We start from the raw sequence: 57,671 nt of genomic DNA, 5'->3' as shown, positions 1-57,671 counted from the left end.
TTTCGATTATCCGGAAGCAAGTTATGCTGAAAGAGAAGCTTTTGCCCAAAGGCAGTTGGAATACCAGCAGGGCTTGATGTGGTCCCTGGCCTATCATCCAAGGATTCCAAAGAAAGTCAGGGACGTGGTCTCCAAATGGGGAATGACTAAGGATGAGTTCAAGGATAGAAATGGATGGACCCCACAACTATATGTGAGAGAAGCGAGGAGGATGGTAAGTGATTATGTAATTACTCAAGCGGATTGTGAGGGTTTGGTTCCTCAGGTAGAAGATGGTGTAGGAATGGGTTCTTATGGTATGGATTCTCACATGGTTCAACGCTATGTAGACCACAATGGCTATGTACAGAATGAAGGTAATTTTGAAGCCAGAGGATTAACCGCTTATCCCATTCCTTACCGATCTATTGTGCCAAAGAAAGGTGAGAAGGAGAACCTTTTTGTACCGGTCTGCATAAGCGCCACTCATGTTGCTTTTGGATCTGCTAGAATGGAACCGGTCTTTATGGTCTTGGGCCAATCAGCAGCCACAGCAGCTTCCTTGGCCATTGACCAAGGTGTAGCAGTACAGGATTTGGAATACTCTTTATTGAGGGAGGTTCTTCTTAGAGACAAACAAATCTTGAATTATAAAAAATAAATGCAGGGTCTCTTGTCAGTTATTGAGGCGAAATAAGTTAACAAGAGATCAATTAAGGCGAGAACTCAAATAAAATCTAAAATCCATCTTATGTCCGATCGACCCAGAAACAATCGTAGAAAATTCTTAAAAAAAGCAAGCGGTTCTGCAGCCTTGGTGCTTGGATCTCCTTCAGTGTTTGCCGGAGCCATAAAGGGCGGCAAAACACCCACTTATCTCAATTTAATAAAAAGAAAACCTATAGCGGCCAATGACAATATTCGGATAGCGGTAATCGGTACCTGAGGGATGGGTATAGGAGATGTAAATACAGCCTTGATGGTAGATGGAGTGGAAGTAGTGGCCGCCTGCGATCTGTATGATGGAAGGCTTACCCGGGCCAAGGAATTGTGGGGAGCTGATATTTTTACCACCAAGGATTACCGAGAGATACTGGAACGAGCAGATGTGGATGCTGTCATTAATGCAACCACTGATCATTGGCATCAAAAAATTAGTTTAGATGCTATGGATAAAGGCAAGCATGTCTATTGTGAAAAACCCATGGTGCAGCGATCAGTGGATGGGCATGATATCATTGCCAAGCAAAAAAGTACTGGATTGGTTTTTCAGGTAGGAAGTCAATATGTTAGTTCAATCATACACGCCAAGGCTAAAGAACTCTTGGCGGCAGGTGAAATAGGTGAAATCAATTTTGCGGAAGCCCAAATTGACAGGCATAGTGCGAGAGGAGCTTGGCAATATACTGTTCCGCTGGATGCATCTACGGATACAGTGGATTGGGATACTTATATTTCCAATGCGCCAAAAAGAGAATGGGACCCTTTACGTTTTTTTAGGTGGAGAAATTACCAAGATTATGGCACGGGAGTAGCAGGTGATTTGTATGTGCATATGCTTTCTATGTTACATTTTGTAACCAACTCCAAGGGCCCCGAAAGAGTGCAAGCAACCGGAGGCTTGAGGTATTGGAAAGATGGAAGAGATGTGCCCGATATTCATTTGGGATTATTTGATTATCCCAAAACCGATGCTCACCCTGCTTTTAATTTATCCTTAAGAACCAATCTGGTAAGTGGTGGAGGAAATAACTTTCTTTTTAGAATTGTTGGATCTGAAGGGGACATAACGATAGACTTTAATGGATTAAAACTACGCAAAACACCATTTCCAAAAGATCCGGGAATGTCCTTGCATAGCTTTCCGGAAGCAATGCAGGAGGCTTTAAAAGCTGAACATAGGAAAAAATATCCGCAAAAAGCTGAAATGGTTGGCCCCAATGAATTTGAATTTAAGGTTCCTTCCAATTATAAAGGGGATAGGTATGAGCACTTTGTTAATTTCTTTGAGTCTATTCGGAATGGGAAACCTGTGGTAGAGGGTGCCGTCTTTGGACTCCGAGCTTCAGGACCTACGGAAGCAGGAAATATCAGTTATTTTGAAAAGAAAATTGTCGGTTGGGACCCCATTGGAATGAAGCTTAAAAATCTTTAATAGTAATGGTAGCATTGCCATTCAACTCTTTTTACTTCCAATCATTTCTCAAGCTCTTGAAAATAGGATTGAATGAATTTAATATATCAAACAATAAACCAATAAAAATTATGAAAAAAACAGGTACTATCAAGTCTGTCTTTTTAAGCCTCTCACTGCTATGGGTGTTTATGGCTTGCGGTCCGGCTGCTGAACAAGAAGATGTTACAGATGTAGTCGTTTATGGCGGTACATCCGGTGCAGTAACAGCAGCCATCCAAGCAAAAAAAATGGGAAAATCTGTAATTATGGTTTCTCCGGACAAGCATTTAGGAGGTCTGACTTCCGGCGGATTGGGTTGGACAGATACAGGAAAAAAGGAAGTGATCGGTGGTTTGTCTCGTGAATTTTACCAACGCGTATACGATAAATATACTGAGGATGATGCTTGGAAATGGGAAGCCCAAAGTGATTTTGGAAACAAAGGACAAGGAACCCCGGCCATAGATGGTAAATTCAGAACCATGTGGATATTTGAACCACATGTGGCAGAAGAAGTCTATGATGAATGGGTTGAAGAATTAGGTATTGAGGTTCTTCGGGATGAATGGCTGGACAGGGAGTCAGGAGTGACTGTTGAAAATGGAAGAATTACTGCAATTCGAACTTTAAGTGGGAAAGAGTTTAAAGGTAAAATGTTCATCGATGCCACCTACGAGGGAGATTTAATGGCAGCTGCAGGTGTAAGTTATCATGTGGGTAGAGAAGGCACCGACGTTTATGGTGAAGAGTGGAATGGAGTACAAACCGGAGTTTATCACCACAGACATCACTTTCAAGTGCTGGATCAACCCATTGATCCCTATGTGATACCGGGAGATCCTTCCTCCGGCTTACTGCCAAGAATTAGTGGTGAAGAGCCCGGCGTGAAAGGTGAAGGAGATAATAAGGTTCAGGCTTACTGCTTTAGGACTTGTATGTCTGTACATCCGGACAACCAAGTTCCTTTTCCAAAGCCGGACAACTATGATCCTTCCCAATATGAGGTACTTGGAAGAATCTTCGATGCAGGATGGGACCAGTGGTTTGGTAAGTTTGACATGATCCCAAATAAGAAAACAGATACCAATAATCACGGACCTTTTAGTTCTGATAATATTGGAATGAATTATGATTACCCTGAAGCCAGCTACGAACGCAGGAGAGAGATCATTAAAGAACATGAAGATTACCAAAAAGGATTGCTATATTATGTAGCCAATGACCCAAGAGTACCAAAAGCAACTCAAGATGAATTTAAAAAATGGGGATTGGCCAAGGATGAATTTACCGACAATGGCAACTGGCCTCATCAGATTTATGTAAGAGAAGCCAGAAGAATGATAGGGAAATATGTGATGACTGAAAATGAATTGATGCAAAAAAGACCAACTCCTGAATCAGTAGGTATGGGTTCATATAGCATTGATTCGCACAATATCCAACGCTATGTAGATGAAAATGGACATGTACAAAATGAAGGGGATATAGGTGTACATCTTAAGCAGCCTTACGAAATCGCTTATGGATCTTTGGTCCCTAAGGCGGATGAAATTCAAAACCTCGTAGTACCAGTAGCTGTTTCTGCAAGTCATATCGCTTTTGGGTCCATCCGAATGGAACCCGTTTTTATGATACTGGGACAATCCGCTGCTACTGCTGCAGTGATGTCCATAGACAAAGATATAAGTGTGCAGGAGCTTCCTTATTCTGAATTGAAAGCCAAATTGCTGGAAGATGGACAGGTCCTGACAGTTGCGGATAAAATTCAATAAATATTGGGGCATGACATTAATAATTAAGTGAATATAAATGGACCATTTATACCTATTTAGAAACTATTCTTAATATAAGTTTTGGTTCATTGTTTTCATTCTGATAAAAATTTATTGTTGATAAATATGGGGTTATTCGTAAAATCTGCCGGAAAAATCTTTGTGTTTTTGGGTTGTATGTATGTTTTTTATGCATGCCAACCTGAAGAAAAAGAAATAGACAAGCCAAACGTATTGATCATTCTTACGGATGATCAAGGGTGGGGAGATTTAAGTTTTACGGGTAACCCTAATTTAAAAACACCACATATAGACAGACTAGGTGTAGAAGGAATTAGTTTCGATCGTTTTTATGTTTCGCCTGTTTGCTCTCCAACTCGAGCAGAAATGCTGACCGGTAGGTATCATTTGCGTGGAGGGGTAACTGGGACTTCTGCAGGTCAGGAAAGGCTGGATCTTGACGAGATTACTTTTGCGGAGGTGCTCCAAAATGAAGGGTATGTTACGGGAGCCTTTGGGAAATGGCACAATGGAATGCAACATCCCTATCATCCCAATGCGAGGGGCTTTGAAGAATTTTACGGTTTTTGCAGCGGTCATTGGGGCAACTATTTTAGCCCTCCATTAGAACACAATGGAAAACCAGTACAAGGGCAGGGTTTTCTTCCGGATGACCTTACTTCAAAGGCCATGGCATTTATTGAGGAGAATAAAGACAAACCGTTTTTGGTTTACTTGCCACTTAATACTCCTCATTCCCCCATGCAGGTACCAGACCGTTGGTACGATTCCTTTGCCGACAAAAAGCTTGATAGCCTGGTCAATGGTGAAGAGCCGGCTTTTACAAAAGCGGCTTTGGCCATGTGTGAAAATATCGATTGGAATGTGGGGCGAGTGATGGATCAATTAAAGAAGCTAAAACTAGAAGAAAACACCATTGTGATTTATTTTAGTGACAATGGTCCCAATAGTTTTAGGTGGAACGGAGGAATGAAAGGAAGAAAAGGTTCCACAGATGAAGGAGGGGTTAGAAGTCCTTTTTTTATGCAATGGAAAGGAACAATTCCCGAGGGGAAAATTATTAAGGAAATTGCCGGAGCAATAGATTTATTTCCAACCTTGATGGATTTGTTGGGAATTTCTTACAATGCAGATCAATCGATTGATGGGAAAAGCTTGAAACCTTTAATACTCAATGAAAACGCTCCTTGGGAGGATAGAATCATATACCGCCACTGGAACAGTCGAACGAGTTTAAGGACCCAGGAATTCCTTCTTGATCACGAAGAGAACTTGTTTGATATGGTAAAAGATCCTTATCAACAACACCCAATACAAGGTAGTAAGCCGGAATTAACAGCTAAACTTAGTTCAGCAAAAGAGGCTTGGGAAAAAGAGATGGCTGATGAATTAGAAAAAGACCTTACAACACGCTCATTTACCTTAGGCGCTCCCGGGGCAAAATACACACAAATGCCAGCCCGAGATGGAGAAGCACATGGGCAAGTCCAAAGATCCAATCGCTTTCCCAATGATTCATTTTTTGAAAACTGGCGAAGTTTGGAAGATAGCATTACTTGGGATGTAGAAGTGCTGGAGGCCGGTAAGTATGAGGTTGAATTATATTATACCTGCCCACAGGAAGATGTAGGCTCCACTTTTAGGCTTCAATTAGGAGAAAATTATATTGATGGAAAAGTGGAGGTAGGGCATGACCCACCATTAAAGGGAATGGAAAATGACCGAGTTAAAAGAATGGAGTCTTATGTAAAAGATTTCAGAGCCATGCCATTAGGGGAAATCGACTTAGAAAAAGGTGAGGCAACTTTATCTCTGGCAGCGCTCAATATCCCGGGGAGCCAAGTAATGGATTTAAGATTAATTGTATTTACAAAAACCAATTGATGAAAAATAATGAAAAAATATATTAACTACTTAGGTTTACTGTGCTTGATTTTTTCAAGTATCATGAGTTCTTGTTCATCTGCTGAGAAATCGGAGGAAAAAGTCTACGATGTGGTCGTGTATGGAGCGACCTCTTCCGGGGTCATTGCAGCTTACACCGCCAAAACAATGGGGAAATCCGTATTGTTAATTGAACCCAGTCAACACTTGGGGGGGCTGACCAGCGGTGGCTTAGGGTATACAGACATTGGGAATAAGTTTGCCGTAACAGGACTTTCCAGAGACTTTTATAGAAAACTTGGGGACCATTATGGGAAATTTGAACAATGGATATTTGAACCCAGCGTAGCCAAAGCCACATTTCAGGAATACCTTGACCGTGCAGGAATTACCGTTCAATATGGATTTAGGGTTCAAGAAGTTGAGAATAAGGAAGGTACAATTACCAAAATTACTCTTGAAAATGCAGCCAACCTTACAGAGCCTTTAAGAGAAGTAGCAGGTAAAATGTTTATTGATGCCACCTATGAAGGAGATCTCATGGCCAAATCAGGGGTGACCTATGCCATTGGCAGGGAAGCCAATGAAGTCTATGGTGAGACATACAATGGTGTGCAGTTAATGAACGGACACCAGTTTCCGGATGGGGTAGACCCCTATAAAGTCCCGGGAGATCCATCAAGTGGACTCCTATGGGGTATAAGTGAAGGGACACTTGCTGAGGATGGTACAGGGGATGATAAGATTCAAGCTTATAACTATAGGATTTGCCTGACCAATGATCCCGATAACAGAATAGAAATCACCAAACCTGAGGGTTACGATCCTTCCATGTTTGACCTATTGGTGAGGCTTTTTGAGGCTCAGCCTGAAAAAAGAACGATTAACCAGTATTTTATCTGGAGTAGAATGCCAAATAACAAGACAGATATTAACAATAGGGGAGGTTTTTCCACTGATATGATAGGGATGAATCATGAATATCCGGAAGGGAGTTATGAAAAACGCCAGGAAATTATCGATGCGCACACTTTTTATACCAAATCCCTGCTTTATTTTTACAAAACAGATCCGAGAGTTCCCAAAGAACTTCAAGAATTCATGAATGAATGGGGTTACCCAAAAGACGAATATGTGGACACTGATCACTGGACTCCACAGCTTTATGTGCGTGAAGTGAGAAGAATGGTAGGAGAATATGTGATGACCCAAGCCAATTGTGTAGGTGAGGAAGTTGTTGAAGATGGCGTTGGAATGGCTGCATATACTATGGATTCTCATAATATCCAACGAGTGGTGGTTGAGAAGGATGGGAAAAAGATGGTGAAAAATGAAGGCAATGTAGAGATTGGAGGGTTTGGCCCTTATCCAATTGCCTATCGATCTATCATTCCAAAGTCCAATGAAGCAAAAAACCTTTTGGTACCGGTGGCTTTATCTGCCAGTCATATAGCATACGGATCTATTCGGATGGAACCTGTATTTATGGTGCTTGGTCAATCGGCGGCTGTGGCGGCTAGCTTGGCTTTGGATGAAGGGCTATCTGTTCAAGATTTGTCCATCGAAAAATTACAAACAGAACTTAGGTCTAATCCTTTGGCAGACGGAAGTACTGCAGAGATTTTAGTGGACAACGATGATGAGGGGGTAGAGGTAACCGGTGCATGGGAACAACAAAATAGGCATGGCTATGGCCCAACACTATTGAAAAGTTCCGAAAATAAAAATTCTATTAACACCGTCAAGTTTAGCCCGGAAGTGGTTGAAAATGGAGATTATGATGTTTATGTTTATTTTTCCAGAACTGAGAATGCGAGTAGTCAAACGAAGATTACCATTTCTGATGGGGAAACAGAAAATGAAGTTATTGTTAAAGAATCTGACATTAGGGTGGAAGGCCAAACCCGAGGGGAATGGGTGAAAGTTGGAACCAATAGCTTAGAAGTTGGGACAAACCCTTTTGTAACGGTAAGTACGGAGGGTTCCGATGGAACGGTAGTTGCAGATGCGGTACTTTGGGTTCCTGCAAAATAATGCTAGAATAACGAAATCAACCATTAAATAAATCCCCAAATCCAGAAAAAAGGTGCTTCTTGGATTTGGGGATTTTTTACTACTTATCACTTACTCGATTTTAACATTGCATCATTTCTTTTTAAGCAATACCTCAATGGTAGGCTTTTGAAGACATAAAGTTGCGATGAATTCTTTTTTTTCCTTTGGGGAGACAAGAACACTATCATATTTGTTAAAAAATATTTCCAAACGATCTAAGGATGCTGCAGCTGAGCTTAAGGGATTATGGGTTTCAACTACTTTCGTTATGTCCTGTATTGGAATATTTTTATGACTGCCAAAACCACCGTAAATATGTAGGTTGTCCGGATCAATGCGATATTTTATAGAGCGAAGCAAATAGCCTAAGAAGACACTGGTTAGAAGCATGATCAATAGACCTATCCAGATTTGATTGAGATACATATTATAGGAAATCCAGAGAAACAATAGCCCAACGGGAATAACCAGTTCCAATCCTATTTTTGATCGATAAATCTTCATAGATATGCTTTAATAATAGGTTATAAATCTCGTTTTTTTACAATCGTTCTGAAAGTTAAATTAACCCGAGGACCAAATACCCTTTTGGTAGGAGGTAATCGATGAAGCCAATAATTTTGAGTGCTTCCTTTCATTACTAACAAGCTTCCATTTTCTAAAATAAGCTCTTTTTTAATTTTAGTTTCCTTATGCTTAAAAGCAAACTTTCTTTCTGCACCCAAACTTAAGGAAGCGATTGCTCCCTGTTTTTTTAAGTCCTTTTCTGCATCACTGTGCCAAGCCATGCCTTCGCTACCGTCATGATAAAGGTTGAGTAAACAAGAGTTATAGGTTTCACCAGTTTGTTTTTCTATTAAAAGCTTTAATTCAAGTAGGCCTTGAGTCCAAGGAAGTGCGGATTTTGTTGTTTTGGAATAGGTATATTCAAAAGCTTCCTCTCCATACCAAGCCACTTTTCTTTTGGTGGTAATTTTTTTACCGAAAATGATGGCCTCATCATTTTTCCATTCGATCGATTTCATTAAGATGGAGAAATAATGGTCTGCCTCCCTTTGATCTAACAATTTCCCATAATAATTTACCGTACCATCAAATGGGAGAAGGTTTTTGGAGGGGTCTGTTTCACGAGCAAATAATTCCATTTCTCAACTTTGGGGGTAATTAATTTTTAACCTGTTTGTAATCAGTTTCAACTATTTTTTTTATACCCAAGTCATAGGAGGTTGGTGTAAAATTAAAAGTCTTTTCAAATTTACTGCTGTCAAAAACATAATCCCTATCATACTGATATAGCATTTCCACAGATTCTTTCATAATGGAGTTGAATAATCCCATCACTTTAACAAGAAACTTAGGTGCTAGTTGAGTTTTGGGCTCGGTTTTTAGTTCTTTTGCAATTTTTTCGATCCATTGTTTACCGGTATAAGGTGCAGAAGCAGTTGGTAAATGCCAAACTTCTCCATAAGCCTTTTCAGTATTACCTAGTAGAGCGGTGGCAATTGCAGCATCAATAGAATAGGTGAAAGAATGCAAAAAACGGTCACTGATTAGCCAATTTGCCTTTTTACCGCGGCTAAGTGGTTTGAAAACAGTTTCAGTAAGAAGGCTATTATTTGATATTGAAGGACCATAGAAATCTGCTGATCTGGCTATAAGCGCTTGGATTTTATTTTTTTTGATCGCATCCAAAATCATCTTTGCAATTTTCGCCCTAATAAGGCCTTTCTTGCTTGATGGGTTAACTGGTGTTTCCTCAGTCATTCCGTTGAGAAAATTGGGGTCATACATGTAGATATTGTCAAAAAAGACCAGCTTACAGTTCTCTTCAGAACAAATAGTTATAAGGTCTTTAATGAAAGGTATCCATTTCTCAGCCCACTGCCTATGGCTGTAGGTAAATCCAACAGTGACATATACAATTGAAGAACCGTGTATGGCTTTTTTTAAAGCTTTGGCATCTAACACGTCTGCAGGAAATATTTCATCCGTATCATTTACCTTTTTTGGGTTTCTGCTGACTAGTCTTATTTGCTGCGTATAAGCTGCTAAAGCTTTAGCTAATTCTGTACCTATTGCACCACTTGAACCTAGGATTGTTTGCATGATAAGGGTTAAATTTATTCACTCTTTACATATTATTTCTGATTCATTAAAAAAAAGCAATTGTGAAAAATCCATTTTATTTCTCAATCACTTTCTCTTTTACCCCATTGCTTTTAGCCTTTAAATAAGCGCCTTCAGGTACCTCCGGGTAAATTTCATTGTATTTTAAAACCTGATTCATCCCAATTCTCCTGTTGATATGTTCTCTGTTGAGCTTTTCAGTTTTCCTTATTCCTGATGCAGCGATTAATTCAATAAAACTTTTCACAGTCTCTTCGTGAAAATTGGCCACTCTTTGTGCCTTGTCTTTTACCACCAAACCCTTCATTAAACTCTTGTCTTGGGTAGCCACTCCGGTGGGGCAGGTGTTGATATTACATTCTAAGGCTTGGATACAGCCGGTAGCAATCATCATGGCTCGGGCACTATTAACCATATCTGCTCCTATGGCAACTGACCTGGCAATATCAAATCCACTTAATACTTTTCCGGAAGCTATCACTCGGATGTCTTTCTTCAAACCATAGCCCATGAGAGTATCTATGGCAAAAGATAGTCCATCCTTTAATGGCATACCCAAGGAATTTGAAAATTCAATGGGTGCAGCCCCTGTACCACCTTCGCCGCCATCTATGGTGATAAAGTCCGGTTTGATGCCCAGCTTAACCATGGCTTCACACAAGCCTATAAATTCACTTTTTTTGCCAATACAAATTTTAAAACCAATGGGTTTTCCTCCGGATAAATCCCTTAATTTTTGAATGAATAACATCAATCCCTCTGCATCTTCAAAAGCTGTATGTTTGGGTGGAGAATGAACATCGGTATGGGGTTTTACATGCCTGATGACAGCAATTTCTTCGGTGTTTTTTGCAGCCGGAAGAATGCCTCCATGTCCGGGTTTGGCTCCCTGAGAAATTTTTATCTCAATCATTTTGACATTGTCAAGGCTAGCGTTTTGTTGAAATTTTTCTTCACTAAAATTGCCTGCCTCAGTTCTGCAGCCAAAATAACCGGTACCAATTTGCCAAATTAAATCCCCCCCGGGTTCCAAGTGATAAGGACTTATTCCTCCTTCCCCAGTATTGTGTGCGAAGCCACCAATTTTTGCTCCGGTATTCATCGCCATCACAGCATTTTTACTTAAGGAACCAAAACTCATCGCTGAAATATTTAAAATACTTGCTGAATAGGGTTTTAAACAAGCTTTTCCTCCTACTAAAACTCTGGATTCATGATGTACATCCGCGTGGTTGTTAGCATAAATGGAATGGTCCATCCATTCATAGCCAGTGGCATATACATCCATTTGGGTGCCAAATGGGGTGGTGTCATTGACCTTTTTTGCTCTTTGGTAAATCAGTGACCTGTAAATTCTGTTGATGGGCCTTCCTTCTGTATCCGTTTCCACAAAATATTGCATGATTTCAGGTCTGATATCTTCTAGAAGATACCTGAAATTCCCTATAACCGGAAAATTTCTTCTGATGGTATGCTTGGTTTGTAATATATCAACCAACCCAATCACCATTATAGGAATAACTATCCATAGAATCCAAAGGATAGAGGGCATAAAGAGATAGATTGCAGGTATACAGATAAGTGCTATGATTGAGGAGGCGATGAAAATTTGCTTTGGCTTCATTATTATTTGGCTTCAAAATTAATAGTTACTGATGATGGGTGTTTTCACAAGTCACTTAGCTGACAACGAAACTATTTCTCTTCAAGTTCGGATAAGAGATAATGTCAGCTGGATAATAAGTGCATGGGTTATTTCGCATTCTAACTCCAAATTAGTGATTTTTTTCAAGATCTATTGCCCTTTAGTTCCACTTAATACTTGAGACTCACTTTTGACAGGGTGTAAGGGCATAATTATTTTATCAAATTTTGTTTTTAGAACCCAAAATTGATTTTATTGTTTCAGTAGTATTAAACCCGAAATATGCAATAGACAATCTATTACGTGCTGAAATCGCTTCAAAATCGGCCACTTCGTTGCTGTGTTGAGATTTTAGCATAGCACCGCTATGGTGAAAACTCAACACAGCTTGATTTTCTTGCGATTGGAACACTCATCAAGAATCCAATTACATAATCCTGGTTAAAGTGAATACTGCAAAAAAAAGCAGCCCTTTTATGGGCTGCTTTGAAAATTGGACTTGAAAAATGGAGTTAAGGGCAATCTCACTTTCTATAGGTAGCCGATATTATCATTGAGAAAAGCATTACTCTTTTTTAGCTCCTTTAGTGGTAATGATCACCACACCATTGGGTGCCTCGTATTTTTTTAAGGCATCTTCCCCTTTGAAAACATCTATAGATTCGATGTCTTCAGGTGCAAGCTTTTCCATGTCTCCTTTTTCGGCCTTAATTCCATCGATGATAATTAAGGGTTGTGCTTCATTATTGTTTCCATCCTTGTACCTAATTTTAACTTGATCCTCTTTTTTTGCTTTGGTTTCAATTAAAATCACACCATTTGGTGCATTGTACCTTTCCAAAGCCTTTTCATCCTTAAGTACGCTAATGCTTGCTATTTTTTCTTTGTCCAACAACTCAACAATTGCATGGTCGTATTTTTTACCATCAATGTAGACATCTGGATTGTCTTTTTCACTAATAGTGATTTCAAGCTTTTTTTGGATGTTTTCATTGCTTTCTTGAGCCAGGATACTAGAAAATGGCACAAGTGCTATACACATAATTAATAGTAGTTGTTTCATTGTGAATTGTTTTAAAGGTTAAATTTTTCTTAATTATTTTGAAGCATATATGATGATGATATCATCCTCATAAATCACTTTTTTATTCTTTTTATTAATGTTTTCATTTTCAAACATAGCCATAGCCTCCTTTAGTAAGGCCTGCTTTTCTGCAAGACTATAGGATTTAGGATTTGGTTCCGGTTTGAAGAAAAGCAACAATAAAAGAAGAGAAGCTGCGATGGACATACTACCTATTACTAGTTTCCGTAATTTGGCCCTTTTTTCTCTTTTCTGAATTTTGTCCCAAATTTTCGCATTAAGATCAGTTGGTGTTTCTTTCTTTTCCTTTTTAAGGTACCTGAACCATAGTGAAGCATTATCAGCGCTTTTCTCTACATTTTTCACATGGTAAGCTTCCTCAGCGAGCGTACTGTGGCCTGAAGTATACTTCTCCATCCAGTTTTTAATATTCCCCTTTTCCATAACTATATGATTTTTGGAGTTCTTTGGCTACTTGTTTTCTTGCTCTTGACAAAAGAACCCGTATATGATCTATTCTTAATGTTGTCAATACTGCGATTTCATCGAATGTTAATCCGTCCAAATCTCTCATCATTATAATTTCACGTTGCTGAGCTGGCAGTCTATTGATTATTTCTTCGATCAATTGCTTGAGTTCTTTCCATTCAAGCGAATTTTGTTCTTGATCAGCGGGAAATTCATAATGTTTGGCCTCATATATGTCTTCTGTAGGCGTTTTCTTCTTGATTTTATCCAAACAATAATTTTTTGCAGTAAGGAAAATAAAACCCGGTAAGTTGGGGTGATTTTTAATTTGCTTGCGTCGTTCCCAAAGCTTAATCATGATTTCTTGAATAGCATCCTCCGCATTTGCATGGCTACCTAACATCCTTGCCACCATTGGGTACAAGCGTTCTGACATTGAAATCACCCTATTTTTAAATTCTTCCGTTTTCATCTTGTACCTAAATGACGAAATAAAGCCTGTTCCATAACAACAAAATGAAGATTTCGGTGAAAATTTTTTTTTAAATCCTGCGGCGGATGTGTTAAACTTTAGAATAGAGGTGATTTTCCTCAATTATTTAGGCCTATTTATTTTATCATTCTAAATAGGAATAGGCTAAAAGTTACTCATAGTTAAACCCATTCCAATATATGAAGTGATTTTAGATTAGAAGTGATATTGGAATAGTCTTGTTGCATAGAAAAAGCTTTAGGTCAAGTGGTGTAAAATTCCATGAAAATTATTTAATCATAAATTAACATAAGAATAATTGTGACATGAGTAGGTTTGTATTGGTTAAAAATAATGAAATAGCGAATAATATTTTTTTTACTTTGTAAGTAGTACAAGGGTATTTAATTGTCTTATTAAATGACAGGCAATATAAAACCATAAACAATAATGCCAGAACCCAAAATTTCAATAAATAGTAAAAGGCTCAGTTCACCTATCAGTGTAGAAGAAGCTTCGGTTTCCAATTCAACTGATAAAATGAATGATGAACAGCTAATTAGTCATGCGCTCAAAGAAGATCCCAAAAAAGGAATGGGAATGATTTTCCGGCGCTACTACCAACCGCTTTGTTCTCACGCTGTACGCTTTGTAGGGTCAAAAGAAGTTGCTCAAGATTTGGTTTCTGATCTTTTGGTTCATTTTTACGATCAAAAGCTTTATTTAAAGGTGAAATCCTCTATTCGCTCTTACTTGTTCCAGTCGGTAAGAAACAGAGGTTTTAATTATATAAAACATGATTTGGCACGAAAGGGAGAGTTGAGCACGACTTCGGAGCCAAGGATTCCTGAGACTTATCAGCCGGATAGCATTACAGAATACGAAGAACTTTACCAAGATTTTGAGAAAGCCATTGGAACACTTCCCGGCCAACGAAGGAAAATATACCTCTTGTTCCAATTTGAAGGGAAAACCATGAAGGAGATCTCCACAGAAATTGGGCTTTCTGTCAGAACCGTAGAAACGCAACTTTACCGTTCAAAAATTGCCATTCGCCAATTGCTAAAGGATAAATGGTTGCTTTGGCTAATGCTGTTTACACAGCTATTTAAGTGAATTTTAAGCATTCACCCACCTTTACCTAACCAATAACTCGAATTATAATGCATGATAAAGAAACCATAAGGAAATTACTTAATAAATGCTTTAATGGATCAGCCTCCGTAATCCAAAAAAAATGGATTGATGATTGGGTCAATGAATCCACAAGAAATGAGGAATTCTTTTATTCCTGTTTGGAAGAATGGGAAAGACAAAACCTACAATACATCGCAGATGTCGAGCAGGCCTTCCTAGACTTTAATAGAAAAATTGATCATAAAGCGCCTTTTAAAGGAGAAGGCATTACTAATTCGATAAAACCCAAATTGCCGGCTTATCAACTCTTTATGGTTGCCTCTGTGATACTCATTGCCTTAATTTTTTCCGGGGCTTTGGATTTTGTATTGGTAAAAACCTACAGTTCAGGCTATGGAGAGTTGTCTACTGTGGCATTAAATGACGGCACGCTGGTTTATTTAAATGCCAATAGCCAATTAAAAACTGCTCGGTTTACCTTTTTTTCTGACAAAAGGCAAGTTGAATTGTCCGGGGAAGCCTCTTTTGATGTTGCCCATGACCCTTTCAATCAATTCATCGTCGAAACAAAAAATGGTTTGGATGTGGTGGTCCATGGAACAGAATTTACTGTTTATAACCGTCATCAAAATACAGAAGTACATTTAAAATCAGGAAAAGTTGAATTGATCAAGCACAATGCCACCGGTAGGGAAACGGTGATGATGAAGCCGGGAGAAAAAGTCCGAATGAAACCTGATGGCGATTTGCAAAAGAAGAAAGTAAAGACCCCTGAAGAATTCGCTTCTTGGAAGGAATACCGCTATGTTTTTAACCAGACGAGCTTGGCCGAAATCTCGGATCTTATTAAGGATAATTATGGTGTGGAAGTGGAAATATCCGAAGACTCAATCGGAAATTTAACCGTTTCGGGCTCCTTTCGCTCCGAAGATGCTGAGGAGTTTGCCGCTGCGGTGGCTCAGGTTTTAGGTATTTCTATGGAAGCAAACGAGAATAAATTTAGATTCTATGGTTCCGAATAAACATTTGTTTTCACCCATATTTCCTGCAATTAAGAATGAAATGGTTAGCCATGATTTTAAAAAATAATTTAAGTAAAGCAGCACTAAATATTAATAATTAAAACCCTGAATCTGACATGAAAAAGATTTTACACTTTTCACTTTTGATTGGGGCATTGTGCATTTTTATGCATCATGTTCCAATTGCAGATGCCAAAGCCAACCACCTAAAGTCTCGGCAATTGGCAGAAATACCGGTGGCAGAGGCGCAATACAGCGTAGCCTTGGCAGAAGCACTTGATAAGCTCAAGGCTTATTATAAAGCAGATATTTTATTTGCTGACAGAATGATCCAAAACATAACTGTGGACATGAGGAGCATAGACTGGAAGGGAGGATTGGAGAACAACCTCGATAAACTCCTTAGCCCTAATAAATTGTCATTTATAAAACAGAGAGGAGGATCTTATGTAATCATAGCCAAAAACAGACAGTCGGGTACAGGTACACCAGTTTTGTCACAGCTTGTCGCTCAAAATAATGGACTTATAGAAATGGCTCCATATGGCAGCAATGAAATTGCAGAAAGTTTACCAAATGTCGATGTTGCACAAAGGGTCAATGGAACAGTGGTTTCTGAAATTGATGGCCTAGGTCTTCCCGGCGTAACTGTTCTATTAAAGGGAACGGCAATAGGCACAGTTACTGATCAAAATGGGGATTATGCCCTTGAATTTGAAGATGAGAAGGCTATTTTGGTGTTTTCTTTTATAGGCTTTGAAACCCAAGAGATTGAAGTTGGAAATCGAGAAATTGTAGACATCACGATGCGGGAGGATATGAAATCACTTCAAGAAGCTGTTGTAACCGCTTTGGGTGTGAAAAGGGAAAAGCAGTCCTTGGGATATTCTGTAGGTAATGTGGAAGGAAGAGACCTTACAGAGACACCACAAAACAATGTACTCAATGCAATGGCAGGAAAAGTTGCCGGCGTGCAAATTTCCCAAATGGATGGAACTGCTGGCTCCTCTGTAAATATAATTATTCGAGGGGCCAATTCCTTAAACAATGACAATCAGCCTTTATTTGTTATTGACGGCGTACCTGTTGCTAATAAATTGAACAATGGTTTTGGTGGTGCTGACATGGGTAATCCCATTTCAGACATTAACCCAAATGATATAGAAAATGTATCGATCTTAAAGGGACCAAGTGCCGCTGCCTTGTACGGGTCCAGGGCCGGTAATGGTGTGGTTTTGATTACTACAAAATCCGGTTCAGGAAGAAAAGGATTTGGTGTTGCAGTGAATTCTTCAATAGTGATGGATTTTCCATTTAAGTACATTCCTATCCAAAATGAGTTTGCTTCCGGGAAGAGTGGAGCGCATGTTTTTGAGGAGAGTCAGAATGAGAGTTGGGGACCTGAGCTGGACGTTGGCGAAGAATGGGTTCAATGGAACAGCAATGGAGAGCCTGCGCCTTTGGTATCTTATCCCGATCGTTTCAAAGATTTTTTCCAGACCGGCTATACCAATACCAATAATGTGGCGATCAATGGGGATTATGACAAAGGTAGTTTTCGGTTGTCTGTAGGGAATATGTCCAACACCGGAATTATCCCTAATACGGATTTCTCTAGACTTACCATAGGACTTAATACCAGTTATAATATCACCGACAGGCTAAGGGCAACCGCAACCATTAACATTACTGAATCAGGTTCAGACAATCGGCCTATTATTGATGGAGGTAGAACTTCTCCGGTAAGAAGCCTATATGAGACAGGAGCGCAAGTAAATATTCTTGATCTCCAACAGTATTGGGTACCGGGGTCTGAAGGTATTCTTCAAAGAAAATATAAACAAAAGCAAAACAACCCCTATTTCGTCGTCAATGAAAACCCTACAGGTTTTGATAGAAACAGGACCGTAAGTAAGCTACAGCTAGATTATGATGTCACAAATGATCTAAGCATGATGCTTCGCTATGCCAGAGATTCCTATGATGAACAGCAGGAGGCAATTATTGCTTACAATAATTATGATCAAATCAATGGAGGGTATCATTTAAGAAACAATATCAACAAGGAGAACAACTTGGACTTTATGCTGAATTATCAAAAGATTTTCAATGAAGATTGGAACATTACAGCATTGGCCGGAGTGAATAGGATGGAGCAAAAGTATGGCTTTATGGATAATAATGCAGGTCAATTGGTCATTCCTATGCTGTATACCATTGCTAATGGTGCACCCGGTACAGTTTCTTATGATAGCCAGCAATTCTGGAAAGTTATTTATGGCGTTTATGGGTCTGTATCTACAGGGTTCCAAGATAAATTGTATTTGGATATTACTGCCAGAAATGATTGGTCAAGTACATTACCAATAGAAAACCGATCTTATTTTTATCCCTCAGCATCCTTGAGTGCCATTGTTTCCGAAATGGTAGATATGCCTTCTTTTGTAGATTTATTTAAATTTCGGGCAGGGATAGCTCAGGTAGGTAATGATGTTGCTCCCTATAGTTTGATCCCTACTTTCAATACGGCCTTAGACTGGGGTACTGCAAAAAGTATGTACATGGGAGGTTTACTGAGAAATACTTCCTTAAAACCTGAAATATCTACTTCTTCAGAGGCAGGATTTGATATTTCTCTATTTAACAATAGGGTAGGCATAGATGCAACTTATTATGTCCGTGGAAATAAGAACCAAGTATTGCCAATAGATCTTCCTATAGAATCGGGGGCTAGCAGTAAGCTCATTAATGCCGGTTTGGTGGAAAGCCGTGGCTTTGAATTGGGGCTTAGCACTTCACCTATTATTTCCGGGGATTTTAGATGGGACTTGAATGTTAATTTTACCAGAAACAGGACAAGTATCAAGGAACTTGCAGATGGGATTACTTATTACAATTTCACCTCTTACAGTGGAGCGGAGTTGAGAACTTACGTGGGGGGAGACATAGGCGACATATACATGCGTCCGGTACTTACCGTGAAAGATACAGAATCACCTTATTTCGGGTACCCTGTACTCACCGGTAGTGGCTTGTACCAAGCAGATCAGGATGTAAATAATTTAGTAAAGATTGGGAATTTCAACCATGACCTGATGGTATCCTTTCAGCCAACCTTTAGCTATAAAAACTTTAGTGTGTATGCGAATATAGATTGGAGACAAGGGGGCGAGTTTTACTCCAATACAATGATGTTTTTGGGTAATAATGGAATGTTGGAAGAAACCCTTTCAGGCATGTCTTATGACCCGAATAGACCCATTGAAGATCAGATCAAAGAGAACCCTGAAGCATATTTCGGCAATTGGATTGGTGGAAGAAATGCCGCTTACGGAGGCTTGCCTTGGACGGGGGAAGAGGCTGACTATAGAGAGCAAGATGCCAGTTTCAATGTTGGTGTGCGAGAAAGTAGGGATGCTGAAGGCAATATCGTTTATATAGAAAACCTTGGTGGATCGACTACTCAATGGTTAAACCCTTTTCAAGCCTACCGATATGCCAACCGACCTTTTCCTGACAGAAACCTCTACAGTGCTACTTATGTCAAGCTTAGGGAAATTGCTTTTACCTATCGCTTACCCACCAATTTACTAAATAAAATAAGCTTGAGAAATGCCTCAATTTCTGTGGTTGGAAACAATCTATTTGTATGGACAGAAGCCGGAAACGGTATAGATCCGGAAAGGGCTTTTAGGCAAACCGGAAACCGATGGATTCAAGGAGTAGAATATTACAATGTAATGCCATGGACAGGTTCTTTAGGCTTGAAAGTAAATGCAGAATTTTAACTGAATGATAGTCATGAAAAATCTATTAAAAAACATATTTACTATTGGATTGATCGCTTCACTTTGGGCTTGCGAAGACCTGACAGAGGTCAACATAAACCCCAACAGCCCTGAGCAGGTTTCCTCCAATTATATTCTTACTTATGTATTGTCAAACACAGCAAAGACCTACCATAATTTGGGGTATGAAAATTCTAAAATAGCAGGAGCCATGCAGTATGTGCAACGTGGAACCAATGAAGGGGCTGTGGTTGTCAATTTTTATGGTTGGGGTCATGAGTCTTGGAATAGCTATTTTGACATCCTTAGAAATAATCAGGTTATATATGAAAACGCCATAGAAGAGGATAATCAATTCTTTAAAGGAATAGCATTGATTATGCGATCCTTTCATTTTGGTTTGATGAGTGATCTATATGGAGATATTCCTTATTCGAGTGCACTGCAAGCGAAAAATGACGTGTTCTTTCCGGAATATGATCGTCAGGTAGATGTTTATAAAGGAATTATGATGGATTTGAAAGAGGCTGAAACATTGCTTCAAAACCTAGATCCGGCAAAAGATTTGGTAAATGCTTCTTCAGATATACTGTATGGTGGAGATGCCCAGAAGTGGAGAAAGTTTGCCAATGCTTTGAGAATGCGTTACAGTATGCGTTTGATTGAGAAAAAGTCAGAAATGACTGCTTTAGGAGTGGATTTGGAAAAAGAATTCAATGAAGCCTCACAGTTTACCTTTACCGACAATACGGATGATGCGCAAGTAGATTTTCTTGGAACTGATGAAAACAATGCAGCACCGGGTGGTCCGTTGAATAGTCCAAACCCTAATTTGTTGCTAAAACCGGCACAAACTATTGTAGATAAACTAATAGATTTAAATGATCCCAGATTACATCGCTGGATGATGCCGGTTCAATACAAGTGGGACAATGGGGTGTTGGAAGAAAAAGACTCTGTCATTACCAATGTGCTTGGCGAATCTTATACAGTTCGATTTAAGCCGGCACCAGAAGGGCTGAATGTGAATACCAATTTATATGTGGGATTGCCTGTAGGTTTGCCTATTGTGGAGGCCATGGCATTCAATAAAGGTAACGATGAGGAAGGGTATCACCCTGAAAGAAGCCCCTATATTTCCTACTTACATGAGCGTTATCGCAAAGATCAAGATGAATATGTAGGGATGAATTTAATTACTTACAGTGAAGTAAAATTTTTAATGGCTGAGGCGGCCCAGATGGGAGGGTTTGGTGTAAGTGATCCCGAAATGCATTACAAAGAAGGAATTAAAGCGTCGATGGAAAAATATGGCATTTTATCAAATGTCGGAAGCTATAGCTTTGATACCTATTATGAACAAGCTTCAGTATCATTTGCTTCCAGCAGTAATAAAGAGCAAAGGATTATGGAACAAAAATGGTTAGCCAACTGGCAAAATCCTCAGGCTTGGTTTGACTGGAGGCGTACCGGCTACCCTGTACTTGAAGCCGGCCCTGTCACTCAATTTGGAGCTGCCATTCCGGTTCGGTACATGTACCCTTCACCGAATTTAGACCCAAACTACCTAGAAAATTATGAAGAAGCCTTATCTTCTCTGGAGGACACTGAATATATACCGGCCGGACAAAGTAAAGATCATCCTTATGCTAAAATGTGGCTACTACAAAATTCCGGAAAACCTTGGTAAATGCTGAAAGGCTTATAACCTGAAAATTTATTGATCTGGAAAATTAATCCAGAATGCTACAAACCAATAAAGGAAACAATGCCACTGACTATGAAACCTATAACAAAGAAAAGCCACTTGAACATCCAAGTGGCTTTTACTTATTAAGCATTAATCAATAATTGAGGAATAAAAATTTTACGTAAACTGCATTATTGCTAGTTCCAGCCGCCGCCCAATGCTTTGTATACATTGACTTTGCCGTTCATCTGGCTTAGTTTTATTTCTATTAGTTCCATTCTGGATTCCAACGCCTCTCTTTGGGTTAGCAATACTTCCATATAATCTGCTCTCGCAGAACGGAACAAGCTATTGGAAATGTTGATTGATTGATTGAGTAAATCCACTTCTTTGGCTTTGGTTTCATAGCTTGCACTAGAATTAACGATCTGAGATAACTGATTCGCTACTTCTATATAGGCTTGCAAAATGGTTTGTTCATAGCTATAAACAGCTTGTAATTGTTTGGCATTGGCACTGTTATAGGTTGCCTTTATCGCATTTCTATTGACCAAAGGAGCCATTAAATCCCCGCCCAGATTGTATAGAATTGAATGTGGGTTGAGGAGGTATTTAGGGTTAAATGATCCAAAACCCACCCCCGCTTCAATGCTGAATGAAGGATAGAAATTGGCCCTTGCAATACTAACGTCCAATTTGGCAGCCTCTAAAGCTAATTCTGCTTGTTTAATATCCGGCCTGTTGGTCAGCAATTGAGAAGGTATTCCTGAATGAATATCGTCTATGGCAATGTCATTGAATTCAGATGAACTTCTGATGATAGGTTGAGGGAATCGACCTACCAAGAAATTCAACCAATTTTCTGTTTCAACAATCTGCTGTTTAATATCATATTGCAGATTTTCAGTATTGAGCAACTGGGCAGCAAATCTATTAACTGCAAGCTGCGTTTCCTGAGCAGCCTGTTTCTGTTGTTCAATGATTCGAAGAGCATTTTTTTGAATGGATATATTCTTTTGAATTATTTCCAGCTGATTGTCTAAAGCCATTAATTCATAATAGGCATTAGAAATTTCAGCAATTAGATTGGTGACCATAAAGTTTCTACCCTCAACACTGGACAAATACCTGGCAACCGCCGCTTTTTTTCCATTGCGAAGCTTCTTCCAAACATCCACTTCCCAAGAAGCAAAAGCCCCCACCATAAAATCAGGCAATGGTTCAGGAATGGCCTGACTTTCCCTAATATTCAGACTTTCATCCACTGCCCCATGACGGGTATATTTGCCATCCTTTTCCAGTCCTGCACCTAGCCCAAGGTTTACAAAAGGAAGGTATTCCCCTTTTCTTGCCAGTATTTCATTGTTTTCTACCGCTATCTCTTGTAGCAGGATGTTCAGCTCCTGATTATTGGCTAGGGCAGTATCTATCAAAGAGATCAAATTTGGGTCAGTAAAGAACGCTCTCCAATTGGTTAAGGCACTGTTAGTAGTGTCTGTTGAAGTATTGAAACTGTCCGGAACCGACTTGTTTTCATTGATCGTGCTGACCTGTGGTGTCTTACATCCCCATAATAGGAGCATGCAAAACAACAGGCTGGTCGTATTGTTTATGAATTTATTGGCCATCTTTCAGTTCTTTTTTCGACAATAATTTCTTAAGTTTTTTTATCAGGCTTGCATTGGATTGGTTATTCACATAATCCTCACTAAGAGGTGTTTCGTCTTCATCTCTTATTAGTGTTCTGCCATCAGCCAAGCTGCCGAAAATATAATAGAGCCCGGGGACGATGACTACACCAAATAAGGTTCCGAATAACATGCCTCCCATGGCGGAAGAACCAATGGTTCTATTGCCTATGGCTCCGGCTCCTGTAGCAATGACCAAGGGAATCAATCCGGCAATAAAAGCAAAAGATGTCATCAAGATGGGGCGGAATCTCACCTTTGCACCGATGATTGCAGCTTCTAAAATAGTGGAGCCTTGCTGGTGTTTTTGAATAGCAAATTCAACTATTAACACTGCATTTTTACCTAAAAGCCCCACCAGCATGATCAGACCAATCTGTGCATAAATGTCATTGGCCAGTCCCATGAATTTCAACATGAGGAAAGAGCCAAAAACTCCGATCGGCAAGGAGAGAATAACAGCCAAAGGAATGATGAAACTTTCATATTGCGCTGCCAAAACCAAATAAACGAAGATCAATACAACAATGAATATATAAATGGCTTCGTTACCTCTTCTTGATTCATCATAGGAAAGTCCTTCCCAAGCAATGTCATAGCCATTGGGGAGCGTTGCTGCGGCTACCTCCCGAATGGCCTCAATGGCATCCCCACTTGTATAACCGGGTGCGGGAACTCCTTTTATTGAGGAGGAAGTGTAAAGATTAAATCTTGTAATTTCATTAGGACCTTGCTTTTTCTCCATTTTCATAAAAGCTGAGTAAGGAACCATTTCTCCCTCTTCATTCTTGATGAATAAATTCATAATATCCGAAGGGAGCTTTCTGTATTCCGGAGCCGACTGGGTATATACCTTAAAGAAATTCCCGAACCTAATAAAACCTTGCTCATAAGTACTACCAATAAGTATGTCAAGATTTTCCATGGCTTTACCAATAGAAACCCCTTTTTGCATCGCCAATTTATTGTCAATGGTAAGCTCAAATTGTGGATAGTTGGCAGCAAAAAAGGTAAACAGCCCACTAAGTTCTGGCCTTTTATTTAGGGCCTCCATAAAATCACGGTTTACTTGATCAAATTCTTGGTAATCGACGGTACTGTTTTTATCGATCATCCTTAATGAGAACCCATCAGATGCTCCATATCCCGGTACTGCCGGTGGTTCAAAATATTCAATCACCGCACCTAAATCCTTGGTCTCTTCTTCCAGCTCTTCAATAATTTCCTTGACGGAATGATGTCTTTCAGACCAGTTTTTTAAGTTGATAAGACAAGTGCCGGCATTGGATCCCCTTCCTTCTGTAAGAATTTCATAACCCGCCAAAGAGGAAACGGACTGGATACCATCGATCTCTTCTGCAATTTCTTGCAACTTTCTAGAGACCTCATTGGTCAATTCTAAAGTTGAGCCCGGAGGTGTTTGAATAATCGCATAGATCATTCCTTGATCTTCATTGGGAATAAAACCTGAAGGAAGTTCTTCGTTGACCACAAAAATACCCAATCCAAATGCCAGTAGAATACTGTAGGTGATTACTTTTCGGTTGACAATAAGCTTAAGTAAATCTTCGTATTTATCAGTGACTTTATCAAATTTTCTATTGAACCAGTCCAAGAAAAGATCTATGGGAGATTTTCTTTTCGGTTTGCCATGATTGTTTTTGAGGATCATGGCACACAATACCGGAGTTAATGTCAAGGCCACCAAACCTGAAAGAACAATGGAACTGGCCATTGTGATTGAAAATTGGCGGTAAAATACACCAACCGGGCCGGTCATAAAGGCAACGGGTATGAAAACTGCTGTCATTACTAGGGTAATGGCTATAATGGCTCCGCTAATTTCACCCAACACTTTCTTAACAGCCTTGAATGGGCTTAGGTTTTCTTCTTCCATTTTGGCATGGACGGCTTCCACGACCACAATGGCATCATCCACCACAATCCCAATGGCCAACACCAGTGCAAATAAGGTGATCATGTTAATCGTTAAGCCAAATATTTGCATGAATACAAAAGCTCCGATCAATGAAACAGGAACAGCGATGGCCGGTATTATTGTAGATCTCAAATCCCCTAAGAATAGAAAAACCACCAAAGCAACCAATATAAAGGCTTCTACTAATGTATGTAATACCTTGTCAATGGAGGCATCAACAAAGGTGGATACATCATAATTGATCTCGTAGGTCATGCCCGGAGGGAAATCCTTTTCGAGTTCTTTTAATTTAACTTTTACATCATCAATTACCTTACTGGCATTACTACCAAAATTTTGCTTCAATACCATAGAAGCAGCAGGATACCCATCTTTATTCGAGTATATATCAAAAAATTCACTGCCTAGTTCTACTTCTGCAATGTCTTTGAGCATCAATATCTCTCCTTCAGGATTGGCTCGGATGATGATGTCTTCGTATTCCTCAGGTAAATTAAACCTCCCTTTATAGGTCAACACATATTCAATGGACTGGGCGGTTTTTCCCGAACTCTGTCCGAGTCTACCCGGTCTACCAATAACACTTTGTTCATCAATCGCTTCTAAAACTTCTTCCGTAGAAATATTATAGGCCCGCATTCGATCGGGTTTTAACCATACCCGCATGGCGTATTGCCGGCTACCTAGGATGGTGGCCCTTCCCATTCCACTTATCCTTTGGAGTTCGGGAAGTATGTTTACGTTGGCATAGTTGTAAAGAAATTTTTCATCTGCCTTTTTATCTGTACTGAAGAGGTTCACATACATCAACATACTGGGTTGGATAGGGGTGATGATCACCCCCTCCCTTTGAACCAGAGGCGGGAGATTGTTCATCACCTGGTCCACTCGGGTTTTTACGTTCACCACTGCAGCATTCGGATCTGTGCCCGGCTCAAAAATAATTTGTATGGTGGCCTCCCCGGCACTGGTAGCATCAGAAATAATGTACTGCATTCCCTTAACTCCATTAATCGCTCTTTCCAGAGGTATTAAAGTGGATTTCACCAAAACTTCTGCACTTGATCCCGGATAGGCGATAAATATATTGACTCTTGGTGGGGCTATTTCAGGAAACTGTGAAATAGGCCTTGTTGCAATCGCTAATATTCCTAGGAATATGATGGACAGGGAAATAGCTATCGCTAAAACCGGCCGTTGTATAAACTTGCTAAACATGTCTAAAGTAATTTATAGGTTAAATTTACTCTGCATGAAGCAGGTTTAAATCAGCTAAAATATCTCTTTGATCTAGAAATTCGTGCTTTATTGTCTGATTGTTTTTGACTTTTCTTAGACCATCAATAAGCACTTTATCCGTTGGTTTAAGACCTTCGCTCACAATAAACAAATGAGGGATTTCATGGGCGATCGTGATTTCAGTTGACCTTAATGTGTTGGTTTCATCTACGATATAGACGAACTTTTTGTCCAATATTTCAAAGGTTGCTTTTTGTGTTATGATCAATGCATCCTTAAAAACAATCGGCATTAATATATTCCCCGTTTCCCCGTGTCTTAAGAGACCTTTATCATTAGGGAATGTTGCTCGAAAAGCTATATTACCTGTTTCATTATTAAAATCAGCTTCAATGGTTTCTATCTGGCCTGTATATTCAAAGTTTTGGTTGTTGGCCATTTTGAACTGCACTTCAGGCAAGTTTTCTAAGCCGGTGGAGGTAGCAAGATCTAAATACTCTGATTCAGGAACATTGAAGTAAACCCACATTTTGCTGTTGTCAGATAAGGTAGCCAATAACTCCCCCTCATCTAAAAGGCTACCTAACCTTACGTGAAACCTACCCATTATTCCATCGAATGGGGCCCTGATTTCTGTAAAACCCAAATGCGCCTTTGCCAAATTTAACTCGGCTGTAGCCTTGGCAAGTTTTGCCCTTGACATGGCCAATTCATTGGAAGAAACAATATTGCTGTCTGCAAGACTTTGGGTATTGTTAAATTCTATCTCTGCAAAGTCGGCTTCAGCCTCCGCTCTTTGCTTTTCTGCTTCATAAATAAGCGGCATGATTTGAAACATTAATTGCCCTTTTTTAATGAACTGTCCTTCATCTACAAATACTTTTTGTAAATAACCTTTTTCAAGTGCCCTTAGCTCTATATGTTGAATGGAGTGCACTTGGCTTACGTATTCCTGAAAGACCACAGTGTCCATTTTTATAGGACTTGTAATTCGGTAGGTAGACTCAGGATGTCCAGCTTCTTTTTTATGCTGGCACGCAGAATTGCCTAGAATGGCTAGTAAACAGATGAGAATCAATATCCTCTTCATAATGATTATGATTTTTTATTATAAAAATTGATATAAAAAGCCCTTGGATAGATGAAAATCTACTGAAAATAAAAGGCTTGGATGAAATCATTGGAGTGGGTCCAATGAGGGTATGAATGAGCTGAAAAAAATTAAATGAGAAAACTCTTCCAGGAGTGGTGAAGAATGATGAGTGAAATCCTTGATCTGTTATGATTGGAGTGGTTCAATTGGAAAAATATAGCTTTTTCCAAATTGTACCCCAGCTTAGAGAAAAAAGCGGTGTTAACAGTGAAATGCTCACTGTCTTCGTCTAAGGTTTTATTGGATTCATTTTCGCTTTCATTTTCCTGTTCCTCCGGAGAATCCCCTTCAGATGGTAAATGCAAAAAATAATGAATATCACTTAAAATATCACTGGCTGATACATAAGTGATTTGCTGGTTAGAATCCCCGGAATCCTCATTAAATGAACTTCCTTGAATCACTAATGGGCTGAAAAGAAGCATTAAAAAGCCCACAGCCAAGGAAGCCCCGATATAGATGGGGTTCTGTACAGAATTCTTTATAAAATGTCTCTTACTTTTCATTTAGATCAACAAACCTATAAAAAAATTTTATAATCTATATGGGTATGGAGTTTTTTTTACAGAAAATATATTTAATGAGTTTTGAGGATTTTTGGAATAAAAAAATAAAGCTATCCTTATAATAATAGCGATATTATTTAATATTTATTTAGTCTTTTTAATAAATAAAGCCTGTAAATTGCCTATCAATCATGGATATATTGGTTGTCTGTGGAGGTGATAAGCTTAGTGGCACCTTTGATTATTTCAACGTTTATTTCTTTAAATTTCCCGATTACCTCTCCATCTAGTTGAAGCAGCCTTGGTTTTTTGAATTTTAATACGGCCTTTTCTGTACAAATGGCAGTGATGTTTTCTTTCATATAAAAAACATCATTAAACTTTGAAAGACCGGCATTAATTAAGAATTGGGTATTGAGATCCTTTACCAGAATAATTTCAAATTTACCATCCATTGGGTTCCCATCAATATTTAAAGGAATGCCGGTACCATACTTTTTAGCATTACAAATTCCTACCATTACCGCTTTTTCAACAATTGTCTGATCCATGGCATCAACCTCAACCTCAAAAGGATCGTTTTTGGTCAGTTCATCAATAAAATATTTTGCGTAGGTCGTCATTCCCCTGTTAGGATCTTTTTCATAAGAGGCTACTATTTCAGCGTTGATGCCCACATCCCCAAGGTGTATGGAAAAATGTTTGTCGTTGACCTTTAAAATATCCAGGTCCCTGATCATGGAGGACATGATCAGATCCTTTAAGGCTTCCAAGGGATTTGAGTGTACGCCTAATTCAACTGCCATTCCATTGGCTGAACCCAAGGGAATGATGCCCATTGGAATTTTACTTTCCAATAAAGCAATGGCCGAAAACAGGGTAGTTCCATCTCCGCCTACAGAGGCAACTCTGTCAGGGGCAAAGGAATTGATGGTTTCTTCTACCTTTCTTTCATCCTCTTTGCCTGTTGTTTTAAAGATCTGGGTAACTATTCCATATTTTTGACATAATTTGGTAGCCTTTTCTAAAAAAGGCTCTTTATCTACATCCCCTGAAACGGGATTGACAATGAAGAGTACTTTCATATCATAATTTTAATGACAAAACAATCCTTTGACAAAGTCAAATTAAATAAACTTAATGAATCGATTATTTTCGAATTATTGATTATCCATTAGATAGCTTAATCCGTGCCAATATGCTTCATTTACAATAAAATTTTTTCACAGAAAGTTTTACTGAATTCGGCTTTGGAATGTTACTGATTTGTCTTTCAGGATTTTTTTTAGCTAGTTATTGCCAGTAACCGATATTACAGGCACTTATTTAATCTATGTGGCAACTTCCAACTTTGTGTTCATTAACGCTGACTAGCAGATCAAGACGAAAGGTTATTTTATTTTCCAAAACAATATACTCTTCTTTGTTTTTAGTATAAATATCCTTAATCCGAGTTTTGATGCTGATAACTTCACCTGATTTATTTCTGTAGGCGATTTCAACTACCTCTTTTCTGGTGGCCCAATCTTGTAATCTGTCAACGAATAAACAATCAATAGGAATGTATTTGAGAAGCTTGTCCATCTTTTAAAATTTTAATTGACCTACTCTTTCTTGAAGTATTTTTAATGATTTGTTTTAAACGTAGTGTATTACTTGATCATGTCGGTGATAACTTCCCCTGCCTTTAATTCCGGATATTCTTTTCCTAAAAGTTTAAAAATGGTCCTGGCTATCATGGAAGAATGCCATAAACCTTTGGTTTTCATCTCACCTTTCGCAGGGGTATCAGGGCCGATGGCAGCCATCCATATTTCTTTTGCTTCAGGAATAGAGGATCCATGCCCTGTCCAAGTTTTTTTATTTATTCCTCTTCCATGATCTGTAGTTATGATCATAGTAGTCTTGTCCTTGTATTGGGGAGAATTTTGAATATAACTCCACAATTCTTTAAGGTAGGCATCAAACTGGTGAATAGAGTACAGGTATTGGTCATACGCGTTGTCATGTGCCCAATCATCCGGTTCGCCATAAGCAATGTAAACAACTTTTGGTTGATGTTTTTTAATTCCTTCCAGAGCATAGTTGTGGGTAAAAGCATCCAACCTTACTCCTCCCCAAGGGCCTCTAATTTCACTTTGAAGCCTGTTGATCATTACCTCTTTATCCGTAAGGTTGTTTCCTTCAGCCAAATCAAAACCTGCATTTACTGGGACTTTACTTCTTTCCTCATTAATAATGAATGGAAAGACATCCCAGCTTCCATAGGCCAAGACCTTGTTTTGATAGTCAGCAGTTTGATTTAAGTATTCCAATAAAGTGGTATTGGGGTTGTTGATTTTTGAATTTGAATTGATTCTTTTGTCATCTGCAAACCCACTTAACACTTCATTGTATCCCGGGTAGGAAAATAACATGGTATTGCTGTTGTCAACCAAATTGCCATAAACTCTATTGCCATACAATTGCCCTTCAGCACTCAGCTTTTCCCAAAAAAATGGCATTAACATTTTCCTGCGCTCTTTTGGGTCGCTGTCCCAATATTCAGCCACTAGTTCATCTGTGTTCTCAACCATTCCTGTATCATCAATCAACAAGGAATCAGCTCCCTTGAATATTTCCTGCCAACGAAGCCCATCCACTGTTATCAAAAAGATGTTTTCCGTTTTGGTTTGCTTTTGGGCGTATATTTGGGAAAGATTGATAAAGAAGCCAATCGTTACCAGTAGGAATAACTGTTTCATTTTTATTTTTTTTGAAATTTTTTCGTGTGGAAGTAAATGATATTAAAACACTCTTGATAAAGCAATGCGAATCATTATCCTTCTCAAAATGATATTTAGTTTACTTATTATTATGGTCGGAATTTACATAGAAATACCTGATTCTACACGCTTTCTGCTGTGAACCTTCATTGAGATTATCTGGAATGCTGATTTCTAAAAGATGAGCGTGGTTGGATAATTCATTAGCCAAAGTATAATACCAGGGTAGGTGCAACTGCTTGCTCCAAGGTGTAAGCAAGTCCAGTTGTTTCCATTCACCTTTGTCTATTCTATAGCGAATGGTGGCAGCATCCTGCCCTGCGGCCACAGCAATACCTACAGCCGTTCCATTGAATTTAAATTTCAAAGATTTGGCCCCACTTTTACCAACCAAAAATGGTTGGCTAACATAGTTCGGTCTCGTATTTAAATTGTCTGCAGGTTCCCAATCAGGAACAAGTTGCCAACCTTTGGCTAATTTTGCTTCTTTAACATCCACTAGAAATCCTGAACCATAGGCATATGGATCCAATTTTGTTGGAACCGCGTAATGGATGACTTCCTCTTTCAAAAGCTTACTTTTATTGAAACTGTTCGTTAGGAATGTAATAATTGAATGGGAATAAATACCTTGACCAAAAGGGGAAGGGTGAAGGTTCTTGAAATCCTTCTCCCAAGAAAACTCCCCGGCATCAATTCTATCTGTAACCTCTTTAGCCAAATTAATGGTAGGAATGCCATAATGATCTGCTACTGCCTGATGGTTTACAATTACTTCCGGTATCAAGCCCTCACGGTAAAGGGATATTTTTCCCGGATCCACAAAATGCATGATTACGATATCCATTTCCGGATTTGAATTTCTTGCCTGCCTTATGATTCCTTCCATCGCACGCTTTTGTTCCTTTGATGTTCTTCCATTTCCGGAATCATTAACAGCAGCTTCTACAAAAAGTAGATCTACTTTACCTTTAGACAAGACATCTCTTTCAAGCCTAAAAGCTGAAGGAGTACTTCCCATAGATGGGATGCCGGCATTTATAAATTTCAAAGATGCATCAGGGAAGCGTTCTTGTATAAAATGATTAATACTGTCTCGCCAGCCATGATTGTGGGTGATTGAACCTCCTAAATAGGCAACTCGGCCGGATTTATTGCTTGAAAATTTATGATAAGCATTAAGGATAACTCCATTTGTTTTATGGTAGTTTTCAGAAGCTAATGCCTGGGTTTTAATAGAGTTGTACTTGATAAAGTCAGCAACCAATCTGGGAGTCTGTATGGGGAAATGGTGTCCTTTTAGGTTTTGTTCTCCATCCACAGAGGTTACAATGGTGGCCAGTCCACCTGATTTAATGTAATTTTGAACAAAGGGAAGGGTGTTTTCTCCTGCTGGCACTATTTGATCCTCCAGTCCAATCATGTGAAGGATAGGTACCCTTTTTGTTGGTAACTCATTAAGGTTATCAATGGGGTTGTCGGCATAGTTTTTTGCTTCCTCATCAGTGGCAAAGCCATAAACCTCCTTTAACCGGAGCCAATCCTTTGGTGAGCCTTCACCCGTTCCAAAACCTCCGGGCCAACTTTTGAAATCCAATACCGGGGCTTCTGCATAAATGCAAGCTACTTTGTCAACATTGGCCTTTGCCCAATTGTAAATAAATAATCCTCCTCGGCTGACTCCCATTAATGAAACTTGTTCTTGGAGGTCAAGCTCAGAAGTTAATAGTGAATAGAAATCATCCCAAACTTGAACGGCATCTTTATTTCCATATAGGTTATCGGTATTGACGTAAGCCAAGTGAAACCCTTCAGCCACTAAGAGACTGTCAGCCGTAGTATGCCAGTCAGGAAATCTAGCCCGCCAGATCCAAGGCTTTCCCGGGATAGCTTTGTCAGGGAGGACCAGCCTTGCATTTCTCCCTTGGAAACTAAAGTCATAACGCTCAAACCCTTTCCAATTGGAAATCTCAGCGCCCTCAAAAGAATCTTTAGGTTGGGACTGGGCATAAGCCTGAGTAAAGAGGAGCTGGCAACATAGAATAGCCAGGATTGTATAAATTTTAAACATTGATCGGGTAGGTTTTTGATTAGATTTTGAGCCAATTAAGGAGGATTAATATATTAGCTTTTCTAAACATCTATAGAAATTTTATATTATTCATAAGCCCTTATTTCAAAAATACGCGCATGATCTAAGCCCTGTGTAGACAAAACAGTGATTTTTATAGTGTCTATGGAATGTCCTTGAAGGACATGTTTACGTAGCCTTTGGTAATTGTTTTTTTGGGACAAGGATTCCTTTTGGTGACCATTAAAATAAGTAGCTATGGTATAATCTTTAACAGTCTCGGGTTGAGGACTTCCCCAGTGCATTTTTTGGGTGTACTCATCTGCAAGGCTAAAGGTCAAGACCCTGTGCGCTCCGGTATCAAAAACAATCTGTATTAAGCGGATATTTTTGGGTTTTGTCCATGATAATTCTATGCTAACCGGCATGCCATCCATTGGGTTACTCATCCAACGATGCGTACCGGGTAAGGCAATTTCAGGGTGAACGCCCCGATGCCCATGAACACTTCGTGTCTGCCCACTGATTATATTGATTGCTTTACCAATTTCTTGTTCAGAGTTGGCGCTGATTTTTGCATCTTTTGCCAAGTCACTATTGTCCTGATTTTGTATGCCGGGAATAAACACATCATCCTTAAGAAGTTGCTGTTGAATGCTAGATAGTAAGTCTTTATTGGAAACGATATTTCCAGGTTGTATGCCGCTTTTTCCAGCCATCGCTGCGGCTGTACCTACAGCTTGACCCACTACAGCACAAGTGGCCATGACCCTGGTTGAGGCAAAAGCCACATGGCTTGCAGAGATATTTCTTCCGGCAAACATAAGGTTGTTAATGTTTTTACTTATGGTAGTGCGTAAGGGAATTTGGTATAGATTGGGCACATCGTGGTGGATGCAAGGAGATTTGTCGATCGCATCAACTCCTTCCGGGGGATGAATGTCAATATGCCAACCTCCATAAGCTATAGCATCATCAAAAGTTTTGGCTTCTTGCACATCATTTTGGTTAAGGGTGTATTGTCCTATAAACCTACGGCTCTCCCTTTTCCCCGGAAGAAAGCCACACCACTCTAAGGCCCAATTGTCTGCTCCATGATCACCTCCATTTTTTACATGATCCCAAACACCCAACAATATAGCCAATAATTCATCTCTAATGAGCTCATTGTCTTTGATCGTATCCAAGGTTCCTCCCCATTCTAACCACCAATAGCCATATTCCAAGCCCAGGTCCATGTCCATGGCAGGGGTTGCATGTGGCCTAAGCGCCAGGTCTTCTTCTGTGACTTTCCGAGCCCAGGATGGGGGAGAGAAGGGCATCGGTTTATCATGTTTTTTTGCCTGAAACATGAGGGAAGAGCCTAATCTTAAATTGTCGCTTTCGTTCTGTGCCAGTGGTTCATTAAAGCTTGATTTCGCCTCTCTTCCTTCATAAAATGAAGCGCCCGAACAGGCACCAATGGTTCCATCACCTGTGCAATCAATAAAGATTTTGGCGGTTATCTCGAATTCATCTTCGGTAGATTCTCTTCTGGCAAAGGCTTTTTTTATGGTTTTTTCCTCTACTTCTGTTGCATAAACTCTCGTGTTGAGCATTAAATCTAAATTTGGCTCACTCCTACATTTATCATACAGAATTAAGTCGAATATCGCTGGCGCACGCTGAGGATTATTTACAGTTGATTCAAGCCGTATTTCTTCTATTATGCCAGATTCCCTAGCTTCTACTGATAAATTCTCTCCTCTTTTACCGCTGCAATCAGCCCCTACAATATGCATCCGAACCTCACTCGATGCATTTCCACCTAAAACGGGTCTGTCTTGACAAAGGATAACTTTTGATCCATTTCTGGCAGCTGCAAGAGCGGCAGGTATACCTCCCGGTCCACCGCCCGCAATCAATATGTCGCAATTAAGTTGTTTCATGAATTTAGCTTTTTTGCTTGATCCAAATGTCATTTCCTGTATTGTTTATCTTACTTCGAATCCTAAAATTACATTATTTATTTCCTAATTTTTTATGCTGAATTGGAAATGCTTAACTAATTCTTCTCAGGTGTAGGTGGTCAAACTTTTTTTAACATTTTTTAATAATGGTATAGGATTTGCATCGAAAGGGTTATAGCATTTAAATATAATGTTATTAATAAATGTCTAAAATGGGAATTTGTATAGCTTCACCTTTAGGATGTTTCGATATCATTTTGTGAAGTTTTTATCAACTGTTTACATAATATATTGTAAAAATAGGGGCCAATCTAAAAAACAATTAAAATGAAATATATAGTATTAGCTCTTTTAATAGTTACTGGTCTTGGATGCAAGGAAAGAAAGTTATCAGGATCTGAGAAAGAAGAATTTGCTAATCAGGATAGTGTAACTGTTGAGACAGCTGTAGGAGAGCTAACTTTACCTGCCCCATATAGTTCAACTTCGGTAACCAATCGTAGCGAAATAGTAGGTTGGCCGAAAGGGGAAGGTCCAAAAGCGCCTGAAGGATTCACCGTGAGCAGGTTTGCTGAGGATTTGGATCACCCGAGATGGACTTATATCGCTCCGAATAAAGATATATTTGTCGCTGAATCCAATACTAAAAACAGTGCCGATCAGATAAGGTTATTGCGTGATTCCGATAATGATGGTAAAATAGATGAGAAACATGTCTTTTTAGAAGAATTGAATCAGAATTTTGGAATGCTGGTGTTGGGTGAGTATTTCTATGTAGCCAATACAGATGGTCTTTATCGGTATCCTTATAAAGAAGGGGCTAACAAAATTGAAGGAGAAGGTGAAAAAATCTTGGACTTATCAGCCAGTGGGTATAACAATCACTGGACCAGGAATATAATCGCCAGTCAGGACAAGAATAAAATTTATGTTTCTGTTGGTTCTGCAAGTAATGCAGGAGAGCAGGGCATGGAAAAAGAACATAGAAGAGCCAATATAATAGAAATAAATCCGGATGGATCTGGTGAAATTATTTATGCTGATGGGCTTAGAAATCCTGTAGGAATGGATTTTAACCCTGTTACCGGGGAGCTTTGGACCGCAGTAAATGAGCGAGACAAATTGGGGAATGATCTTGTACCTGATTATGTAACTAGTGTTAAAAAGGGAGGTTGGTACGGTTGGCCTTACAGTTATTATGGTCAAATAAAAGATCCAAGATGGAAAGATGCCCCACACGAAGACTTGGTAGCGAAATCAATCATTCCGGATGTACCGGTAGGTAGTCACACTGCCTCATTGGGCCTAACCTTTTATACTTCGGATGCATTTCCGAATTCATTTATAAATGGTGCCTTTGTAGGGCAACATGGATCATGGAATAGGGAGCAACTGTCAGGGTATAAAGTTATTTTTATCCCATTTGACAATGGAAAGCCTAAAAAACCAATTGATTTTCTAACTGGGTTTATAGCCAATGAAGATGGTACTGAGGTTTATGGCCGACCGGTTTGTGTGGCAGTTGCACCGGATGGCTCACTTTTGATCAATGATGACGACGGTGGTCTTATCTGGAAGGTTTCCTATAATGGAGACGGTTCTTAGGTTGATGGATATTCTCTTCAACTGTAAACTTTATTAGATCGATTGAAGCAAGAATAGGATCTATTGAGGTCATTTGCTAAGGTCAAGTTAATTAATTTTATTATTAGCAATCAACTCATTTTCAAACCATATCTACAACTCTAAACTTTAAAAATTATGCTACGTTGGACAATTATTTTCGTTGTAATAGCTGTAATAGCTGCTATTTTTGGATTTGGCGGTGTTGCCGAAGGAGCTGCATCAATAGCCAAGGTGATATTCTTTATTTTTGTTGTTCTTTTCTTAATTTCTTTGATTTTTGGGAGAAAATGAATGGCATGAAAGTCATTTTAATGAAAATAGATGAATAGTCTGTTTAGGTTTATACCAATACCTAAAAGGCTAAAATCACAAAATTCAATATCCCGAAATAACCAACAGGATCAGTGTTGATACCAGATAAAACTACCAACTACCAGTTAATGAATTAAATTAAAAGAATAGCATTGGGGTTAAAATTGATCCAATGCATGGAGAAAAAGCAATCAATTTAGAAGACCCGGGGTAACCAACTTTAACTTAAATAAAACTGTAAACTAAAATTAAAAATTATGAAACGTTACATTAACATCTTTTTATTAGCGCTTATGACTACCTCATTCCTTTCATTGTCCAGTTGTAGGGATAAAAAGGATAGTGCAGGTGAGAAAATAGAAGAAGCAGCAGATGATGCAGGAGATGCAATAGAAGAAGGTGCTGAAGAAGTTGAAGACGAAATAGATGATGCTACCTAATCAAAATTAAATATAGAACATTACCATAAAAAAAACGAATTTTCAATTTTGAAAATTCGTTTTTTTTATATTAAAATCTGTATATTTTCTATATAATTAAAATTTATTTCGAATAGCGTAGTTCGCGCTTGTAATAATTATAATAGTTTTTGAAATTCAGGAAATTAAACTCAGTTTTGGTTTTCTGGAGAACTTTTTTGAACTGCTGCAGTCATATTAAAAACACTCTATTTCTCAGGTGAAAATAATTGCTCCCATTTTTTAGTATTCATTTGTGGTTTAAATGATTGAAAATGAAGACCCATAGGAATTTTAGCATAATATGCTATTTTTTAAATAAATAAAATACCTTATTTTTAGTAAAATAATTTCAATTAATTATTGTTTTTGTACTTACTTTGCTTTGGACTCTTGGTATAAACAGCAATCGAGTGCTATTTTAAAGGTTGAATGAAAATTTATTTAAAATATAATTACAAGGTAGTTTGCGAAACATTGGTGAGGGAGCAATTGGAGAAATTTAATATACCATGGTCAGCTATCAATTCAAGTGAATTTGAAATCTTAGATGGTTTGCCTGAAGAAACTAAATTCTCACTAATTCAATCCCTTAAAAATTATGGCATAACAGTCTTGGATGATCAGAAAGAAACCCTTGTTGATCGAATTAAAAACACAATTGATGAGATGCTAAATGATGAAAATGCAAGGCATTTAAAGGTGTCCAGCTATTTGTCCGATAAACTTGACTATACCTATTCTTATTTGTCTTCCGTTTTTTCTGAAAACACTTATTCATCAATTGAAAATTATTTGATTTTAAGAAAGGTAGATCTTGTTAAGGAATTGTTGCAAGAAGGTAATCTGAATTTAACTGAAATCGCTTATCGATTAAATTACAGTAGTGTTTCCCACCTATCGGGTCAGTTTAAGAAAACTACAGGTCTTACTCCAAGTAGTTTTCAACGTATAATGAAACGCAAAAAGAGCTTGAATGCCTATATTGATAAAACCATAAAACTAGTTGATGAGCAATAACTTTCTAAATGTAGTTTTGGCCGATGATGATGAAGATGATAGGTTTTTGTTTAAAGAAGCCATCAAGCAACTTTCTATTCAAACTAGGCTTTTGCTTTTTAATGATGGACAAGAGTTAATAAATTACCTCTTTTCAGATGAATCCGAAAGACCTAATTTGTTATTTCTCGATCTAAATATGCCAGTAAAAGATGGAATGCAATGTTTGAGAGAAATTCGCCAAAATGAAGCTTTTAAAGACTTAGCCATCGCAATTTATTCAACTTCATCCACAGAGCAGGACATAGAAGCTACTTTTATTTATGGCGCCAATATCTACATCAATAAACCAAGCAGTTTTGCAAAGCTAAAGGAAGTAATCGAAAAGGTGTTGCAGGTTAATTGGCAATATCATACCTCAAATATGAATCGAAATACCTTTTTGTTTCGCTTTTAGGACAATGAGTAACTTGAAAACGGATTGGAGCATTTTTTTATCCCTTAATTAGGCTATGGTTTCCTAAAATTTTAAGGCTTTTTAAAATAAAAAATTTGTGGCTTGCCGACCTACAAATCCCGTGAAGCAGATGCAATTATTGTAATTTTTGAATCGTGTAGATCACGGTTTAGTTTTTCGAATGATAAAGGGTTACTGTTGAACTTTCTTACCTTTTATCTTACTGCTTTTGTGTAATTCAATATGTTTTAGAATTTTGTTTTACATTTTTTTCAAAAAGTGTACAATTGACCTAGTAATTGAAAATCAATATCTTAGGATTGTTCAAAAAAATATAAACTTAAGTTAGTAAACATAAGATTTTGCAATCTTAACCCAAAGTTATATAACAAAAGTGCGTTTAAGTTGTTGATCTTTGTTGAACAATCATTTTGGAAAATTTACAACTCAAAGGAGGGTTGGAAATAGGCTAAAATGTTTCAAATATTGACTGTGCTGTAATAGCAAGTGGTGTTCACTTGTTTTGTATTCAGGTATTTATTGTTTAACGCTATTAATTTCTATGACAACCATTACACTTACATCTACCGCTATTAAGAATATTTTCGATGAGTTGCACCAGAGTATGAATGGAGCTCTAAGTGTGAAGGTGAAAGAACATATTTTGGATATTGACAATGAATTTGGTCGGGGGAAGATTCGAGGCGTTACTTTTAAAAGTGGCATATCCTTGCTGGAATTTGATGTTAAATTTATTCAAGACCTGACCCTTCGTGTGGGTTCTTCAGAACATCCACCCATTTGTTTTGCCTATTGCCTAAGGGGTAAAGTTACCCATAGTTTTAGGAGTCAAGCCGGTAAAAAAGTGCTTGAGAATTTTCAAACGAGCATTTTGACCAACAAAGCATATGAAGAAAATATACTGGAATTTGCTAAAAACGAGCATATTAAGATTTCATTAATAGTGGTCAATACTGAATTGAATACTGACAATCCTAAAAAACACAGTTTGAATTATAGAATTCAGAAATCGTTTATGATGGGAAAGCCTGCTCAAAACTCCATTTATATTGGGTCATACAATTTGAAAATTGCTGATAAAATTCAGCAACTAGAAGCCATTCAGGAAAGGGGGATTGTCAGGAGCTTAATGATTGAGGGGTTGGTTCACATGATTTTGGCTTATGAAATTCAGCAACATGCAGATGATTTAAAGCGAGATGCTTTAAACAATGGTAACCTTACTTTAAAGGAGATGAATGCAGTTCGTGACATTTCTAAAGCTATTCTAAATTGCCCGGAAAAACCACATTGTATTGCCGAATTGAGCCGTCAGGCAGGTTTGTCACCCGGAAAACTTCAGGAGGGATTTAAACGAATGCATGGAACTACCGTTAGTGATTATATAAGATCTGTAAGGGTTGAAAAGGGCGAAGAACTGATAAAAACATCTGACATGAATATTTCTCAGGTTGTATATAGTGTAGGATTTTCCAGTAGAAGTTACTTTTCAAAAATATTTAGGCAAAAGTACAATTGTAGTCCCAAAGAATACAAGGAAAAACAACAATCGATGGCTTTATCTGCTTAATGAAAATCAATAATATAAACCAACTATTAAACGGGTAGATTATCATAGGTTAGCCATTTAGTTAATAACTAGATGGCTTTTCTTTTTATTATCGAGGAGTAATGCTATTAGGTTTCACCATGGATAAATTTATTCAGGACTAATAGGTATTGTTCAACACATTAAATTAGACAGTTATGAGTGGAGATAAATTATTCGAAGAAAAAACAATTGACCAATTAAAAGAATTGGCTGAAAGCATTCGGTTTGCAATTATGGGTACTAACCTAAAATCTCTCCCTCCTCATTTTATTCCTATGACGACCAAGGAAGTGGATGAAAACGGTAGTATTTGGTTTCTGAGCAGTGAAAAAAGTACGCAAAACAAAAATATTATTCAAGACAACAACTTGCAACTGATCTATTCAAACCCGGAAAATATGCAATTCTTAACGGTATATGGCCAAGCCATAATTTATAAGGGTAGTGTGATTTTGGAAAAATTTTATGATAGTGAGGTTGATGGAATCTGGTTTAAAGGTATCGGGGATCCGGATTTAACGGCCATTAAGGTGGTGCCTACAGAAGCCCATTATTGGGATAAAAACGAAGGAGTGTTGGTTAATTTGTTTAAAGAGGGTAAAGAATTAAATTCTGCTTTTCAATTCTAAACCATGATAAAAGGCAATTTGAAAACATAAACAGAAAAGACCTGAATTTATTTTCAGGTCTTATTTTTTAAGAATTAGTGTTAATCCAATTTCATTGACTATTAATGCCAGATTACCTAAATAAATCATAATCACTGGTAAATTTTGATTTAAAGAAGGCATTCAGGCATTTTTTAATAGTATGAAGTCAGTTTTTTGAGACTATATAATTATTTTACATGCATATCAACATGTTTTGGTCTCATTTTTGATTTTGTTTTCTAGAGTAGCCTAGCTGTTTGCTTTTTACTTTTTATGCTATCCGGCTTCTCAGTTATTATTTGAATGAATAAACAAACAGAACTGCCATTAAAATGAAATATTTAAAGAATAACTTACTTGTATTAACAGACGATGATCCTGATGATTGTGAGTTTTTTTTAGACACCATTGAAACCATAAATGTTGAAATTCCTATACGGATTTTCCATGGTGGGGATCAACTTATGGAGTATTTGACAAATAAAAACTCCAAGTTGCCGGATATCATATTCTTGGATCTTAATATGCCTGTGAAAAATGGATTCGAATGTTTGAAAGAAATTCGCTCCAATGAAAGGCTAAAGAATATTTGCACAATAATATTTTCAACTTCTTATAATAGTTCAGACATTGCACTTTCCTATAAGCTGGGAGCCAATGCTTATATCCAGAAACCCTTCAATCGGGAAGAAATGCAAAATATACTAAAGAATACCTTGAATACAGACTGGAGTGATCCATGTTCAGCTCTCGAAAAACATAATTTTGTTTTACATGCTTAAAATTCTACAGTTGTATTTCCTCCTTTGCTTAAATATAGTTTAGTTTTTAATGATTTAATTAACAGAATGCTTTGAATTTATTTAGGATAACAGGAATTTGAAGTCTGTAAGTATGGTAGATGAAATATGAATAAAGAAGGAGAAATAAATTTTCCCAAAGGACCTAATTTTTTGCAGAATGGGGGAGAAATGGGCAGGATTATTGAGGCTTATGACTGGTCTAAACATCCTTTAGGCGTTCCGGAAGATTGGCCACTATCCTTAAAAATGGCTGTTAGTAATATGTTAAAAACAGCTTTCCCCAAATTTATTCTTTGGGGTAAAGAATTTTTTTGCTTTTATAATGATGCATATAGACCAAGTCTTGGGAACAATGGTAAACATCCTTCCATATTAGGTGAAAAATTTGAAGATGCATTTCCTGAATTAGTTCATACCCTTAAAAAAGAAGCTGAATATGTTTGGAAAACGGGAGAGGCTACTTGGCATGAAAACCAGCTTGTTTCTATTTTCCGGAATGGGAGAATGGAAGAAGTGTACTGGACGTTTAGTTATAGCGTATTGATTGGTGAAGAGGATGAAACAGTAGGGATTTCCATCACTTGTATAGAAACTACAGATGCAGTTAAAAATTTACAATTGTTGCAAGAAAGTGAAAATCAACTTGCATTTGCAATTGATGCAGCGGAACTAGGTACATGGGATTATGATCCTCTTACTAATTCTTTTTCCGGAAACGATAGGTTAATGGATTGGATGGGAATTCCTAAAGGCATGAACATTTCTATGGAACAAGCTATGGATACCATTGTGCCGGAAGATGTCTACAGGGTAACCTCCTCCATTAATAAATCATTGGCTGGGAGACTGGAGGGAAGATTTATAGAAAGATTTGGGATAAAAAATAAAAGTACAAATGAGGTTAGGACTGTTCAGGCACAAGGAAAAGTAAGGTTTAGAAATCCAAAATCTCCCTACCGAATCACCGGAACATTGCAAGATGTTTCGGAACAGGTGAATTATGAAAAAAAGCTGATTTTTGCCAATGATAAAATTAAAAAAGAAGAGCAGAACTTTCGGAATATTGTATATAAAGCACCAGTAGGGATAGCCATTTTTAAGGGCAGGGAATTGGTTGCAAAAATGGCAAATAATTCCCTTTTGAATTTTTTTAAAAAAGAGTCAGAAGAATTCTTAGGTAATAAGTTATTTGACACTATACCTGAAATTAAGGAGACTATGGGAAACTTATATAAGGAAGTTTTCCATAATAAGGAATCAGTAAGAGGAACAGAATTTCAAATAAGTTTACCCTTGAATGGGAAATTGAAAAGCTTCTATTTTAATTTTATTATTCACCCAATTCTAATAGTAGAAGGTGAGGTGAAGGAGGTCATGATGGTTGTCAACGAAGTTACAGATATCGTGGATTCAAAAAATGAATTGGTTAAAAATGAAAGCCAATTTCGACATCATATGCAGCATTCACCTGTTGCCATGGCCATTTTAAGAGGTAAAGATTTTAAAATTGAATTGGCAAATAATAGAATGTTGACCCATCTATGGGGAAAAACCAGAGAAGAGGTTATGGGTAAACCGCTATTGGCTGTTTTTCCAGAACTAATGAATCAGAAATACCCAGAGGAACTCATGGAAGTATTGGATACAGGAGTAGCCATAAAGGATAAGGCTTCAAAAGTTGATATTGTTGTCAACGGTGTAAATAAAGAGTTTTATTTGGATTATCATTATATACCATTGTCTGATTTAGATACCACGATTTCAGGAGTAATTGTAACTGCCACGGATGTTACTGACCAGGTATTGTACAGCAAGCGTTTGGAAGGTTTTACTAGGGAGCTTGAGAGCCAGGTGGCTTTAAGGACAAATCTATTGCTTGAAGCAAATGAAAAACTTAAAGATTCAGTTGACAAATTAAAACAGGCGAATGAAGAACTTCAATCTTTTGCTTACGTGTCAAGCCATGACCTTCAGGAACCATTGCGGAAGATTCAGATGTATAGCTCATTGATATTGGAAAAAGAGTATGGTAACTTTAGCTCAAAGGGCAAGGGCTACTTCGATAAGGTAACCTTTGCGGCAAGTAGAATGAGAACCTTAATTGACGATTTGCTTTCGTTTTCTAGATCTAATGATGATATCACAAAATATGAAATGATTGATTTTAATGAAGTGATTCATCAGGTACTAGAAGACATGGCTCCGACGATTGAAGAATCTGAGGCCAGAATTACTGTGAAAGATCTCCCAAAGGCTGAAGCAATCTTTTTTCAAATGCGACAAGTTTTTTCCAACTTAATAAGTAATGCCATAAAATTTTCAAAAAAAGACCGCAAACCGGAAATTGTGATTTCAGCTTCTAAAGTCCCCGAAAGCCAGGTTAAGCTTAGGAATCTAAATCAGAAAAAAAAGTATTTTGAATTTTTAATCAAAGACAATGGTATTGGATTTCCAAAAGGTATGGAAAGCAAAATTTTTGAAGTTTTTCAAAGGCTTCACGCCAAACATGAATATGAGGGCACCGGTATAGGCTTAGCTATCGTGAAAAAAGTGATTAATAATCATTGTGGTTTGGTAATAGCAGAAAGCATACAAGGAAAAGGAACAACATTTAAAATTATTTTCCCATCCCAGCATAGTTAATGTATTCCTATTTTATTGTCATGGCCGGTTAAAAAAAATAATCTCAAACTCTCGATATAAAGTTTTTGATATAAGTTATTTTTCAAAAATCCTGTCTTATTTCTATCATCGTACTTAATACTGAAACAATGTAGAGTAGTAAAACACCCATATTCAATAGGTTAAATTCTTGGTAAAAGTTTACAACCCTAATTATGAAATTTTATTACAGACATATCGGTTTAAAGTCCAAAAAAAAATTATTTCAGTCAATTTACGGTATAATTTTAGCTTAAATTAAGTGCATAACAACTGAATGCTTAATTTAAATATCATGATGAATATAGAAGATAATAAGCTGATCCATCAGATTGGTGAAATTTTAGAAAAAAACAAAGATGCAGAAAAAGGATACAATACAGCAGCAGAAAATGCTGAAGATCCAGAACTTAAAGAAATATTTCTCAAAAGATCAAATGAGCGGAGGGATTTTAATCTCCGGTTAAAAAGAGAAGTTGATTCCAACTATGGTGAACTATCAAATAATGGAACCTATAAAGGGGCAATAGAACGAACCTGGATGGATGCAAAGTCATTTGTTGCTGGTAAAAACGATTTATTTTTATTGGAGAATATCATTCGTGGGGAATCAGCAGCCCTTGATGAATATGAAGAATTATTGAAAGCGGAGCATTTACCAATAATGCTGAGTCAAATCATACAAAACCATTTAATTAAAATTCGAACCGACATTATTCAAATTAAATCAATAAAGCAGAAAATGGGGAATTAGGGGTTAATAATAGGTCTTGGATGGATGGAGTGGCATATGCAGAAAAAGTGAAGTAGGTAAATGTCATAGTCAAACATAGTGTTTTCGCAATCTAGAAATAGGGAGAAACAAGTTTGTAGTTATAGCTTAGCGTCTCTTCACATCCTTCATCAACCATATATCTAAATCTTGTTCCTCAGTGGCATGTAGGACAGAAATATCTCCGGTGGTTTCAAAAACAACGGCTTTTATTTGACTTAGCTGTATGACATTGGCCTCCCTTAATTTTGACCGGAGGTCACTTTCTGATACCCTGGCTTTTCTTAAGTTTTTATTAAGAATTTTAGGACCATCCATAAGTAGGAGGGGTGTGTTGTCTACCAAGCTTTCTATAAATTTGTTTCTTCTACCTATCGCAATAGTGATTTGAAGCAAATACACTACAATTAAACCGAAGATCCCATCGATTAAATTAACGGAAGATGATAAAATAGTGGTGGCTATTATTGAACCTACAGCAACAGTCATCGCGAAATCAAAGCTTGACATTTTGGAAAAGCTTCTTTTTCCGCTGATTCTTGTTAATAATATTACGGATAAATAGATTCCTAAGGCGGTCACAAAAATAACTGCCACAGATTCCCAAGAAGTTTTGAATAAATTTTCCATATTATTGGGGTCAGATAAGAGAATGGATTGAAGAGAGTAAATGCCTTGTTAGTTAATTTCTTTTCTAAGATTCTCGAAATTCTCATCTATTCTCTGGTATTACCAGAGCAATGAATTAATGAAATTAGGATCGACAACATAATGGCAGGGGTAGGTTGAAAGGATTAAAAGTTTGGATCAAAGTAAGTTACCTATGGCCAAAACATTAGGTAGGAATACTTATATTTTCAATTTCAATATTTTATTATCATAGCGAAGCTGTAGCAAATTCTACAAACCAACTAATGGTAAGCAAAAGCACTCTTAATCCCTTCCCTATTGCATATTTCTGGTTAAATTCTTTTAAAATTCATGAATAATGAGAAGATAACCATTCCTAGAAAAATAAAACAGAATGCTTTAGCAACTTCCGAGGCGCCTTCAGCCAAGCCGCCAAAACCATACATTGCGGCAAGGATTGCTAAAAGTAAGAATATGATTGTCCACTTAACCATAATATATTCGTTAGTTTTTATTTTTGAATAAAGTTAGCCTGATAATCTTCTTTGAAAGTGCTCTAATGAATAATTAATTGCCTTTAATGAAAGAAATTGATTAAGCCTTTATATTTTCGTCCCGAAATTGAACATAAAGCGTCATTATTGGCTTGATTATGGCAATTAGGTACTAGGATTTATTTATACTTTCTGAAATAAAATATTAAACTGATAATTAATGGCTTCAGGTTTTTTTGCATTATTGGACGACATCGCCACTTTAATGGATGATGTGGCTACCATGAGTAAAGTAGCAGCTAAAAAGACTGCTGGAATTTTAGGAGATGACCTTGCCGTGAATGCGGAAAAGTCCTCAGGTTTTGTTGCTTCCAGAGAAATTCCCGTTTTGTGGGCGATCACCAAGGGCTCATTGAAAAACAAAATTATTATTCTCCCTACAGCATTTTTGTTGAGTGCATTTTTACCAAAAGTCATTACAATTGTATTGTTGCTAGGGGGGCTTTATCTGGCCTATGAAGGGGCAGAGAAGGTCTATGAATTTTTGAGCGGCAATAAACACCATAAAAAAGAGATTGAACATAAAAAACTTACCGAGGAGGAAGTTTTGGCGAGTGAAAAAAATAAAATTAAATCCGCCATTTTCACAGATTTTATTCTTTCTGTTGAAATTGTGATCATAGCCTTGGGTACCGTGATTCAAGAGGTAATTTGGGTGCAAGTTTTGGTTGTTTCTTTAATCGCCTTATTGGCAACTGTAGGGGTATATGGAATCGTTGCAGTAATAGTAAGGATGGATGATTTTGGTCTAAAATTGATCGCATATACGGAAGAAGACAATAGTTTTTCAGATTATTTCGGTAGATTTTTAGTAAATGCATTACCTATTGTGATCAAAGGCCTATCAATCATTGGGACCATTGCTTTAATGTTAGTTGCTGGGGGGATATTTTCCCATAATATTGACTTCTTCCATCATTTATTGCCTGAATTTCCTGCCATTTTAAAAGAGTTTTTAATTGGCTTGGCAGTTGGTGCCGTGGTTTTTATAGTGGTATCCACTATCCTAAGTATCTGGAGAAAAGTCAAGAGATAAAATCTGCCTTCTTTTGAATTACTTGCTTTCAACGGATGCCATTTCAATGATTTGTAAGGCAAATTTTTCGTCCCTAGAAAGAGTATTGGTGCTTTTGCTATGTTTAAATGGATTAGGCTGTGGTAGGCTTTTGGATTCAATCTTCTCCATAATAGCTGGATGAATGTAATAATTTCTACATACACTGGGGGTGTTCCCAAGCTCAGAAGCGACCATTTTCACCACTATATTACTGAATTTTTTGCGTTTGTTTTTTTGTTTTTCTTCAAGAGCTTTTGGGTAATATTCAATTGCCAATCGACATGCTGCCCAAGTGCGGAAATATTTACTTGAATATTCAGCGCACATATTTGCAGCAAGGTATTCATTAACTTCATCACTATCTACAGACTGAAAATTACCATTTTTATCTTTGTACCTAAAAATTTCATATCCTGGCAACTCTGCGGCATCTTTAATCAAGGAAATAAGCTCCGGATCGTCAATCATCACACTTCGATCAATATTACTCTTACCATTGTAGTGGAAGGTAATCCCCTCGCCTTCAATTTTCATATGCTTTCTTCGCAAGGTTGTCAAACCTGTGGTGTCGTTGTTTTCTTGGTAATACTTGTTGCCTATCCTTATACCATACCCATCCAAAATCAATATCATTAGTCCCAATACTTTTTCCTTGCTCCATTCTTTTGATTGGATGGCTCGGTAAGATTTTTTTCTGATAGCAGGTAATGCCTTCGCAAAATTAATTAGCCTGTTGAATTTTTCCAGTTGGCATTTTTGCTCATATGTACTATGGTAAATGTATTGTTTACGCCCTTTTTTGTCTCTTCCGGTGGCTTGGATATGTCCTTCTTCCAACCTGCAAATCTTGACATCACTCCACATAGGAGGGATGACCAAATTCTTTAAGCGCTTTAGTGTCTGTTTGTCTTTAATAGGTTTTCCTTTTTCATTTATGTATCTGAAACCTCTAGCCCATTTTTTTCTGTAAATGCAAAGGGCAGAATCATCAATTTCTCTTATGGCTTTCATTGTTAGGCTATATCAGCTAGGTACATTTAATTGAACTACTGTTTGAAAAATAATAGTAAAGGTTAATAGATTTAACCTCAAATGGGGCCCTATTGTTTTAATATTTATGTTGCCTCTTTCGTTATCTGGTGCCTAATAAATTAATTTGTTGTGTTACATAGATGTAGAGTAAATGGCTAGAATGGTGGGAGAAAAGGATTGACTCCTAGCCGAATACGCCGAGTTTACCCACTTGAATTTATTTGCTCATAGACAGACTTTAAAAATTAATTTATATCTAAATCAGGATTATAAATATTTATAATTTAAAAGAGCTAATAATTTTATTTTTTGAGCAATAGTTATTCTAATATCTCTTTTAGATTTGATCCAATTCCAATGGGAAAGTATTATAAATCATAGAAAATTTTTCCAGCTATCAAAGAAGAGTTATCAATAGGATAAACTGATGCTTCTTTGGGTTCTGGCAACTGCATATTAGCCATTATTTAAAAGATTATAAATAGCTGGAGAAGCTCAATGTGAATTTTATAAATCTTATCAATTAAATCAACCCTATAAAATTTTTAATATGAAAAAAGAAGAAGCAAAACACTCAAAATCAGACCAGCTTAAGCAGTTTACAGTCAACCCCAAAGGTCAGGAATTAACCACTAGGCAAGGGGTTAAAGTCAACGATACCAATAATTCTTTAAAAGCCGGCGTAAGGGGATCTTCACTTCTGGAGGATTTTATTCTTAGGGAGAAAATTACCAGTTTTGATCATGAACGAATCCCAGAACGGATTGTACATGCTAGGGGGAGTGGTGCCCATGGTTACTTTGAATTATATGATAGTATCAGTCAATATTCTAAAGCAGGTATCTTTACAGATACCAATAGAAAAACACCTGTTTTTGTAAGATTCTCTACAGTTGCCGGTTCCAAGGGTTCTACAGATCTTGCAAGGGATGTACGTGGTTTTGCTGTAAAGTTTTATACGGAAGAAGGAACATGGGATTTAGTTGGTAATAATATGCCGATTTTCTTCATTCAGGATGCAATGAAGTTTCCTGATTTGATTCATTCTGTGAAGCCGGAGCCGAATAAAGAGATACCTCAAGCAGCCTCGGCTCATGATACCTTTTATGATTTCATTTCCCTAACTCCAGAAACCTTACACAATCAGATTTGGGTAATGAGCGATAGAGCCATACCGAGAAGTTATCGAATGATGGAAGGTTTTGGGATTCACTCTTACCGTCTGGTCAATGAAAAAGGAGAATCGCATTTCGTTAAGTTTCATTGGAAGCCGGTATTAGGAGTTCATTCAGTTACCTGGGATGAGGCCACAAAAATAAGTGGGGCAGATTCTGATTTCCACAGAAGAGACCTTTGGGAAGCCATTGATTCCGGTCAATTTCCTGAATGGGAGTTAGGGGTGCAAATTGTGCCGGAGGAAGATGAACACAAATTTGATTTTGATTTGTTGGATGCTACAAAATTGATTCCTGAGGAGATGGTTCCCGTTAAGGTGATTGGAAAAATGACCTTGAACAAAAATCCAGAAAACTTCTTTGCTGAAACAGAGCAAGTAGCTTTTTTGCCGGGTAATATTGTGCCTGGTATAGATTTTACCAATGATCCGCTCCTTCAAGGACGCTTATTTTCTTACCGAGATACCCAACTGTCTAGGTTGGGGAGTCCGAATTTCCATCAAATTCCTATCAATCAGCCGCTGGCTAAAGCTCATCATAACCAAAGGGATGGGCACATGCAGACCGAAATTCCTAAGGGTCAAACGGCCTACTTTCCCAATACACTTGGAGGAGGCTGCCCCCACCTTTCGAAGATGGCAGAGGGAGCATTTTCTTCATATGAAGAAAAAATAGATGGGAATAAAATTAGAGCAAGGAGTGAAAGTTTCAACGATTTCTTCTCCCAACCCGCTCTCTTTTATAGAAGCTTGGCTGATTGGGAAAAAAGCCATGTGGCCAATGCCTATTCCTTTGAATTGGGTAAATGTAATCACAAGCATATTCAGGAAAGAATGCTATGGATGATTGCTCAAATTGACAATAAATTGGCTGAAGAAGTTGCAGGTAATTTAGGGCTTAGTGTACCTGAAAAGATAGAGGAACCGATAAATCAAGCGATAGGGGCTGATGCTAACGTAGCAGCTTATCAACCCGGACCTAAAAAAAATTACCTTGACAAATCAACAGCCCTGAGTCAAGCCAATACCAAATTCGATAGCATTGCTACCCGAAAAATTGCTTTTTTAGCCGCTGACGGATTTAAAATGGACGATTTTAAACAAATGAAATCGGCTTTAGAAGCTGAAAATGCTGTTTGCATGATAGTTGCCCCTCATGGTGGGACAATAAAATGTGATGCTGATATGGATCATCCTGTTGGAGCAAGTATTACCACGACCGAGAGTGTTCTTTTTGATGCCATATACATACCGGGTGGGCAGGCTTCGATTGAGGCATTATCAAAAACGCCTAAATTCATAAAGTTTATCAATGAAGCCTTAAAGCACTGCAAAGCCATTGCCGTAGATAATGAAGGGGAAAATCTATTGGATGAAACATATGTAAAAGATTTTAAAGATGACAAAGCCGTTCTAATCAATGCTGAGCCTAATTCTTTTATCAAGGCAATTGCTCAACATAGAAATTGGGACCGAATGAAAAAGACAGAAGGTATTCCTGTTTAGTACCTATAAGTTGATCCTTATAAAAGCTTAATTTTCTGAAGGAGTTTTCCAGGTATAATATACTTGGATATGCTCCTTCAGAAAGTTTATACATTAGCATTGTTTGGAATGTCAATATGAAATAAAAAGTATTAAGACCATACCACCCAGATTTTTCAATAGTTTTTATCTTTCGGTTGGATTAAAACGCAATTGATAATATTTGTTTTCTACCAACAAAAAAAGCCTTGGAAAACCAAGGCTTTAAGCGGAATGGACGGGACTCGAACCCGCGACCTCCTGCGTGACAGGCAGGCATTCTAACCAGCTGAACTACCACTCCAATATTTTTTAATTTTTGAGTTTCGATCCAGCGACCTTCCCGATAAAGTCGGGACATTCTAACCAGCTGAACTACCACTCCAATATTTTTAATTCTTCAAGTATCGATCCAGCGACCTTCCCGATAAGTCGGGACATTTTAGCCAGCTGAACTACTTCTCTTTTTTTGTTAGAATTTCACTATTGGAAAGTGAAAATTGGTAAATCTATTATTAAGAAGTTAAAAAAAGCCTTGGAAAACCAAGGCTTTTAAGCGGAATGGACGGGACTCGAACCCGCGACCTCCTGCGTGACAGGCAGGCATTCTAACCAGCTGAACTACCACTCCAATGTTTTTATTTCTTAAGTTTTGATCCAGCGATCTTCCCGATAAGTCGGGACATTCTAACCAGCTGAACTACCACTCTTTTCTTGTTTCTTTATTACTCCTCGTTTGAAGTGGTACAAAGGTAGAAGAATGTTTGTTTTTATACAATAGTAGGACAAAAAAAAAGAAGTGATTTGCTTTATCACTTTCATATTCAAGGACATTAATTTTAAATGAACATTTTCATGACCTCTTATAAGGTTTGATTTGCTTATAACCTTACTTAAACTCTCCAAAGATTCGGCTATGAATTTGTTTCACTATGTCTGATTCATTTTTCATTCATCTATTGCCCTTTTAATTACTTGCGCCAGGGCTATTTTAAGGCAGTAGTGTACTATTATAAGGCAATCAATAATAAAGGTTTCTCCAATTAATTGAATTTTCGTACATTAAAAAAGACTTGTAATTAAAAGGGGGCGAATTGCTTTTTGGGTCTAAGTTTTAAAATTTTAAATAAACAAAGTTTGGAAGAGTCAGAATTACACCAAGAATTACCATTCTTTAAAAACCTTCAGGAATATTTGAGGGAATTTGTATATGGAGGAATCGATGGAGCGGTTACCACTTTTGCTGTGGTAGCCGGAGCTGTTGGAGCAAATCTGGATCCTATGGTAATAATTATATTAGGTTTTGCCAACTTATTTGCTGACGGATTGTCCATGTCAATCGGCGCTTACCTTTCTTCCAAATCAGAAAAGGAAAATTACCAGAAACACAAAAATATAGAATATTGGGAGGTTGATAATATCCCAAAGAAGGAACGTGAAGAAATTGTTACCATTTATAAGGAAAAAGGTTTTGAAGGAAAACTGCTGCAAGAGGTGGTCGAGGTGATTGTGGCAGACAGAGATCGGTGGGTGAATGAAATGATGAAGGACGAGCTTAATATGATTGAAGAAGTAAAAAGCCCATTTAAGATAGGTTTAGCAACACTTATTTCCTTCGTAGTGGTGGGGTTTATCCCATTGATCGTATATGTCTGGGATTATTTTTATACGGTTGATTTTGATGTTTTTTTCTGGACATGCTTGCTTACAGGGTTGGCATTCGTATTGGTAGGAGCTTTAAAGAGCTGGGTCAACCAGACCGGTATATGGCAAAGTGTAATTGAAACACTTTTACTGGGGATTGTGGCTGCTTTGGTAGCTTACTTTGTAGGGGATTTATTGGAAGCTTTTCTACTAAAATAAAAAAAAGCCTTTGTAATACAAAGGCTCCTAGGTGGGTTTATTTTAACCGACTACAGCTATATTTCTGGCGCAATGCCTTACTGAGTAAGTATTTAAATTGTTATGATTTTTTAAACTTAAGAAAAACAAATGGAAGCACAAGGGGCATTATAGCATATCTTTTCATTAAGTTGAAAAAAAATTAAATATTTCAAATTTTCTACTTTTACCAAATAATATTTTACTGAAATTGCTGCAAAAATCATTAAAAAGTGTATTATTTACACTTTTTAACATGTTTTTGAAATATTATCAATGGATATCAATTTTAGATTATATTTAACATTTAGGTAACTTTAGTAATTGGTTTGGCTCAAGGGGATTCCGTGATTTTAAGTTGGGGAAACAAACCAATTTTTCTGAGAAATGTTTCAGTTTCTAAAATGGTTTGTTCATAGATTTCTCGGTTCTTATAGTTGAAAAAACCATGAGGCTGACCATCATACAATACCAATTCACAATAGCTTCCCAAATTTTCCATAGCTTTCTGATAATACCTGCCCGTGATTACAGGAATTAGACGGTCTTTTGTACCTAGAAAAAATAAGGTGGGAGGGACGCCCTTTTTTAAGTTGTGTAGGGGTGAAACCTCTTTGTACCGATCTCCTAGTCGTTCATAACCATAGCCTGCTGGTCCATTATCAATGACAGGGTTAAAGAGAAGTAGCGCAACAGGCTTAGCACTAATACCTTTGTATGCTTCACCCTCAAACCCTAAAATTGTTGCGGTACTAGCTGCAAGATGTCCCCCTGCTGAGCCTCCGGATGCAATCACTTTCGCAGAATCTATACCCAACCGGACTGCATTCTTTTTGACGTATTTCATGGCCGATTTAGCATCTTCGATGGCTTCAAATGGACTGGTACCCTGGCGAGAAGAAACCCTGTAATCTACCAGCACAGTGACAAATCCTTTTTTTGAAAAGTGTGCTGCATGCGGACGAAACTGATCCCAACTGCCAGAAACCCATCCTCCTCCGAAGAAAAAAACGATTGCAGGCTTGTCTTTTCTTTTTTCATCTGAAAGATAAATGTCCATTTTTAACGTGTCATTACCTGTAATTTTGTAAATCTCTTCTCTGTGATTTTGTGCCTTTGTTGTCAATTCGGTGGAAATGAAACAGACCAACAAAAGAATGGGGTGTATGATGTAGATCGAATTTTTCATGAATGTAGCTTTCAATTAAAGGGAGAGGGTGTAGTTTATAAAAGATTGTATAAATCAAATTAACGTTTTTTACCCTATTGATTTGTTCTATTTTCAAAAATAAGATTTCGGATTTATTTTCAAAGTAAAAATTCTACTGATATGCTGTTTAAAAGCCTACAGTATACTTTAATATGATGGGATCCTCTTCATCAATTAAATTTTCTACACATTGTAAAAGTAGTTCTTCATACTTGCCGAAATAAGATAGGTCTAAAGCCCTCTGCCAGTCTTCATATTGCAAAACTTGATAAAAATATCCGTCTTTTGAATAAGTACTGTTTCTGACATCGGTTAATGATTTGGTGATTTTTTTCATGCCTGTATCACGTTGAATAAACACATCGTAAAATGGGAAGGTAGAAAGGTCTTCTTGATTAAAATTATTGCTTTTGTCAATCCCATAAATCATGAGTTTTAGGATTCCATCACTATAATCAATTAAGCCTGAGTTGAAGGCGTAATTTTGTGAAAGTAGAATTTTTTCCATAAAAGCGTGACCGTCCAATTCATAGTCCTCGGCAGAAATTCCCTTACTTCCAAAGTTTAGAGTCAAGTAAGTTGTTACGGTATCCTGTTGATAATGATAAATTGTATCGGAAAGTCCAAAATTCAATAATTTCCCATTATTTGTGTTTGCTACCAAGCCCGGATTTAACTCACCACTAAAAGGGAGGGATAAAATGGATAGTTCTTTTGTGTTTTTTGTCTCAGAATTTATTATTTGGAATATTTTTTCTCGACCATTTCCAGTTTTTTCAGTTGAAATTAGCCAATTATCTTCTCCGCTTTTTGAGACGGTAGGGACAAAGTTGTTATCCGCCAATTTAATTTCACTTAGGTAATCTAATTCCGGTAAGCTGTATTCTAATAAATTTCCTCTTCCTGTATTGATAAACAGTGTATTGTCTTCTACTATGATGCCGTGAATAGTAGGGTATTCACCGGGCCCATTTCCCTTTTTATTCCAACTTCGTAGGTGATTTCCATTAAGATCAAAGGAATGAATGGAGAGGTCTTTGAAGCTTTTATTGGCATAATAGATTTTATCTTTGATGACCAAGTCATACACTTTACCGGATAGATTTATCAAAGTGTCTTCTGGAGCAATTAGCGGTATGAATTCAATATCTGAAACAGAGGCTTCAAAGGGTAGAACTTCCTTATTGTCTATTAAAAAAGAAGGAGTGTCTATGGACACCCCTTCGTCTATTTTTGATTGACATTGAATTAAAACTATACTAACAAAACTAATAAGTATAGAATAACGATTATAGCTTTTCATCTGTAGTTTATTTTGGGCCGGCTTCAATAATTTTTAAATCAACTTGGTCCTTGAATTGATTGAAATTGTCTTTAAAAAGATTTATCAGCTTTGTTTTAACTTCACTAAATTTTTCCTGATCCTTCCAGGTGTGTTCTGGTACTAATATTTCACTTGGTACACCGGGGCAGCTTGTAGGGATTTGTAGATTAAAATCACTTTCATTTACAAAAGCAACATTGTCAAAATCCCCATGATGAATGGCATCCAAAATCGCCCGTGTATATTTCAACTTTATTCTTGCGCCTACTCCGTAGGATCCACCACTCCACCCAGTATTGACCAACCAGGCATTGACATTGTGATTTTTTATTTTATCAGCCAATAAGTTAGCATATTTATTTGGATGCCACATCATAAATGCGGCACCAAAGCAAGCGCTAAAGGTAGCTTCCGGGTCTTTTACCCCCATTTCGGTACCAGCAACCTTGGCAGTATAGCCTGAAATAAAGTGATAGCTAGCCTGCTCAGGGCTCAATTTACTAACTGGAGGCAAAACTCCAAAAGCATCACAGGTAAGGAAAATTATGTTTTTTGGATGACCTGCAGTACACGGAATTTTTGTGTTTGCTATATAGTCGATGGGGTAAGATGCACGGGTGTTTTGAGTAATTGAAGTGTCTGAATAATCCACTTTTCTACTAACCGGATCATAGACTACGTTTTCTAATACTGTGCCGTAGCGAATGGCTCCAAAAATATCAGGTTCTGCTTCCTCACTCAAATCTATGGCTTTCGCATAACAACCTCCCTCAATATTGAAAACCCCTTCATCATGCCAGCAATGCTCGTCATCACCGATTAGTTTCCTTTTGGGATCTGCACTAAGTGTGGTTTTGCCTGTCCCGGAAAGGCCAAATAGTAAGGTGACATCACCTTTTTCTCCCACATTGGCTGAGCAATGCATGGACAACACATCCTGCTCCGGCATCAAGTAGTTCATGATGGTAAATATGCCCTTTTTCATTTCTCCGGCATACTCAGTACCTAATATTACCACCTCCTTATTTTCCAAGCTTATTCCTACACTTGTTTTGGAAGTCATATTGGTGGTGAAGTGGTTGGCGGGAAATTCTCCGGCATTAAAAATTACATAATCCGGTTCTCCAAATTCTTTTAGCTCTTCTTCTGTTGGGAGAATTAGCATGTTTTGCATAAATAACGCATGATACGCTCTTGTGCATATTATCCTTACTTTTATTCTGAACTTTGGATCCCAACCTGCAAAGGCATCTACCACGTATAGGTGTTCCCTTGTGTTAAAATAATCTATGGCACGTTCTCTATTCACCATAAATGTGTGCTCATCCATTTCATAATTTACAGAACCCCAATCAATGTCTTTCTCAGACTCAGGATGTCTTACAATGCGTTTGTCCTTTGGGCTCCTTCCCGTTTTCGTACCTGAATAGACCATCAGGGCTCCGGTACTGGAAATGGCAGATCCTTTTTCTAGTCTCAAAGCAGCTTCGTACAACAATGCTGTTTCTCCATTTCTTAAAATATCCGTTACTTCTATTTCGTATTTTTTTAAATCAAAATCCATGGTTCTAATTCTCTTTTTTAGTTCTCAATTGCGATTAGTTAAAAATACCAATATATGGGCGGAATGGCAATGTGGTCTGTCAGAAAAAATCATGACTAAAATCATAAAAATCTATCTATGTTAATGGAATAATAGATAGTATATAAATATTTAAAGAAATAGCTGTAAGGAGAGTGTTCCCTGCAGCTATTTCTTAAGCTATCTTTGAGTGAAAGAGAAAAGCAGGCCTAACATATTTAACGAATTTAAGGTATCCATTTTATGTGCTTAAAATTGGGCTTGCGCTTCTGGAGAAAAGCATCACGGCCTTCTTTAGCCTCTTCAGTCATATAGGCGAGTCTGGTAGCTTCTCCGGCAAAAACTTGCTGACCTACCATACCGTCATCGGTAAGGTTGAATGCAAATTTTAACATTTTTATTGAGGTAGGGGATTTTTCCAGTATCTCCTGCGCCCATTGGAAAGCGGTGTCTTCCAGTTCATCATGTGGAATAACTGCATTTACCATTCCCATCTCATAGGCTTCTTGAGCGGAATAATTACGACCTAAAAAGAAAATTTCTCGTGCTTTCTTTTGGCCTACCATTTTGGCCAAATAAGCAGACCCATATCCTCCATCAAAACTAGTAACATCTGCATCTGTTTGTTTGAATATGGCATGTTCCTTACTTGCAAGGCTAAGGTCACACACTACATGTAGACTGTGGCCACCACCAACTGCCCAGCCCGGAACTACAGCTATG

46 protein-coding genes and 2 tRNA genes (2 of these 48 running past the window's edge) are annotated in these 57,671 nt (G+C 37.8%); 23 read left to right on the top strand and 25 right to left on the bottom strand.

The genetic code is table 11. From position 1 onward, the window contains the following. The 6 genes from ACYVHJ_RS17965 to ACYVHJ_RS17940 all read left to right on the top strand — a co-directional run. Positions 1 to 640, top strand: partial view of an FAD-dependent oxidoreductase gene (locus ACYVHJ_RS17965; RefSeq protein ID WP_460517541.1) — the end only. The gene continues 1,073 nt to the left of window position 1, outside the view; only the last 640 of its 1,713 coding nucleotides appear in the window; its start codon lies beyond the left edge, outside the window; its stop codon occupies positions 638 to 640. A gap of 90 nt (positions 641 to 730) precedes the next feature. After that, positions 731 to 925: a hypothetical protein gene (locus ACYVHJ_RS17960; protein ID WP_460517538.1), complete on the top strand. Its 195-nt coding sequence runs from the start codon at positions 731 to 733 to the stop codon at positions 923 to 925. A gap of 3 nt (positions 926 to 928) precedes the next feature. Then, positions 929 to 2,134, top strand: a complete 1,206-nt coding sequence (locus ACYVHJ_RS17955; protein ID WP_460517535.1) for a Gfo/Idh/MocA family protein — start codon at positions 929 to 931, stop codon at positions 2,132 to 2,134. A 110-nt stretch (positions 2,135 to 2,244) separates the two neighbouring features. Further along, positions 2,245 to 3,927: an FAD-dependent oxidoreductase gene (locus ACYVHJ_RS17950; RefSeq protein WP_460517532.1), complete on the top strand. Its 1,683-nt coding sequence runs from the start codon at positions 2,245 to 2,247 to the stop codon at positions 3,925 to 3,927. A gap of 126 nt (positions 3,928 to 4,053) precedes the next feature. Continuing rightward, positions 4,054 to 5,832, top strand: coding sequence for an arylsulfatase (locus ACYVHJ_RS17945; protein ID WP_460517529.1), 1,779 nt, complete (start codon positions 4,054 to 4,056; stop codon positions 5,830 to 5,832). Between the two features lie 9 nt (positions 5,833 to 5,841). Next, the gene (locus ACYVHJ_RS17940; RefSeq protein ID WP_460517526.1) at positions 5,842 to 7,866 is read left to right on the top strand and encodes an FAD-dependent oxidoreductase; all 2,025 of its coding nucleotides are present in this window, start codon (positions 5,842 to 5,844) and stop codon (positions 7,864 to 7,866) included. A gap of 111 nt (positions 7,867 to 7,977) precedes the next feature. On the opposite strand, the gene ACYVHJ_RS17935 is transcribed toward ACYVHJ_RS17940, so the two are convergent. The 7 genes from ACYVHJ_RS17935 to ACYVHJ_RS17905 form a co-directional block, all read right to left on the bottom strand. Then, positions 7,978 to 8,391 (bottom strand): PH domain-containing protein, encoded by a 414-nt coding sequence (locus tag ACYVHJ_RS17935; protein WP_460517523.1) that lies wholly within the window; start codon positions 8,389 to 8,391, stop codon positions 7,978 to 7,980. Positions 8,392 to 8,411: 20 nt separating this feature from the next. Then, complete coding sequence (locus ACYVHJ_RS17930) at positions 8,412 to 9,032, bottom strand: alpha-ketoglutarate-dependent dioxygenase AlkB family protein (RefSeq protein WP_460517520.1); 621 nt, start codon at positions 9,030 to 9,032, stop codon at positions 8,412 to 8,414. A gap of 19 nt (positions 9,033 to 9,051) precedes the next feature. Beyond that, the gene (locus tag ACYVHJ_RS17925; RefSeq protein WP_460517517.1) at positions 9,052 to 9,993 is read right to left on the bottom strand and encodes a Rossmann-fold NAD(P)-binding domain-containing protein; all 942 of its coding nucleotides are present in this window, start codon (positions 9,991 to 9,993) and stop codon (positions 9,052 to 9,054) included. A 76-nt stretch (positions 9,994 to 10,069) separates the two neighbouring features. Then, positions 10,070 to 11,638: an FMN-binding glutamate synthase family protein gene (locus ACYVHJ_RS17920; RefSeq protein ID WP_460517514.1), complete on the bottom strand. Its 1,569-nt coding sequence runs from the start codon at positions 11,636 to 11,638 to the stop codon at positions 10,070 to 10,072. A gap of 586 nt (positions 11,639 to 12,224) precedes the next feature. After that, a complete protein-coding gene (locus ACYVHJ_RS17915) occupies positions 12,225 to 12,722 on the bottom strand; it encodes a TonB-dependent receptor plug domain-containing protein (RefSeq protein ID WP_460517511.1) in 498 nt (165 codons plus the stop codon). A 33-nt stretch (positions 12,723 to 12,755) separates the two neighbouring features. Beyond that, a complete protein-coding gene (locus tag ACYVHJ_RS17910; protein WP_460517508.1) occupies positions 12,756 to 13,187 on the bottom strand; it encodes a hypothetical protein in 432 nt (143 codons plus the stop codon). Further along, entirely contained in the window at positions 13,168 to 13,683 is a 516-nt protein-coding gene (locus ACYVHJ_RS17905) for an RNA polymerase sigma factor (RefSeq protein WP_460517505.1), read from the bottom strand. The genes ACYVHJ_RS17910 and ACYVHJ_RS17905 overlap by 20 nt, the downstream gene beginning before the upstream one ends. A gap of 450 nt (positions 13,684 to 14,133) precedes the next feature. On the opposite strand from ACYVHJ_RS17905, the gene ACYVHJ_RS17900 reads away from it, so the two are divergent. The 4 genes from ACYVHJ_RS17900 (at position 14,134) to ACYVHJ_RS17885 (ending at position 21,320) form a co-directional block, all read left to right on the top strand. After that, positions 14,134 to 14,799: a sigma-70 family RNA polymerase sigma factor gene (locus ACYVHJ_RS17900; RefSeq protein WP_339904891.1), complete on the top strand. Its 666-nt coding sequence runs from the start codon at positions 14,134 to 14,136 to the stop codon at positions 14,797 to 14,799. Between the two features lie 47 nt (positions 14,800 to 14,846). Beyond that, positions 14,847 to 15,842, top strand: a complete 996-nt coding sequence (locus ACYVHJ_RS17895; protein WP_460517501.1) for a FecR family protein — start codon at positions 14,847 to 14,849, stop codon at positions 15,840 to 15,842. A gap of 116 nt (positions 15,843 to 15,958) precedes the next feature. After that, positions 15,959 to 19,630, top strand: a complete 3,672-nt coding sequence (locus ACYVHJ_RS17890; RefSeq protein WP_460517497.1) for a SusC/RagA family TonB-linked outer membrane protein — start codon at positions 15,959 to 15,961, stop codon at positions 19,628 to 19,630. A 13-nt stretch (positions 19,631 to 19,643) separates the two neighbouring features. Continuing rightward, on the top strand, positions 19,644 to 21,320 hold the full coding sequence (locus tag ACYVHJ_RS17885; protein WP_460517494.1) for a SusD/RagB family nutrient-binding outer membrane lipoprotein: 1,677 nt from the start codon (positions 19,644 to 19,646) through the stop codon (positions 21,318 to 21,320). A gap of 197 nt (positions 21,321 to 21,517) precedes the next feature. Here ACYVHJ_RS17885 and ACYVHJ_RS17880 read toward each other — a convergent pair whose 3' ends face one another. The 9 genes from ACYVHJ_RS17880 to ACYVHJ_RS17840 all read right to left on the bottom strand — a co-directional run bounded on the left by ACYVHJ_RS17880 (position 21,518) and on the right by ACYVHJ_RS17840 (position 34,609). Continuing rightward, complete coding sequence (locus tag ACYVHJ_RS17880; protein WP_460517491.1) at positions 21,518 to 22,948, bottom strand: TolC family protein; 1,431 nt, start codon at positions 22,946 to 22,948, stop codon at positions 21,518 to 21,520. After that, the gene (locus ACYVHJ_RS17875; protein WP_460517488.1) at positions 22,938 to 26,165 is read right to left on the bottom strand and encodes an efflux RND transporter permease subunit; all 3,228 of its coding nucleotides are present in this window, start codon (positions 26,163 to 26,165) and stop codon (positions 22,938 to 22,940) included. Before ACYVHJ_RS17875 ends, ACYVHJ_RS17880 begins: the two co-directional genes overlap by 11 nt. A gap of 25 nt (positions 26,166 to 26,190) precedes the next feature. Further along, a complete protein-coding gene (locus ACYVHJ_RS17870) occupies positions 26,191 to 27,276 on the bottom strand; it encodes an efflux RND transporter periplasmic adaptor subunit (protein ID WP_460517485.1) in 1,086 nt (361 codons plus the stop codon). Between the two features lie 131 nt (positions 27,277 to 27,407). Continuing rightward, positions 27,408 to 27,845 carry a hypothetical protein gene (locus ACYVHJ_RS17865; RefSeq protein ID WP_460517482.1) on the bottom strand — a complete coding sequence of 146 codons (438 nt, stop codon included), beginning with the start codon at positions 27,843 to 27,845 and terminating at the stop codon, positions 27,408 to 27,410. 185 nt (positions 27,846 to 28,030) lie between these two features. Beyond that, positions 28,031 to 28,930, bottom strand: coding sequence for a diacylglycerol/lipid kinase family protein (locus ACYVHJ_RS17860; RefSeq protein WP_460517479.1), 900 nt, complete (start codon positions 28,928 to 28,930; stop codon positions 28,031 to 28,033). Between the two features lie 241 nt (positions 28,931 to 29,171). After that, positions 29,172 to 29,429 (bottom strand): hypothetical protein, encoded by a 258-nt coding sequence (locus tag ACYVHJ_RS17855; RefSeq protein ID WP_460517476.1) that lies wholly within the window; start codon positions 29,427 to 29,429, stop codon positions 29,172 to 29,174. Positions 29,430 to 29,497: 68 nt separating this feature from the next. Further along, on the bottom strand, positions 29,498 to 30,589 hold the full coding sequence (locus ACYVHJ_RS17850) for a sulfatase-like hydrolase/transferase (protein WP_460517473.1): 1,092 nt from the start codon (positions 30,587 to 30,589) through the stop codon (positions 29,498 to 29,500). 100 nt (positions 30,590 to 30,689) lie between these two features. Then, complete coding sequence (locus tag ACYVHJ_RS17845) at positions 30,690 to 32,681, bottom strand: SGNH/GDSL hydrolase family protein (protein ID WP_460517470.1); 1,992 nt, start codon at positions 32,679 to 32,681, stop codon at positions 30,690 to 30,692. 86 nt (positions 32,682 to 32,767) lie between these two features. Beyond that, on the bottom strand, positions 32,768 to 34,609 hold the full coding sequence (locus tag ACYVHJ_RS17840; protein ID WP_460517467.1) for an FAD-dependent oxidoreductase: 1,842 nt from the start codon (positions 34,607 to 34,609) through the stop codon (positions 32,768 to 32,770). Positions 34,610 to 34,957: 348 nt separating this feature from the next. On the opposite strand from ACYVHJ_RS17840, the gene ACYVHJ_RS17835 reads away from it, so the two are divergent. From ACYVHJ_RS17835 to ACYVHJ_RS17790, 10 genes are all read left to right on the top strand, one after another. Further along, positions 34,958 to 36,235 carry a PQQ-dependent sugar dehydrogenase gene (locus ACYVHJ_RS17835; RefSeq protein ID WP_460517463.1) on the top strand — a complete coding sequence of 426 codons (1,278 nt, stop codon included), beginning with the start codon at positions 34,958 to 34,960 and terminating at the stop codon, positions 36,233 to 36,235. A 156-nt stretch (positions 36,236 to 36,391) separates the two neighbouring features. Then, positions 36,392 to 36,547: a DUF1328 domain-containing protein gene (locus ACYVHJ_RS17830; RefSeq protein ID WP_339901880.1), complete on the top strand. Its 156-nt coding sequence runs from the start codon at positions 36,392 to 36,394 to the stop codon at positions 36,545 to 36,547. 278 nt (positions 36,548 to 36,825) lie between these two features. Then, complete coding sequence (locus tag ACYVHJ_RS17825; RefSeq protein WP_339901879.1) at positions 36,826 to 37,008, top strand: hypothetical protein; 183 nt, start codon at positions 36,826 to 36,828, stop codon at positions 37,006 to 37,008. 450 nt (positions 37,009 to 37,458) lie between these two features. Then, positions 37,459 to 38,046, top strand: a complete 588-nt coding sequence (locus ACYVHJ_RS17820; protein WP_339901878.1) for a helix-turn-helix domain-containing protein — start codon at positions 37,459 to 37,461, stop codon at positions 38,044 to 38,046. Beyond that, positions 38,036 to 38,482 (top strand): response regulator, encoded by a 447-nt coding sequence (locus ACYVHJ_RS17815; protein WP_460517458.1) that lies wholly within the window; start codon positions 38,036 to 38,038, stop codon positions 38,480 to 38,482. The genes ACYVHJ_RS17820 and ACYVHJ_RS17815 overlap by 11 nt, the downstream gene beginning before the upstream one ends. A gap of 562 nt (positions 38,483 to 39,044) precedes the next feature. Next, on the top strand, positions 39,045 to 40,073 hold the full coding sequence (locus ACYVHJ_RS17810) for a helix-turn-helix domain-containing protein (RefSeq protein WP_460517455.1): 1,029 nt from the start codon (positions 39,045 to 39,047) through the stop codon (positions 40,071 to 40,073). 176 nt (positions 40,074 to 40,249) lie between these two features. Continuing rightward, positions 40,250 to 40,723: a pyridoxamine 5'-phosphate oxidase family protein gene (locus ACYVHJ_RS17805; RefSeq protein WP_460517452.1), complete on the top strand. Its 474-nt coding sequence runs from the start codon at positions 40,250 to 40,252 to the stop codon at positions 40,721 to 40,723. A gap of 353 nt (positions 40,724 to 41,076) precedes the next feature. Then, positions 41,077 to 41,526 carry a response regulator gene (locus tag ACYVHJ_RS17800; protein ID WP_460517449.1) on the top strand — a complete coding sequence of 150 codons (450 nt, stop codon included), beginning with the start codon at positions 41,077 to 41,079 and terminating at the stop codon, positions 41,524 to 41,526. Between the two features lie 126 nt (positions 41,527 to 41,652). Then, a complete protein-coding gene (locus tag ACYVHJ_RS17795) occupies positions 41,653 to 44,190 on the top strand; it encodes a PAS domain-containing sensor histidine kinase (RefSeq protein WP_460517446.1) in 2,538 nt (845 codons plus the stop codon). Between the two features lie 313 nt (positions 44,191 to 44,503). Then, positions 44,504 to 44,962, top strand: coding sequence for a ferritin-like domain-containing protein (locus tag ACYVHJ_RS17790; protein ID WP_460517443.1), 459 nt, complete (start codon positions 44,504 to 44,506; stop codon positions 44,960 to 44,962). A 126-nt stretch (positions 44,963 to 45,088) separates the two neighbouring features. Here ACYVHJ_RS17790 and ACYVHJ_RS17785 read toward each other — a convergent pair whose 3' ends face one another. Then, positions 45,089 to 45,610: a DUF421 domain-containing protein gene (locus ACYVHJ_RS17785; protein WP_460517440.1), complete on the bottom strand. Its 522-nt coding sequence runs from the start codon at positions 45,608 to 45,610 to the stop codon at positions 45,089 to 45,091. A 332-nt stretch (positions 45,611 to 45,942) separates the two neighbouring features. Then, positions 45,943 to 46,104 (bottom strand): DUF1328 domain-containing protein, encoded by a 162-nt coding sequence (locus ACYVHJ_RS17780; protein ID WP_339904631.1) that lies wholly within the window; start codon positions 46,102 to 46,104, stop codon positions 45,943 to 45,945. A 220-nt stretch (positions 46,105 to 46,324) separates the two neighbouring features. Here ACYVHJ_RS17780 and ACYVHJ_RS17775 point away from each other — a divergent pair, with 220 nt between their 5' ends. After that, positions 46,325 to 47,200: a DUF808 domain-containing protein gene (locus ACYVHJ_RS17775; RefSeq protein ID WP_460517436.1), complete on the top strand. Its 876-nt coding sequence runs from the start codon at positions 46,325 to 46,327 to the stop codon at positions 47,198 to 47,200. An 18-nt stretch (positions 47,201 to 47,218) separates the two neighbouring features. On the opposite strand, the gene ACYVHJ_RS17770 is transcribed toward ACYVHJ_RS17775, so the two are convergent. After that, positions 47,219 to 48,232, bottom strand: a complete 1,014-nt coding sequence (locus tag ACYVHJ_RS17770; protein ID WP_339904627.1) for a DNA topoisomerase IB — start codon at positions 48,230 to 48,232, stop codon at positions 47,219 to 47,221. 571 nt (positions 48,233 to 48,803) lie between these two features. Here ACYVHJ_RS17770 and ACYVHJ_RS17765 point away from each other — a divergent pair. Continuing rightward, positions 48,804 to 50,933, top strand: a complete 2,130-nt coding sequence (locus tag ACYVHJ_RS17765; protein ID WP_339904625.1) for a catalase — start codon at positions 48,804 to 48,806, stop codon at positions 50,931 to 50,933. A gap of 248 nt (positions 50,934 to 51,181) precedes the next feature. On the opposite strand, the gene ACYVHJ_RS17760 is transcribed toward ACYVHJ_RS17765, so the two are convergent. Both ACYVHJ_RS17760 and ACYVHJ_RS17755 read right to left on the bottom strand, forming a co-directional pair. Next, a tRNA-Asp gene (locus tag ACYVHJ_RS17760) sits at positions 51,182 to 51,255 on the bottom strand. 253 nt (positions 51,256 to 51,508) lie between these two features. Continuing rightward, a tRNA-Asp gene (locus ACYVHJ_RS17755) sits at positions 51,509 to 51,582 on the bottom strand. Between the two features lie 506 nt (positions 51,583 to 52,088). Here ACYVHJ_RS17755 and ACYVHJ_RS17750 point away from each other — a divergent pair. Beyond that, the gene (locus ACYVHJ_RS17750; protein ID WP_460517431.1) at positions 52,089 to 52,814 is read left to right on the top strand and encodes a VIT1/CCC1 transporter family protein; all 726 of its coding nucleotides are present in this window, start codon (positions 52,089 to 52,091) and stop codon (positions 52,812 to 52,814) included. A gap of 352 nt (positions 52,815 to 53,166) precedes the next feature. On the opposite strand, the gene ACYVHJ_RS17745 is transcribed toward ACYVHJ_RS17750, so the two are convergent. The 4 genes from ACYVHJ_RS17745 to ACYVHJ_RS17730 form a co-directional block, all read right to left on the bottom strand. Further along, positions 53,167 to 54,021 (bottom strand): alpha/beta hydrolase, encoded by an 855-nt coding sequence (locus ACYVHJ_RS17745; RefSeq protein WP_339902158.1) that lies wholly within the window; start codon positions 54,019 to 54,021, stop codon positions 53,167 to 53,169. A 148-nt stretch (positions 54,022 to 54,169) separates the two neighbouring features. Next, positions 54,170 to 55,345: a 6-bladed beta-propeller gene (locus ACYVHJ_RS17740; RefSeq protein WP_339902157.1), complete on the bottom strand. Its 1,176-nt coding sequence runs from the start codon at positions 55,343 to 55,345 to the stop codon at positions 54,170 to 54,172. A 7-nt stretch (positions 55,346 to 55,352) separates the two neighbouring features. Beyond that, positions 55,353 to 56,930: a phosphoenolpyruvate carboxykinase (ATP) gene (gene pckA / locus ACYVHJ_RS17735; RefSeq protein WP_339902156.1), complete on the bottom strand. Its 1,578-nt coding sequence runs from the start codon at positions 56,928 to 56,930 to the stop codon at positions 55,353 to 55,355. A 245-nt stretch (positions 56,931 to 57,175) separates the two neighbouring features. Then, positions 57,176 to 57,671: the 3' portion of a 1,4-dihydroxy-2-naphthoyl-CoA synthase gene (locus tag ACYVHJ_RS17730; RefSeq protein WP_339902155.1), read on the bottom strand. The gene runs 341 nt beyond the window's last position; only the last 496 of its 837 coding nucleotides appear in the window; the start codon falls outside the window, past its right edge — the gene reads right to left on this strand; the stop codon is at positions 57,176 to 57,178.

It is taken from the genome of Cyclobacterium sediminis, from assembly GCF_054781075.1.
This window is presented reverse-complemented; position numbering and strand designations above follow the sequence as displayed.

Excerpts from the sequence above, each read along its gene's own strand:
- ACYVHJ_RS17870 (WP_460517485.1), bottom strand. The coding sequence starts at position 27,276 with ATGAAGAGGATATTGATTCTCATCTGTTTACTAGCCATTCTAGGCAAT.
- ACYVHJ_RS17910 (WP_460517508.1), bottom strand. The coding sequence starts at position 13,187 with ATGGAAAAGGGGAATATTAAAAACTGGATGGAGAAGTATACTTCAGGC.
- ACYVHJ_RS17815 (WP_460517458.1), top strand. The coding sequence starts at position 38,036 with ATGAGCAATAACTTTCTAAATGTAGTTTTGGCCGATGATGATGAAGAT.
- ACYVHJ_RS17955 (WP_460517535.1), top strand. The coding sequence starts at position 929 with ATGGGTATAGGAGATGTAAATACAGCCTTGATGGTAGATGGAGTGGAA.
- ACYVHJ_RS17820 (WP_339901878.1), top strand. The coding sequence starts at position 37,459 with ATGAAAATTTATTTAAAATATAATTACAAGGTAGTTTGCGAAACATTG.
- ACYVHJ_RS17895 (WP_460517501.1), top strand. The coding sequence starts at position 14,847 with ATGCATGATAAAGAAACCATAAGGAAATTACTTAATAAATGCTTTAAT.
- ACYVHJ_RS17925 (WP_460517517.1), bottom strand. The coding sequence starts at position 9,993 with ATGCAAACAATCCTAGGTTCAAGTGGTGCAATAGGTACAGAATTAGCT.
- ACYVHJ_RS17935 (WP_460517523.1), bottom strand. The coding sequence starts at position 8,391 with ATGAAGATTTATCGATCAAAAATAGGATTGGAACTGGTTATTCCCGTT.
- ACYVHJ_RS17855 (WP_460517476.1), bottom strand. The coding sequence starts at position 29,429 with ATGGACAAGCTTCTCAAATACATTCCTATTGATTGTTTATTCGTTGAC.
- ACYVHJ_RS17885 (WP_460517494.1), top strand. The coding sequence starts at position 19,644 with ATGAAAAATCTATTAAAAAACATATTTACTATTGGATTGATCGCTTCA.
- ACYVHJ_RS17930 (WP_460517520.1), bottom strand. The coding sequence starts at position 9,032 with ATGGAATTATTTGCTCGTGAAACAGACCCCTCCAAAAACCTTCTCCCA.
- pckA (WP_339902156.1), bottom strand. The coding sequence starts at position 56,930 with ATGGATTTTGATTTAAAAAAATACGAAATAGAAGTAACGGATATTTTA.
- ACYVHJ_RS17825 (WP_339901879.1), top strand. The coding sequence starts at position 36,826 with ATGAAACGTTACATTAACATCTTTTTATTAGCGCTTATGACTACCTCA.
- ACYVHJ_RS17800 (WP_460517449.1), top strand. The coding sequence starts at position 41,077 with ATGAAATATTTAAAGAATAACTTACTTGTATTAACAGACGATGATCCT.
- ACYVHJ_RS17915 (WP_460517511.1), bottom strand. The coding sequence starts at position 12,722 with ATGAAACAACTACTATTAATTATGTGTATAGCACTTGTGCCATTTTCT.
- ACYVHJ_RS17950 (WP_460517532.1), top strand. The coding sequence starts at position 2,245 with ATGAAAAAAACAGGTACTATCAAGTCTGTCTTTTTAAGCCTCTCACTG.
- ACYVHJ_RS17810 (WP_460517455.1), top strand. The coding sequence starts at position 39,045 with ATGACAACCATTACACTTACATCTACCGCTATTAAGAATATTTTCGAT.
- ACYVHJ_RS17770 (WP_339904627.1), bottom strand. The coding sequence starts at position 48,232 with ATGAAAGCCATAAGAGAAATTGATGATTCTGCCCTTTGCATTTACAGA.
- ACYVHJ_RS17840 (WP_460517467.1), bottom strand. The coding sequence starts at position 34,609 with ATGAAACAACTTAATTGCGACATATTGATTGCGGGCGGTGGACCGGGA.
- ACYVHJ_RS17765 (WP_339904625.1), top strand. The coding sequence starts at position 48,804 with ATGAAAAAAGAAGAAGCAAAACACTCAAAATCAGACCAGCTTAAGCAG.
- ACYVHJ_RS17780 (WP_339904631.1), bottom strand. The coding sequence starts at position 46,104 with ATGGTTAAGTGGACAATCATATTCTTACTTTTAGCAATCCTTGCCGCA.
- ACYVHJ_RS17945 (WP_460517529.1), top strand. The coding sequence starts at position 4,054 with ATGGGGTTATTCGTAAAATCTGCCGGAAAAATCTTTGTGTTTTTGGGT.
- ACYVHJ_RS17790 (WP_460517443.1), top strand. The coding sequence starts at position 44,504 with ATGATGAATATAGAAGATAATAAGCTGATCCATCAGATTGGTGAAATT.
- ACYVHJ_RS17890 (WP_460517497.1), top strand. The coding sequence starts at position 15,959 with ATGAAAAAGATTTTACACTTTTCACTTTTGATTGGGGCATTGTGCATT.
- ACYVHJ_RS17845 (WP_460517470.1), bottom strand. The coding sequence starts at position 32,681 with ATGTTTAAAATTTATACAATCCTGGCTATTCTATGTTGCCAGCTCCTC.
- ACYVHJ_RS17905 (WP_460517505.1), bottom strand. The coding sequence starts at position 13,683 with ATGAAAACGGAAGAATTTAAAAATAGGGTGATTTCAATGTCAGAACGC.
- ACYVHJ_RS17960 (WP_460517538.1), top strand. The coding sequence starts at position 731 with ATGTCCGATCGACCCAGAAACAATCGTAGAAAATTCTTAAAAAAAGCA.
- ACYVHJ_RS17875 (WP_460517488.1), bottom strand. The coding sequence starts at position 26,165 with ATGTTTAGCAAGTTTATACAACGGCCGGTTTTAGCGATAGCTATTTCC.
- ACYVHJ_RS17775 (WP_460517436.1), top strand. The coding sequence starts at position 46,325 with ATGGCTTCAGGTTTTTTTGCATTATTGGACGACATCGCCACTTTAATG.
- ACYVHJ_RS17920 (WP_460517514.1), bottom strand. The coding sequence starts at position 11,638 with ATGAAGCCAAAGCAAATTTTCATCGCCTCCTCAATCATAGCACTTATC.
- ACYVHJ_RS17865 (WP_460517482.1), bottom strand. The coding sequence starts at position 27,845 with ATGAAAAGTAAGAGACATTTTATAAAGAATTCTGTACAGAACCCCATC.
- ACYVHJ_RS17860 (WP_460517479.1), bottom strand. The coding sequence starts at position 28,930 with ATGAAAGTACTCTTCATTGTCAATCCCGTTTCAGGGGATGTAGATAAA.
- ACYVHJ_RS17900 (WP_339904891.1), top strand. The coding sequence starts at position 14,134 with ATGCCAGAACCCAAAATTTCAATAAATAGTAAAAGGCTCAGTTCACCT.
- ACYVHJ_RS17795 (WP_460517446.1), top strand. The coding sequence starts at position 41,653 with ATGAATAAAGAAGGAGAAATAAATTTTCCCAAAGGACCTAATTTTTTG.
- ACYVHJ_RS17830 (WP_339901880.1), top strand. The coding sequence starts at position 36,392 with ATGCTACGTTGGACAATTATTTTCGTTGTAATAGCTGTAATAGCTGCT.
- ACYVHJ_RS17835 (WP_460517463.1), top strand. The coding sequence starts at position 34,958 with ATGAAATATATAGTATTAGCTCTTTTAATAGTTACTGGTCTTGGATGC.
- ACYVHJ_RS17805 (WP_460517452.1), top strand. The coding sequence starts at position 40,250 with ATGAGTGGAGATAAATTATTCGAAGAAAAAACAATTGACCAATTAAAA.
- ACYVHJ_RS17745 (WP_339902158.1), bottom strand. The coding sequence starts at position 54,021 with ATGAAAAATTCGATCTACATCATACACCCCATTCTTTTGTTGGTCTGT.
- ACYVHJ_RS17850 (WP_460517473.1), bottom strand. The coding sequence starts at position 30,589 with ATGAAACAGTTATTCCTACTGGTAACGATTGGCTTCTTTATCAATCTT.
- ACYVHJ_RS17880 (WP_460517491.1), bottom strand. The coding sequence starts at position 22,948 with ATGGCCAATAAATTCATAAACAATACGACCAGCCTGTTGTTTTGCATG.
- ACYVHJ_RS17785 (WP_460517440.1), bottom strand. The coding sequence starts at position 45,610 with ATGGAAAATTTATTCAAAACTTCTTGGGAATCTGTGGCAGTTATTTTT.
- ACYVHJ_RS17940 (WP_460517526.1), top strand. The coding sequence starts at position 5,842 with ATGAAAAAATATATTAACTACTTAGGTTTACTGTGCTTGATTTTTTCA.
- ACYVHJ_RS17740 (WP_339902157.1), bottom strand. The coding sequence starts at position 55,345 with ATGAAAAGCTATAATCGTTATTCTATACTTATTAGTTTTGTTAGTATA.